The organism is Paraburkholderia jirisanensis (genome assembly GCF_054782355.1).
In genome coordinates this window covers 608104-659761 of the sequence record NZ_BAAGSQ010000027.1, presented here as the reverse complement: position 1 = coordinate 659761, position 51658 = coordinate 608104, and the positions used below count along the sequence as shown (strand labels likewise).

Below are 51658 nucleotides of genomic sequence, written 5' to 3'. Positions count from 1 at the left end.
ACCCCCAGCCCAACCCCCCCGCCCACATCGCGGAGCGGCACCCCCCAGCACACAAACCGCCGCAGCAACAACGCTGTTGCCGAACAAGCACACGTCGGCACCGCACACACGGTCCGACTGGCCGGCCAAGCTACAATGTGCCGTTTACATCGGCCGCACCATCGCCGCCTGCACTGTTCCCTTTTTCATGATCCGAAAGTCCTCCCAACGCCCAGCCCAACCCGCGACTCACGCGCGCGAGTCCCTTCTGTCGAAGCTGCATCTGGCACCGGAGTCGCTCGGCTTCGCACTGGATTGCGCTGCGCAAGCAGTAGGGGCCGTGCGACTCGGCGCGGCCTTGCCGGCCGCGTTGAGCGCAGTATTTTCATCATTGCCGTCCAACGCCACGAGCGTCGCGCACGGCGCCGTGCAAGACATCGCGTACCGGACGATGCGGCGTCTCGGCACCGCCGAATGGCTGGTCGCCAAGCTGACGCACAAGGCACCGCCGCCCAACGTCGCGCACGTGCTTGCATGTGCATTTGCGCTCCTGGTCGACGACGGACCCACAGCCGCCTACACGCCGTTCACGGTCGTCGACCAGGCGGTCGAGGCAATCGGTGCGCGTCGCGAGTTTGCGTTCGCGAAGGGCATGACGAACGCGGTACTGCGCAGCTTCCTGCGCGAGCGCGACGCGCTGCTCGCCGAGGCTGCCAGTGACCCCACCGCACAATGGAACTACCCGCGCTGGTGGATCGACGCGGTACGCCGCGCGTGGCCCGACGCATGGCAAGCCGTGCTGGCCGCGGGCAACACGCAAGGCCCGCTCACGTTGCGCGTGAACGCACGCCGCGCAAGCGTCGACGCGTACCTGCAAACCTTGAGTGAGCACCAGATCGGCGCCGCGCAGGCCGGCATTCACGCGGTTCGCCTTGACACACCGGCGCCTGTGGACAAGATTCCCGGCTTCCACGAGGGCATTGTCTCCGTGCAGGACGCCGGCGCGCAGCTCGCCGCGCAATTGCTCGACGTACGCGACGGCATGCGCGTACTCGACGCATGCGCTGCACCCGGCGGCAAGACCGGCCACCTGCTGGAACTCGCCGAGCTCGACCTCGTCGCGCTCGAAAGCGACGCTTCACGCGCCGCGCGCATCGGCGAAAACCTCGCGCGCCTGAACCTCACCGCAAAAGTGGTGATCGGCGACGCAGGCAACCCATCCGCGTGGCACGCCGCTTCAGATCCGCCGTTCGACCGCATCCTTGCCGACGTCCCGTGTTCCGCATCAGGCATCGTCCGGCGTCATCCCGACATCCGCTGGCTGCGCCGCGCGTCGGACATTCCGGCACTCGTCGAACAGCAACGCCGCATCCTCTCTGCGCTCTGGCCGCTCGTGAAACCTGGTGGCGAGTTGCTGTACGTCACATGCTCGATCCTGCCGGATGAGGGCGAGTTGCAAGCGGTGTGGTTTGGAGACAACCATCAGGATGCGGTACGATTGGACGCGCCGGGGCAATTGCTGCCTGCAACTGCTCGCGCGCCCGCCGACACATCGGCCGGTTCCCGCGCCGGACAAGGCACCGGCTCGAACCCAGACCACGACGGATTTTTCTACGCGCGCTTTCAGAAACGGTGATCATCAAACGCCTCTTTCCGTTACGGCTCGCGGTCGCGCTCTGGTTGGCGCTGGTGCTTTGTCTGAGCGCAGCCGCGCCGGCGTATGCGGATTCGATCGCGGTTCAGCGCGCGTCGCTGCAGTCGGACAGCAGCGGCTGGACGCTCGACGCGCGTTTCGAATTCGACCTGAACAGCAACCTTGAAGACGCGGTCAACAAGGGCATCCCGCTGTATTTCACGACCGATTTCGAATTGAGCCGGCCGCGCTGGTACTGGTTCGACGAGCAGCCCGTGAGCATCTCGCAGAGCATTCGCCTGTCGTTCCAGCCGCTCACGCGCGAATACCGGGTCTCGACGGGCGGCCTGCAACTCGGTTTCAGCTCGTTGAACGAGGCGCTTTCGGTGATCAAGCACGTGACGTCCTGGCATGTGATCGACCGCAACGAAGTGCATGCGGGCGAAACCTACACGGCATCGGTGCGCATGCAGCTGGATATCGCGCTGATGCCCAAGCCGTTCCAGATCGATGCGGTGAACAACCGCGACTGGAACCTTGCTTCCGACTGGAAGCGATTTACCTTTACGGTGAGCGATCGTGCTAAATAAAGTGCGCCGCGACACCAGTGTCAGCAGCATCGTCGTGCGTTTGCTGGTGTCGACGGTGGCGGTAACGGCTGTCCTGCTGCTCGTGCTGCTTGCAGCAGCGAGCGCGAATACGGAATTCTTCGATCGCTATTACCAGTGGTTGTACACGGCCAACATTGCGGTCGCGCTGATCTTCATGGGGATCGTCGCGGTGCTGGTGGTGGTGATCATCTCGCGCCTGCGCAAAGGCAAGTTCGGCACGCGGCTGCTCGCCAAACTGGCGTTTTTCTTTGCGCTGGTTGGCGTGGTGCCGGGCGGCATCATCTATATCGTGTCGTACCAGTTCGTGTCGCGCAGCATCGAGTCGTGGTTCGACGTGAACGTCGAGACTGCGTTGACCTCGGGCTTGAGCCTCGGGCGCGGCATGCTCGACGCGTCGCTGTCCGATCTGCAAACCAAGGGCCGGCTGATGGCCGAGCAGCTCGCGAATGCGGATTCGGCCGGCACGACGCTGACGCTGCTGCGTTTGCGCGACCAGTTCGGCGTGCAGGATGCGACCATCGTCGAGCCGGTGCGCAGCATGTCGGGCGCGTCGCCGGACATGCACGTGGTCGCGCAGGCCACGGGCAACTATGCGTCGCTGGTGCCGACCGACCTACCCACGCCGCTGATGATCGAGCAGGCGCGCGGCCGCGGCTTTGCGGCGATCGAAGGCGAAGTGGACGGCGACCCGCGTGAGCACGGCAGCAAGGGCGCGTTGCGCCTACGCATCGTGCAGCGCATTCCCGACACGAACTCCACGCAGCTGCAGGCGACCGACCGCTTCCTGCAACTCACGCAACCGGTGTCGGCTTCGCTCGCGCGCAATGCGGACGCGGTGCAGCGCGCGTATCGCGAGTACCAGGAAAAGGCGCTTGGCCGTACTGGTCTGCGCAAGATGTATATCGGCACGCTGACGCTCGCGTTGTTCCTCGCCACCTTTATCGCGATGATGCTTGCGCTCGCGCTCGGCAATCAGCTGGCGCGGCCGCTGTTCCTGCTCGCGCAGGGCACCAAGGAAGTGACCGAAGGCGACTACACGCCCAAACGCGAGATCAAGTCGCGCGACGAACTCGGCTTCCTGACGCAATCGTTCAACGCGATGACACGGCAGCTTTCAGAAGCGCGTGCGGCGGTCGAGAACAACCGGATCGCACTCGAGCATTCGAAGGCCTACCTCGAAAGCATTCTCGCGAACCTCACCGCCGGCGTGTTCGTGTTCGACCGGCAGTTCCGCCTGACTACCGCGAACCGCGGCGCCGAGCGCATTTTCCGTCAACCGTTCCAGGCTTCGCTGGGTTCGGCGCTCGATCGCATCACGGTACTGAGCGAGTTCGGCGGGATGGTCCGCAAGGCCTTCGCGGATCGCGAGGCCGCGAGCAGCGACGACCAGATCGACGCGGGCCACTGGCAACAGCAGTTCTCGATGCAGATGGCCGGCGAAGCCGACCCGCTGACCCTGCTGGTGCGCGGCGCGCGACTGGTTGCAGCAACCTCGGCGACGGATTCGGACGACGCGCCAACCGCGGGCTACGTGGTCGTATTCGACGACATCTCCGACGTGATTTCCGCGCAGCGTTCGGTTGCATGGGGCGAAGTCGCGCGGCGCCTCGCGCACGAGATCAAGAACCCGCTCACGCCAATTCAGCTATCGGCCGAGCGCTTGCAGATGAAGCTGTCGGACAAGCTCGGTCCATCCGATGCCGACGTGCTCAAGCGCGGCGCGACGACCATCGTGAACCAGGTCGCGGCGATGAAGCAGATGGTCGACGACTTCCGCGACTACGCGCGCACGCCGCCCGCGGTACTCGCGAACCTGCAGCTTAATGAACTCGTAAGCGAAGTGCTGACGCTGTATGGCATCGAGGAAGGCAAGAGCCCGATCGCTGTCGAGATGGCCAACCTGCCGGTGATCCGCGGCGACGCCACGCAATTGCGCCAGGTGGTCCACAACCTGCTGCAGAATGCGCAGGACGCGGTGGCCGACGTCCCGCATCCGCGTGTGGTGCTGGAAACGCGGACAGTAGAATATGGCGATCCCGATGCGGACGGCAAAGCGCGTGTCGCGGTGCGGCTGACGGTATCGGACAACGGGCCGGGCTTTTCCGCGCGCATCCTGACGCGTGCATTCGAACCTTATGTGACGACCAAAGCCAAAGGTACAGGGCTTGGGCTGGCGATGGTCAAGAAGATCGTCGACGAACACGGCGCGCGCATCGATATCCGCAATCGCCTGAAGGCGGGCGATGTGATTGAAGGTGCGCAGATCTCGATACTCTTCCTGCAACTCGCCGACCACGCGGCGCCCGGTAGCGGGCCAACCCCGGGGCCGCATGCAGGACCGCAGACGACGCGCGGCAGCGCGTCGCAGGGAACGACAAAAGCAACCGTGCAGACAAGGGCAGCGTAAATGGCAACCATCCTGGTGGTAGACGATGAAATGGGCATCCGGGAATTGCTCTCGGAGATCCTGAGCGACGAAGGGCATGTCGTCGAAGTTGCGGAGAACGCGCAGGAAGCGCGTGATGCACGGTTACGCGCCGCGCCCGACCTGGTGCTGCTCGACATCTGGATGCCCGACACCGATGGCGTGACGTTGCTGAAAGAGTGGGCCGCGCAAGGGCATCTGACGATGCCGGTCATCATGATGTCGGGCCACGCGACGATCGACACCGCAGTCGAGGCGACGAAAATCGGTGCGTTGAATTTCCTCGAGAAACCGATTGCGTTGCAAAAGCTGCTGAAGGCAGTCGAGCAGGGGCTCGCGCGCGGCAGCGCGGCGCCTGCGCCAGGCGGCGCCGCGGCGGCCAAGCCGGCAGCGCAGGCCACGACCTCGGCGGTGGCTTCGGCCGCCTCGCTGCCTACACTCGTGCAAGACAACACCAGCGCGAGCACGGGCACCGGAACAAGTGTCGGCACGCCGGCGCCGGTGCAGACCACGTCGATCTCATTCGACATTCCACTGCGCGATGCGCGCGATGCATTCGAGCGTGCTTACTTCGAATACCATCTCGCGCGCGAGAACGGCAGCATGACGCGAGTGGCGGAGAAGACCGGTCTCGAGCGGACGCACCTGTATCGCAAGCTGAAGCAACTCGGTGTCGATCTGGGCAAGAACAAGAGCGAATGACAGCGCCTGCGCACGTCGTCCACGCTCATCGCGAGAATTTTTACCAAGGGGCTTGAGCGACGCAACTCGCTTTGTTATACTCTCGCTTCTTCGTTGGCCCGGTAGCTCAGTTGGTAGAGCAGCGGATTGAAAATCCGCGTGTCGGTGGTTCGATTCCGCCCCAGGCCACCAGGATTCGGCCCCAGGAAATCGCAAGATTCCTGGGGCTTTTCTTTTACGTGTTTCTTTATCGGGGCACGGCGCTACAGAGCGTATGCCGCGACCGCTGTGCGCAGCGCGCGGCAGCATTCCGTGCCACATGATAAAATCTCAAAAATTCAAGGACTTGCACTGTCCGGTCGCAAGTCCTTTGTCGTTTCCGGCAAGTCGGCTGCGCGCCGCGTAGGTCATCTGCCGGACGATCATGGGCATACGGCTGGCCCGCGCTACGCGGTGAAGCCCCGGCCTATACTGCTTGGGCTGGCGGCAACGCCGGCTGCGGACACGATCATTTGAGTATTCACGGAGTTTCACGGTGACTCGCAAAGACGCGAAGAACAGCGCGCTGGTGCTGTTTTCCGGTGGCCAGGATTCAGCTACCTGCCTTGCGTGGGCGCTCGACCGTTACGACACGGTTGAAACGCTCGGCTTCGACTATGGCCAGCGGCATCGTGTCGAGCTCGAGTGTCGCGAAGGCTTTCGCGCGGCACTGATGCAAGCGTTTCCGGCATGGCGCGAGCGACTCGGCGACGATCACACGATCGATCTGTCGGTGCTGGGCGCAATCAGCGATACCGCGATGACGCGTGAGATCCAGATCGAAACCGCGGCAAGCGGCTTGCCGAACACGTTCGTGCCGGGGCGCAACCTGATGTTCATGACGATCGCTGCGGCGATTGCTTATCGACGCGGTTTGCAGGTGCTGGTCGGTGGCATGTGCGAGACGGATTTTTCCGGCTACCCCGATTGCCGCGACGATACGATGAAGGCGCTGCAGGTCACGTTGAATCTCGGCATGGACAGCCGCTTCGTGCTGGAAACGCCGCTGATGTGGCTTGATAAAGCCGATACGTGGCGTCTTGCGCAGCAGCTTGGCGGCGACGAACTGGTTGAACTGGTACGCGTCGAAACGCACACGTGTTATGTCGGCGAGCGCGCGGAACTGCATGCGTGGGGCTTCGGTTGCGGCGAGTGTCCGGCGTGTCGCTTGCGCAAGCGGGGCTATGAGGCCTATCTTGCGGGCGATCAGGTGAGCGAGCCGGTATAGATGGCGCGTCACGGTTGCAGCGGGCCGCAGCGCGTGACACCGCAGCAGTCATGCAGCGGCCACGCGGCAACAACGCAGCAACAACGCAGCACCGCGACAATGTAGCCACCGAATGACGCAACGGCCGGAAGCAGAATCCTGGCAACCGGCATACACCGCATAATCCACATCGCCCGCATAACCAGCATCACGCAGAATCAGGCAAACCAGCATGACGTACTCGGTCAAGGAAATCTTCTACACGCTGCAGGGCGAAGGCGCGAATGCCGGCCGCCCGGCGGTGTTCTGCCGCTTCTCCGGATGCAACCTGTGGTCGGGCCGCGAAGAAGACCGCGCAGCAGCGGTGTGCCGTTTCTGCGATACGGATTTCGTCGGCACCGATGGCGAGAACGGCGGCAAGTACCGCAGCGCCGCTGAACTGGTCGCGATGATCGCATCGCAGTGGCCGGCGGGCGAGGGCAATCGTTTCGTGGTGTGCACCGGCGGTGAGCCGATGCTGCAGATCGACGCGCCGCTGGTCGACGCGCTGCATGCAGCCGGCTTCGAAATCGCGATCGAAACCAACGGCTCGCTGCCGGTACTCGAGACGATCGACTGGATCTGCGTGAGCCCGAAGGCCGATGCACCGCTGGTCGTCACGAAGGGCAACGAACTGAAGGTGGTGATTCCGCAGGAAAACCAGCGCCTCGCCGACTACGCGAAACTCGACTTCCAGTATTTCCTCGTCCAGCCGATGGACGGCCCGTCGCGCGAGCTCAACACGAAGCTCGCGATCGACTGGTGCAAGCGCCACCCGCAGTGGCGCCTGTCGATGCAAACCCATAAATATCTGAATATCCCCTGATTGCCGTGCTGACGATTACCCGAAAACTCGAATTCGATGCGGGCCACCGCATCCCCGACCACCGCAGCCAGTGTCGCAATCTGCATGGTCACCGCTATGTGCTGGAAATCACGCTGCAGGGCGACGTCGTCGAGACCGAGGGCGCATCGGATCGCGGCATGGTGATGGATTTCGCCGACGTGAAGTTGCTGGCGATGGAGCATCTGGTGAACCTGTGGGATCACGCGTTCATCGTCTATAGCGGCGACACGCAGGTGCGCGGCTTTCTCGAATCGATGCCCGGCCACAAGACGGTGGTGCTGGACCGCGTGCCGACTGTCGAAAACCTCGCGCGTGCCGCGTTCGAGATTCTGTCCAACGTCTACGACGCGCACTATGGCGTGAACCTGCGCCTGCAACGCGTGCGGCTGTACGAAACGCCGAACTGCTGGGCTGACGTCGGGCGCGACTAACGCGTTATTGTCACGGTATGATCGTTTCGATAACCACCCGGAGCGAGACATGCCTGCTACCGCCACGCTGCAACGAGACCACGGGCAAACCTGCCCGACCGATATCGGCGAAACCTGCAGTCACACCCCTGGCCGCGCCTTCGGCCGCCATGGCCACACTCAATGCGGCCTCAATTCGGGCGGCGCGATGTGCCGCACCTCATGCGGTGCAGCATGCCGCGCTGGAGCGCGTCGATGAGCACGTTCACGAACCCGCTGAAGCTGCGCCTGAAAGACCCCGACCCGCTGTACGGACTGTGGCTGTCGCTCGGTAGCGACAGCGCAGCCGAGGCACTTGCGCACGCCGGTTTCGACTGGCTGCTGATCGACATGGAGCACGCCCCGAACGATAGCGTCGAGGTCTCCGGCCAACTGCGCGCGATCGCCGCCGCGCATCTGCCGAGCGAGCCGGTGGTGCGCGTGCCGGCTGCCGAGCCATGGATCGTCAAGCGCGTGCTGGATGCTGGCGCGCGCACGCTGATGTTCCCGAATGTCGAATCCGCGGATGAAGCCGCCTATGCGGTGCGGCTGACCCAATACCCGACCGCCGACGCCGCCGATGGCCTGCGCGGCGTGGCCGGCGCAGTGCGCGCCGCTGCGTACGGCATGCGTCGCGACTATCTGCAGAACGCGAATGCGCAGATCGCGACGATCGTGCAGATCGAATCGGTACGTGCGCTCGAGCAGGTCGAGCAGATTGCGGCGGTGCCGGGCGTCGATTGCCTGTTTGTCGGGCCGGCCGATCTGGCTGCGAGCCTCGGGCATCTCGGCGATTCGAAGCATCCGGACGTGGAGCAGGCAATGGCACGCATCGTGCAAGCTGCGAAGAGTGCACATGTCGCGTCGGGCATTTTCGCGATGGACGTAGCCAGTGCGCGCCAATACCGCAACGCCGGTTTCCGTTTCATTGCGCTTGCCGCCGATGTGATGTGGCTGTTGCGCACGACCCGGCAGGCGCTGCAGGAGGTCCGTTCATGAAGGGGTTGTTGCGAACTGGCAGGGCTACGCGCAGCGGTGGCGCCGTGCAGAAATTACGAACGCTGATAACAGCAGGCGTGCTGGCAGCGGCATGTGCGAGCGCCGGCGTGGCGTTCGCGCAGACCACGCATCCGAAAGCGCCCAAGGCTGCTGAAGACGCCGAAACGCAGAACGCGGTGGCCGACTACAACGCCGGCAATCTGCCCACTGCGCTAGAGGAATTCCGCAAGGCGGCGCAGCGCGGCAACCGGCTTGCCGAATTCAACTACGCGATGATGCTGCTCAACGGCGAAGGCGGCCCGGCCAATATCGACGAAGGCAAGAAGTGGTTGCGCAAGGCTGCCGAAGCGAACATGTCGCACGCGCAGTACGTGTACGCAAAAATGTACGACGACGGTGAATTCGTCGGCCGCGACCCGGTGCAGGCGCACCAGTGGTTCCTGAAGGCGGCGCAGCAAGGGCACGTTCAGGCGGAGCTCGCGCTGGCGAACCAGTTTCTCGATGGACGCGGCACCGCGCGCGACAACCAGCAGGCGTTCTACTGGTACAAGAAGGCTGCGGAAGGCGGCGACATGACTGCGCAATACGTGGCGGGTTCGTTCTATGAGCGCGGCGGCGATGGAGTCAAGCAGAACCTGAACGTGGCGCGCGCGTACTATGCGGCGGCCGCGGCGCAAGGCGATCCGGCGGCCAAGCTCAAATTCCAGCAGTTGAGCGCGCAACTGCGCGAATCGCACGAGGCGAAGCCGGAATAAGGTGGAATAAGCCAGCACCAGCCGGTACCGCTCGGCGCAGCAGAAGCGAAGGGAGGCGCATGCTCACATGCGCCTCCCTTTTATTTTGTCCCGCGCGAGCGCGTCAACGTCAAGGAAAGGCCCACTAGCTCTGCATCAAGCGCTTCTGCCGCGCGACGCTCATGATCAGGCCGATCGCAATACCGAGCGTGGTCAGCGCGGTGCCGCCGTAGCTCATGAACGGCAGCGGCACGCCGACCACCGGCAAGATGCCGCTCACCATACCGATATTGACGAACGCGTAGGTGAAGAACGCCATCGTCAGCGAGCCTGCCAGCAAGCGTCCGAACAAGGTCGCGCCGTTCGCGGCGATATACAGGCCGCGCGCGATCAACGCCATGTACAAGGTTAGCAGCACAATGCCGCCGGCAAGCCCGAATTCCTCGGAGAACACCGCGAAGATGAAGTCGGTGTGCTTCTCGGGGATGAACTCGAGGTGCGCTTGCGTGCCCTTCAGCCAGCCCTTGCCGAGCGGCCCGCCGGAGCCGATCGCAATCACCGCCTGGATTGTGTGAAAGCCCTTGCCGAGCGGGTCGGAGGTCGGATCGAGCAGCGTGCAGATGCGATGCTTCTGGTAGTCGTGCATCAGCGGCCATTGCACTTCGGGCTGGCAGATCTTGTCCTGGAACACGGCGATCGATGCCACCGCCATCACGGCGGCAATCAGCACCGGCACGATCAGCTTGAAGCTCAAGCCGGCGAAGTAAATCACGAAGAGGCCCGCGGCGAACACCAGTACCGCAGTACCGAGGTCCGGCTGCTTGGCGATCAACCCGACCGGGATCGCGAGAATCACGAGGCCGACCAGATAGTCGTACCAGCGCATCACGCCTTCGCGACGCTGGTAGTACCACGCGAGCATCAGCGGCGTGGCGATCTTCAATATCTCGGACGGCTGGATCACCACGCCGACGTTGATCCAGCGTTTCGCGCCCTTGCGCGTGAGCCCGAACAACGCCACCGCAATCAGCAGCGCGACGCCGAATGTGTACATCGGCACCGCGAAGCGCATCAGCGTGGTTGGCGGCACGTTGGCCAGCACCCACATCAGCACGAAGGTCAGCAGGATGTTGCGCAGCTGGTCTTCGACGCGTCCCGGCATGTCGAGACTCGCGCTATACAGCGTGACGATGCCGACGCACAGCAGCAGGAACACAATCAGCGCGAGCGGCTTGTCGAAGCCCGCGAACATCTGCTTGATGCGGTCGAGCCAGGCGCGCTTGTCGAATTGCATGCCTTTCTCCTTTATTCGTCGATGCCGCCGGTGGCCGGCACGCGCGGCGGCGCGGGCGCCACCTGTTCTTCGCGTGACGGTGCGGCGGCGGCTGGGCCGGCATCGCTGGCCGGGCGCGGTTGGTGCGGGCCGGATTTGCGCGGGATGGCTTTCAGCGGTGCGGATGCAGCGGCGGCACCGGATGCGGTTGCCGCGCCGGTTTCAGGTGTTTCGTGTGTTTGGGGCGAATGTGGGCGGCTCCGCGTCGAGCCTGCCGCGGTGCCTGCTGCAGCGCTTGCTGACGTCGCCGCGGCTGTCTTTGCGGTCGAAGCGCCGGCGGCCGCCGGCGGTGCCTTGCCGGTGACGCCGGGTACGCCCGTCGCACCCGCACCCGCACCCGCACCCGTCGCAGCTGCACCGCTTGCCGCATCGGCTTGCGAAGCCGCTTGCGGCGAGTTCGGCTTCGGCGCATCGGGCGGCGGCGGCAACGGCGTATAGCCGGCCGCGAGCGTCACCGGCTGCACTGCCGCTGTCAGCGCCGCCTGCGCCGTCGGTCCCGCCTGCGCTGGCTGCGCCGGTTGCGGCGCATCGCCGATCACCGGCCCCGACGCACTCTCGGTTGCCGAAGCCGCGGCGACCACTGCAGCCTGTTCGACGCCCGGCTTCAGCCGGTCGATCAGATAGTAGTCGAGCACCCGGCGCGCGATCGGTCCCGCGGCCTGCGCGCCCCAGCCACCGTTTTCGACCACCAGCGCGACCGCGATCTTCGGGGCCTCCGCTGGAGCGAACGCAATAAACAGAGCGTGGTCGCGCAGATGCTCGGCGAGCGCGTGCCCGTGATACTTCTGCCCCTGCAGCGAGAACACCTGCGCGGTACCGGTCTTGCCCGCGGCCAGATACGGCGCGTTGCGAAACACCTGATACGCGGTGCCCGACGGATTCGACGTGACGTTTTCCATGCCGCGTTTGACCACATCGATATCCGCTTGCGATACGTTGACGCGGCCGTCGTCGGTCGGCACGGTCAGGCGCTGCTGGTGCGAGATCGGATTCTCGATCTCTTTCACGAGGTGTGGCTTCATCAGCACGCCGTTGTTGGCGAGCGTCGCAGTAGCGTGCGCGAGCTGCAGGATCGTGTACGAGTTGTACCCCTGGCCGATCCCGAGGCTGATGGTTTCGCCTTCGTACCACTTCTGCTGTTCGGGCTTGCGGTACGCCTTGCGCTTCCATTCGGTCGAAGGCAGGATGCCGCGCGCTTCGCCGGCGACGTCGATGCCGGTAATCTGCCCGAAGCCCCAAGGCTTCATGAAGTTGGCGATCGCGTTGACGCCGAGATCGTGCGCGAGCATGTAGAAATACGTGTCGTTCGACACCATGATCGCGCGGTTCATGTCGACCCAGCCCTGACCCTGCGGCACGTCGTTGCGGAACGTGTGACCGCCGAACGTGTACGAGCCCGGATCCTGAAACCCCCACTGCGGCGTGCGTTTGTGCAGCGTCAGCGCGGCCAGCGCCATGAACGGCTTGTACGTCGAGCCCGGCGGATAGGTGCCGTGCAGCGGACGGTTCAGCAGCGGATGGTCGGGCGAGTTGTTCAGTTCGTCCCATGTCGGCTGGTCGATCCCGTCGACGAACGAGTTCGGGTCGAAGCTCGGCGCGGACACGAACGCGAGTACGTCGCCGGTCGACGGCTCGATCGCGACCAGCGCGCCGCGCTTGCCGGCGAACGCCTGCTCCGCCACTTGCTGCAGGCCGATGTCGATCGACAGCACGAGGTTGTTGCCGGGCGTCGCCTGGGTGCGCGACAGCGTGCGCACCGGCCGGCCGCCGGCCGTCACTTCCACTTCCTCGAAGCCGGTCAGGCCGTGCAGCTCGGTTTCGTAACTCTGCTCGACGCCGATCTTGCCGATATAGTCGGTGCCCTTGTAGTTGTTCGCGTCGAGGCGCGGATCGTAGTGGTCCGGGTCGCTGTCGTTCTGGTCGCTGGTGTCGTCGATGCGTTCCTGGTCGCGCTGCGAAATCCGGCCGATGTAGCCGATCACATGCGCGGCAGTCGGCCCGAGCGGGTACTGACGGAACAGCCGCGCGCGCACCTCGACGCCCGGAAAGCGGAAGCGCTGCGCGGTGAAGCGCGCCACTTCGTCGTCGGTCAGGCGGGTTCGGATCGGCAGACTCTCGAAGTTCTTCGAGTCTTCCTGCAGCTTCTTGAAGCGGCGCCGGTCGCGCGCGTCGATCGGGATCACCGTCGCCAGCTTGTCGATCACGTTATCGAGCGTATCGTTCAGCTTCGACGGTGTGATTTCGAGCGTGTAGGCCGAGTAGTTCTTTGCCAGCACCACGCCGTTGCGGTCGGTGATGATGCCGCGGTTCGGTACGATCGGCGCAACCGAGATGCGGTTTTCGTCCGCCTGCAGCGAATACTTGCTGTAGTGCCACACCTGCAGAAACAGAAAGCGGAAGCCGATCAGCCCAAAGCAGACGAGCACGAACAGCCCCGCCGCCGCGACGCGCAGCCGGAATTTCGAAAGCTGTTGCTGGGTGTCGTTGAATTCGGTCATGCGATTGAGCCTGGGCCCGCAGTGATGGGCGCTTGCAGCAGCTGCATCAGATAGGCCGCGTGTCGTCCGGGTCGGCCGGGCGGCGCTGCGGCATCAGCAGCAGCACACTGGCGACCGGCCACAACGCGGCTTCGACAAAACCGTCGACCAGATAGCCCCAGCCGGGGAACGCCGCGCCGGTCAACAGGCGGATGATGAACGGCACCAGCTGCGCGACCACCAGCAGCGGCATCACGGCGAAGATCTGCACCGGCATCGTCATCCACAGCACGCGGCGGTGGATCGTGATCGCGCCGTACGACAGCAGCGTATAGGCAAGCGCGTGCTCGCCGAACAGGCTGGCGTTGTGCACGTCCATCAGCAGGCCGAGCATGAACGCGATGCCCATACCGACCTTGCGCGGCTGATGCACGTTCCAGAACAGCAGCACCAGCGCGACGCAATCGGGTACGCCGACGAGGCGCCCCCACGGCATGATGTTCAGCAGGAACGCGGCAGCGAGGCTGAACGCGATGAAGTACGGGTTGACCGGCTGCAGGATGTATTGCGGGCGGTTCACGGTTGGGTCCCTTGAGCCGTGGGCGACTTGGCTTGCGCGGCGGGTGCTTTCGCTTCGGCTGCGCGCGCCTTGGGTTCGGCTGCCGGCGATTTTCCTTGAGCCGTTTGCGCCTTCGCGTTTTTGTCGGCGGCGGGTTTCTTCTCGGCCGACGCGGCTTTCGCGCCGGCTGCGGGTGTTTTAGCGTTTTCAGCGGGCGCTTTCGCGTTTGCCGTAGCCGCCGCAGCCGAGCCCGCTTGCGCAGGCGCAGCGGCTGCACCGCTCGCGGCATTGGCAGCCTTCGCGCTCTTCTTCTTCGCGTCTTTCGCGGCGCTGGCGGCATCCGGCTCGTCCGCCGGACGCGGCGGCACATCGTGCTGGTAGTGCAGCACCAGCAATTGCCGCGCGCCGCGGGCCTGCGCGATCGGCGCGCAGATCACGTGCGCAAACGCGGTATCGGCGAGCTTGTCGACCCGCACCACCTTCGCTACCGGCAGCCCCGGCGGATAGACGCCGTCGAGCCCGCTGGTGACGAGTTCGTCGCCGGCCAGCACGTCGGCGCTGGTCGGCACGAAGCGCAGATCGAGCGAATCGCCCTTCGGCGTGCCGTAAATCACGCTGCGCAAGCCGGTGCGCACGATTTGCACCGGCACCGCCTGATCCTTGTCGGTGAGCAGCGTCACTTCCGCCTGCATCGGGAATACACGCGTGACCTGGCCCACCACGCCGTCTTCGTTGACGACTGGCGAACCATCCTGGATGCCCTGTTGCGAACCACGCCCGATCACCACTTTCTGCGTGAACGGATCGCGGGTGTCGTACTGGATTTCGGCGGGGGTGGATTGAATCGGCGAGCGCTGCGACAACTGCAGCAGGTTGCGCAGATGCGAATTTTCCGCGCCCAGCTGCGCCGCTTCGTTCGCCTGCTGCGAAAGCCGCAGGTTACGCGCGCGCAGTTGTTCGTTCTCACCGCGCAGCGTCGCGCTGGTCACTGCGAGATCGGCGGCGCCCATAAAAATGTCGCGCGGCACGAGGGCCGCGCGCTGCAACGGGTAAATGCCGGCGCCGAGCACGCCGCGCACGATCTCGAGCGTCCGGAATCGCGCATCGGTAATCAACAGCACGAGCGCCAGCACGACAAACATGATCAGCCGTGCAAGAGCCGATGGGCCTTGTTTGAATAGAGGCGGCGGACTGTATTCCATGGTCGGCGCCGGGGGCGTGAGCGGTTAGGTGAGGCTGGGGCGCACAAACTGGCGCGGATGGCGACGGCACGACAGACGGCCGCCAGCCTGGCGGCACACCCGACGCGCGGCGGCTGGACAAGCCAGCCGATCGATCCGCGCCGCTGACATGGAAGGGGCTCGCTTACTCGTACGAGAAGATGCTGCCGAGCTTGTCCATCCGCTCGAGCGCCATGCCTGAACCGCGTACCACGCAAGTCAGCGGATCTTCGGCGACCAGCACCGGCAGGCCGGTTTCTTCCGCGAGGAGGCGGTCGAGGTCGCGCAGCAGTGCGCCACCGCCCGTCAGCATCATGCCGCGCTCGGCGATGTCGGCGCCCAGTTCCGGCGGCGTTTGCTCGAGCGCGATCTTCACCGACGACACGATCTGGTTCAGCGGATCGGTGAGGGCTTCGAGAATTTCGTTGCTGGAGATCGTGAAGCTGCGCGGAATGCCTTCCGACAGGTTGCGGCCCTTCACTTCCATTTCCTTGACTTCGGAGCCGGGGAACGCGGAACCGATTTCTTTCTTGATCGCCTCGGCGGTTTGCTCGCCGATCAACATGCCGTAGTTGCGGCGGATGTAATTGACGATTGCTTCATCGAACTTGTCGCCGCCAACCCGCACCGAACCTTTGTACACAATGCCGCCGAGCGAAATCACGCCGACTTCGGTCGTGCCGCCGCCGATATCGACCACCATCGAGCCGGTGGCTTCCGATACCGGCAGGCCTGCGCCGATTGCGGCGGCCATCGGTTCTTCGATCAGGTAGACCTGCGAGGCGCCCGCGCCGTGCGCGGCTTCCTTGATCGCGCGGCGCTCGACCTGGGTCGAACCGCACGGCACGCAGATAATGATGCGCGGCGACGGCGAGAACATCCGCGATTCGTGTGCAGTCTTGATGAACTGCTTGATCATCTGCTCGGTGACGGTGAAGTCGGCGATCACGCCATCCTTCATCGGGCGGATCGCTTCGATGTTGCCCGGCACCTTGCCGAGCATCTGCTTTGCTTCGCGGCCGACGGCCTGGATGGTTTTCTTGCCGTTCGGGCCGCCTTCCTGGCGGATCGACACGACCGACGGTTCGTCGAGAACGATGCCCTTGCCACGCATGTAGATCAGCGTGTTGGCGGTGCCGAGGTCAATGGCGAGATCGTTGGAGAAATAGCTGCGCAAAAAACCAAACATTCAAAATCCTGTCTCGCTGGGAGCCGGGCCTCGCATCGTACGCGGAGGGCGGCAGCGGAAAATATTAACGGCTTCAGTCGGGGTGACTCGAGCAGGCTTCGACGCGACGTGGACGTTCGGAAACCATTCGGAAATCACGCGGAAAAACTGAAGCGGCTGGGGTAGCTACCGGTGACTTATGGCAAGGCCGTTCGCCTTTGGTTCAGTCCGCATGGGATTCATTCCCTTCCGGGAAACTGCGGGAAAACTGCTGGGAAACACCAGAAAGGCCTTGGTAAGTCGGTCCGGGTTTGGGTCGAACGCGTAATGATACCTTATAATTTTGCTTGATTTGAAGGAAACGAGTGGCAGTTTTTGCCGCCGCGCGGCCCTTTTTCGAGGGCTCGCTCCAATGACCTAAGCGGCTGTCGCAACACTGTTTTTGACTGTTGCAACGGCCCCGCCTCTCTTGCCGGTGACCGCATGGCTTTGACCCTGACCGATGTGAAACGCATCGCCCATCTTGCGCGGCTCGAACTGCCCGACGCCGACGCCGAACATACGCTCGCGCAGCTCAACGATTTCTTCGGCCTCGTCGAGCAGATGCAGGCCGTCGACACCACGGGCATCGCGCCGCTGGCCCATCCGATCGAGCAGATCGAAGACGTGGCGCTGCGTTTGCGCAACGACGCCGTCACGGAAACGGTGCGGCGCGACGACTTCCAGCGCGCCGCGCCGGCGGTGCAGGACGGCCTGTATCTGGTACCGAAGGTTATCGAGTAATCGTCCGAGACGGGAACAACGCAATGCATGAGAAAAGCCTGACCGAACTGCGCGCCGCGCTCGCTGCGAAACAAGTGTCCGCGGTGGAACTCGCAGAGCTGTACCTGAAGCGGATCGCCGCGAACCAGAGCCTGAACGCGTTCGTGCACGTCGATCCGCAACTGACGCTGGAACAGGCGAAGGCCGCCGATGCGCGTCTTGCCAGCGGTGACGCCGGTGCGCTGACCGGCCTGCCGATCGCCCATAAAGACGTGTTCGTCACGCGCGGCTGGCGTTCCACCGCGGGTTCGAAGATGCTCGAAAACTATACGAGCCCGTTCGATGCAACGGTGGTCGAGCGTTTGAACCGCGCGGGCATGGTGTGCGTCGGCAAGACCAATATGGACGAATTCGCGATGGGTTCGTCGAATGAGAACTCCCATTTCGGCCCGGTGCACAACCCGTGGGATATCAAGGCGGTGCCTGGCGGCTCGTCGGGTGGCTCGGCCGCGGCGGTTGCCGCGCGTCTGGCGCCCGCTGCGACCGGCACCGATACCGGCGGCTCGATTCGCCAGCCGGCGTCGTTCTCCGGCGTGACCGGCATCAAGCCGACCTACGGCCGCGTGTCGCGCTACGGGATGATCGCGTTCGCGTCGTCGCTCGACCAGGGCGGCCCGTTTGCGCAAAGCGCCGCCGATTGCGCGCTGCTGCTCAACGCAATCGCCGGTTTCGACGAACGCGATTCGACCAGCCTCACGCGCGAAGACGAAGATTTCACGCGTCATCTGGGGCAGACATGGTCGGGTAAAGCGGTCGCGGCAGCGGACAAGCCGCTCGCCGGCCTGCGCATCGGCTTGCCGAAGGAATACTTCGGCGCCGGCCTCGCCGACGACGTGCGTGCCGCGATCGACGTCGCGCTCAAGCAATACGAAGCGCTCGGCGCCACGCTGGTCGACGTATCGTTGCCGAAAACCGAATTGTCGATCCCGGTTTATTACGTGATCGCGCCGGCCGAAGCATCGTCGAACCTGTCGCGTTTCGACGGCGTGCGCTATGGCCATCGCGCCGCGCAGTACGGCGATCTGCTCGACATGTACAAGAAGTCGCGCGCCGAAGGCTTCGGGGCCGAAGTGAAGCGCCGCATTCTGGTCGGCGCCTATGTGCTTTCGCACGGGTACTACGACGCGTACTACCTGCAGGCGCAAAAAATCCGCCGCATCATCGCGCAGGATTTCCAGCAGGCGTTCGAGCAGTGCGATGTGATCATGGGGCCGGTCGCGCCTTCCGTGGCGTGGGATCTCGGTGCGAAGGGCGACGATCCGGTGCAGATGTATCTGGCCGATATCTATACGCTGTCGGTGAGTCTCGCAGGTCTGCCGGGCATGAGCGTGCCGTGCGGTTTCGGCGCGGGCGCGAATGCGCAACGGCCGGTCGGCTTGCAGATCATCGGCAACTATTTCAACGAAGCACGCATGCTGCAGGTTGCGGACGCGTTCCAGCGCGTCACCGGCTGGCATCGCCAGGCGCCAGCGGGAGTTTGATCATGGCCAAAGAATGGGAAGTCGTTATCGGTCTCGAGACGCACGCGCAGTTATCGACGGTCTCGAAAATCTTTTCGGGCGCCGCGACGCAATTCGGCGCTGAGCCGAACACGCAGGCCTGCCCGGTCGATCTCGCGCTGCCGGGCGTGCTGCCGGTGATGAACCGCGGCGCGGTCGAACGCGCGATCCGCCTCGGTCTGGCGATCGGCGCAACAGTCGCGCCGCGCAGCATCTTCGCGCGCAAGAATTACTTCTATCCGGATCTGCCGAAGGGCTACCAGATCAGCCAGTACGAGATCCCGGTGGTGCAGGGCGGGCAGATCACGATCCAGGTGCCGGCCAACGAAAAGGCCGGCAAGGACGCGTACGAAAAGACCGTCAACCTGACTCGCGCGCACCTCGAGGAAGACGCAGGCAAGTCGCTGCACGAAGACTTCGCGGGGATGACCGGCATCGATCTGAACCGCGCGGGCACGCCGCTCTTGGAAATCGTCACTGAGCCGGAAATGCGCAGCGCAGCCGAAGCGGTGGCATACGCGAAGGCGCTGCATGGTCTGGTGATGTGGCTCGGCATCTGCGACGGCAACATGCAGGAAGGTTCGTTTCGCTGCGACGCGAACGTATCGGTGCGACCGGTCGGGCAGAAGGAATTCGGCACGCGTGCCGAGATCAAGAACCTGAACTCATTCCGCTTTCTCGAAGAAGCGATCCAGTACGAAGTGCGGCGCCAGATCGAACTGATCGAAGACGGCGGCACCGTCGTGCAGGAAACGCGTCTGTACGATCCGGACAAGCGCGAAACGCGCTCGATGCGCAGCAAGGAAGACGCGCACGACTACCGCTATTTCCCCGACCCTGACCTGATGCCGCTGATGATCGATTCCGCGTGGATCGAGCGCGTGCGCAGTGAAATGCCGGAGCTGCCGGCGGCGATGCAGCAGCGCTTTGTCGAGCAGTACGGGTTGACGCGCTACGACGCCGGTGTGGTGACGTCGAGCAAGGCGATGGCGCTCTACTATGAAGCGCTCGTCGCCAGGGCCGGCGCGGCGCAGGCAAAAGCCGCGGCAAACTGGCTGATGGGCGAGGTTTCGTCGCAGTTGAACCGCGAAGACCTGCAGATCGACGCAAGCCCGGTGTCCGCCGCGCAGCTCGCGCTGGTTCTGCAACGCATCGCAGACGGCACGATCTCGAACAAGATCGCGAAGGAAATTTTCGTCGCGATCTGGGAAGAGAAAGCCACCGACGAAGCCGCCGCCGATCGCATCATCGAAGCGAAGGGCCTGAAGCAGATCTCGGACACCGGCGCGCTCGAAGCGATCATCGACGAAGTGCTGGCGGCTAACCAGAAGTCGGTCGAAGAATATCGGGCTGGCAAGGAAAAGGCGTTTAACGCGCTGATCGGCCAGGCGATGAAGGCGACCAAGGGCAAGGCGAATCCGCAGCAGGTCAACGAGTTGCTGAAGAAGAAGCTGGCCTGAGCGGGCGTTAGCGCGCGCAAGCAAGGCGCTGCGTCAGCAGCGCTTTTCGGTCATGATGGGCTGTTGCCGGATGGGAATTGGGCAACAGCCCATTCGTTTTTTGGCGAGATGTCCGGCGAACCTTGTCTGTCGAAGAGGAGACGTTTGATGGCGAAGAAACCTGAGCTCGACGATTTCCGCGTGCCGTTTTTCCAGGAAGGCAAAAAGGCCGCGTTCAAGCTGACCGACTTCGATCCCGGCCTGAAGCCGTTTTCGAACGGTTCGAAGGATGAGGCCCGCGGGCGTCTTGCCGAAATCGGCGCGCAGCTCGATGCGCTGCAGGAGCGCCTGCATGCGCAGCGGCGCCAGCGCGTGCTGCTGGTGCTGCAGGGCATGGATACCAGCGGCAAGGACGGCACGATTCGCGCGGTGTTTCACGAGGTCGATCCGCTCGGGTTGCGCATCGTGCCGTTCAAGGCGCCGACACCGGTCGAGGCCGCGCACGATTTCTTGTGGCGCGTGCATTCGCAGGCGCCCGCGGCCGGCGAACTGACCATCTTCAATCGCAGCCACTACGAAGACGTGCTGGTGCCGACCGTGCTCGGTCAACTGACCAAAGACCAGCGCGACACGCGCTATCGGCATATCCGCAACTTCGAGGCGTTGCTCGCCGACAGCGGCACGACTATCGTCAAATGCATGCTGCACATCTCGAAGGACGAGCAGCGGGCGCGGCTGCAGGCGCGCATCGCAGACCCGACCAAGCACTGGAAATTCGACGTCTCCGATCTCGAAGCGCGCAAGCAGTGGGACAAGTATCAGGACGTGTATAACGAGGCGCTCGCCGCGACCTCGACCGAATACGCGCCGTGGTACGTGATTCCGGCCGATTCGAAGACGCATCGCAACGTGATGATCGCCGAGCTGCTGCTGCGCACGATGGACGCGCTGAAGCTCGAATATCCGCCGGCTAAGGAATCGTTAAAGGGTGTGGTCGTCGAATGATGGCAGCCGCTGCAGCTGACAGAACACTGAATTGAAGAACAAAAGGAACGACATGTTGCGTGTAATCACCGCCAATCTGAACGGCATCCGCTCGGCATCGAGCAAAGGTTTTTTCAAGTGGTTCGGCGAGCAGAACGCCGACGTGCTGTGCGTGCAGGAAATCAAATGCTCGCAAGACGACATGACGCCGGAGTTTCTCGCACCGCACGATTTCACCGGCTACTTCCAGCATGCGGTGAAGAAGGGCTATAGCGGCGCAGGCGTTTATACGCGGCGCGAGCCTGATGAAGTCGTGATCGGTTTCGGCAGCGAGGAGTTCGATGCGGAAGGGCGCTATGTCGAGCTGCGCTTCGGCAAGCTTTCGGTGATCTCGGTGTATGTGCCTTCCGGTTCGAGCGGCGAGGACCGTCAGCAGGCGAAGTTTCGCTTCATGGACGTGTTCATGCCGCATCTCGCCGAACTGAGCAAGGAACGCGAAGTGATCGTGTGCGGCGATGTGAACATCGTGCACAAGGAAATCGACATCAAGAACTGGAAGAGCAACCAGAAGAACTCCGGCTGCCTGCCCGAAGAGCGCGCGTGGCTGACGAAGCTGTTCGACGAAGTCGGCTACGTCGACGTGTTCCGCACGCTCGATCAGCGGCCCGAGCAGTACACGTGGTGGAGCAACCGCGGGCAGGCTTATGCGAAGAACGTCGGGTGGCGTATCGACTATCAGATCGCGACGCCCGGCATCGCCGCCAAAGCGAAGCGCGTCGACGTGTTTCGCGATATCAAGTTCAGCGATCACGCACCGCTGACCGTCGACTACGATCACACGGTCGACGGTTGATCGCATCGCCGCGGCTAGCCGTTTAGCTAGTCGCGCGCCGCGGTGCGCCGCTGCTTGCCGGTGCCCGGATAGTCGGGCAACGTATCGACGGTCTTGCCGATCGCCTTCGCGTAGAGCGGCAGCATGTCCGACAGCCGTTTCACGATGTCCTGGCGGCGCGCCGGCGGGTACGGGTGCACGTAGATGAAGCCCTGATCGCGATTGCCGCGCGTCGCGGCCGCGAGCTTGTCCCACAGCGTCACCGCAGCGCGCGGATCGTAACCCGCGCGCGATGCGATCTCACTGCCGATCACGTCGGCTTCGGTTTCGTCGGCGGGCTCGTACTTCATCTCCAGCAATTGCGAGCCGATGCCGAGCGGTGCCGCACCGAGATCCGCGAGGCCGAACAGCTGCGGAATCGTGCCGGCACCGAGCTGCGCGGCTTGCTGTTCGCCGAGCCGTTCGCGCGCATGCTCGCGCAGCGCGTGCGCGATCTCATGTCCGATCAGCATGCCGAGCTCGTTGTCGTTCGGCTTCACGCGGTCGAGCAGGCCGCTGTACACGACGATCTTGCCGCCCGGCAGACAGTACATGCGTATATCTGGCGAGCGGACTACCGCGACATCCCACTTCCATTGCTTCGTGCGGTCGCTCCATTTCAGCGAGTACGGGATCAGCTTGTCGGTGATCGTGCGCACACGTCGCGTGCGCGGATCGGTCTCTGGATACAGGCGATTGGCGTGATCGGCGCCGCGCGCGATCTGGTCGAATTCCTCGGCGGCTTGTCCTTCGAGCATCGACGATGGAATCAGATTGCGGAACACCGCGTAGCCGCCGTACCGTAGTTGCGGGTTCGGCTGGAATGGCGTTGAGGTTGCGGTGGGGCTGGGCGTCGAGGTTGGCGCGTGCGATGCGACTGGTGGCGCGGCGGTGCTTGAGCCGGCTTCCGGAGGCGCCGATGCGCTGGATGCGCCGGCGGTGGGCTCGGGTTTGGGTTCGGGTTTGAGTTCCGCCTTCGGTTCTGCCTTCGGTTCTGCTTTTGGTTCTGCTTTTGGTTCTGCCTTCTGCTCCGGCTTCGATTCGGGCTTCTGCTCGGACTTTGTTTCGGTCTTTGTCTCAGACTTCGGTGCAGTTTTCACCGCTGTCGCCGGCGGGTTCGCGCCACCCGATGCGCTCCCTTGCGTCGCCGCGGCGGGCTGGTTTGCCGGCGGATTCGCAGGCGGATTGGCCGTCGGATGCGCAGCAGAACCAGCAGCCGGCGCCGAACCTGCATTAACAGCCGACCCCGCGCCCGCCGCCACATCAGCCGCATACGCACCAGCCGGCACAACACCAGCCCACAGCAACGCGACTAGCGCGGCATGCACACACCTCAGACGATAACGATGACGGCGCACTGCAACAGCCGACACGACAGACGAATACTGCCGACGCGCGGCGCACCGCGAGACGAACAACGTCACGACGGCTTCCTCCACGGAGCGATCCGGAACAAAAGTAGCATACCGGGCACCGCGAGGAGCGTGCATGCGATGAAGTAATGAAACCAGCCGAATTGCGCGACCACATAGCCGCTCGCTGCCGAGGCGAGGGTACGTGGCACGGACGCGAGGCTGGTGAACAGCGCGAACTGCGTGGCCGTATAGCGCGGATCGGTGGTGCTCGCGATATACGCGGTGAACGCGGCGAGCGTCAGGCCCGTAGTGAACGTCTCGAAACCGTACACAATTGCGAGTGCAAACAGCTTCGGATCGAGCTGCACGGTCCAGCTGCTGCCGACCAACGACAGCACATGCGTCGTGAACTGGCTCAGCGTCTCGGCGAGATGATAGGTCGGCGCAAGCTCCGCCGCGCCAGGCCCAAACTGCGTGAGCCACGCGAAGCCGAGCGTCGACACCATCTGCAGGATTCCGAAGATCCACAGCCCGCGGCCGATGCCGATCTTCATCAGCCAGATGCCGCCGATAATGCCGCCCGCGAGGCTTGCGCCAAATGCGGTGGTTTTCGCGATCACGCCGATTTCCGTGCGCGAAAAGCCAATATCGAGGAAGAACGACGTCGACAGTGTGGTGGCCATCACGTCGCCGAGCTTGTACAGGAAGATGAAGGCGAGCACGAACAGCGCGCCTTTCCAGCCGTCGCGCCGGATGAATTCGCGGAACGGCTCGACGATCGCCGCGCGCAGGTTTCTCGGCGGCTCGCCGTGCACTTCGGGCTCGCGCACGACGAGCGTCATCACCATGCCCGGCAGCATGAACGCGGCGGTGAAGACGAACACCGTGGCCCACGGCAGATGGTCCGACAGGATCAGCGCCAATGAACCGGGTATCAGCGCGGCAATCTTGTACGCGTTCACATGCACCGCATTGCCGAGGCCTTGCTCGGTATCGCGCAGCAGTTCACGCCGGTACGCGTCGATCACGATGTCCTGGCTTGCGCCGAAAAACGCCACCAGCGCGGTGAGCGCGGCGACTGTCCAGATCGCATCGCGCGGCGACACGATGCCGAGCGATGCAATCGAGGCCGCCACCAGAATTTGCGTGAACAGCATCCAGCCGCGCCGCCGGCCCGGCCGCCAAAACGGCAGGCGCGGCACGTAGCGGTCCATCAGCGGAGCCCAGACGAACTTCCACGTATACGGAAACTGGATCAGCGCGAACAGGCCGATTTCCTTCAGGTTGACCCCTTCGGAACGCAGCCAGGCCTGTACGAGGTAGACGAGCGTGAAGAGCGGCAACCCCGACGTAAAGCCGAGAAACACGCAGATCAGCATGCGCGTGTTCAGAAACGCGCGCCAGCCGGTGTGTTCTACGTGAGCGTTAAGTGCGCGCGCCTCGTGTGGCGGGTTCGACATGTGAATGGTGGCGTTAGCTTTTCTTGACGCGATAGACCGCAAGACTACCACGCCAGTTCACGCCCCAACGCACGGTCTGGCCGCCGTGCAGCACCACCCGATCGAGGATTTCGATGCCAACTTCCGGCGCCAGCGCCTCGAAGTCCTTGATGGTCAGCACGCGCACGTTCGGCGTGTTGTGCCATTGATAAGGCAGCGACTTCGACACCGGCATGCGGCCCTGCAAGACCGCCAGACGATGCGGCCAGTAGCCGAAATTCGGGAACGATACGATGCACTCCTTGCCGACCCGCATCGTTTCGCGCAGGATCGCCGCGGTCTGGTGAATCGTCTGCAGCGTCTGCGACAGGATCGCGAAATCGAAGCTGGCATCTTCGAACAGGCGCAGGCCGTCTTCGAGATTTTGCTGGATCACGTTGACGCCGTTCTTGGTCGCGGCGAGCACGCCGGCATCGTTGATCTCGATGCCGTAGCCCTGCACTTCCAGTTCTTCGGCGAGCAGCGACAGCAGCGAGCCGTCGCCGCAGCCGAGGTCGAGGACTGTGGCGCGCGGCTCGACCCAGCGGGCGATCGCGCGGAAGTCGGCACGGGTGGATAGAAGGTCGAAGGCTTGCTGGTTCATGCGTTCACCTCGTGCGCGATCCGTTCGTAATAGGCGCGCATCAGGTTGTGATAGCGGGGGTCGTCGAGCAGAAACGCGTCGTGGCCATGGGGCGCGTCGATTTCGCCGTAGGTCACGTGACGCTTGTGGTCGAGCAAGGCCTTGACCAGTTCGCGCGAACGGGCCGGCGCAAAGCGCCAGTCGGTCGTGAAGCTGGCGATCAGGTATTTGGCCTTGGTGTGCGCGAGCGCGGCGGTCAAGTCGCCGTCGAACGCCTTGGCCGGATCGAAGTAGTCGAGCGCACGGGTGATCAGCAGATACGTGTTCGCGTCGAAGTAGTCGGCGAACTTGTCGCCCTGGTAGCGCAGGTACGACTCCACTTCGAACTCGACGTCGAAATTGAAGTTGTACGCGTCGAGCGCGCCTTCCGCGCGGCGCAGCGCGCGGCCGAATTTGGCGGCCATGTCGTCGTCGGACAGATAGGTGATGTGGCCGATCATCCGCGCCACGCGCAGGCCGCGCTTCGGCTTCACGCCGTGCGCGTAGTAGTTGCCGCCGTGAAAGTCCGGGTCCGACAGGATCGCCGAACGCGCGACTTCGTTGAACGCGATGTTCTGCGCGGACAGCTTCGGAGTGGACGCAACCACGATGCAGTGCGCGACCCGCTCCGGGTACATCGTGCTCCACGCGAGCGCCTGCATGCCGCCGAGGCTGCCGCCCATCACCGCGGCGAAGCGCTCGATACCGAACGCGTCGGCCACGCGCGCCTGCGCGTCGACCCAGTCTTCGACGGTCACCACCGGAAAACGCGCGCCGTATGGCGTGCCGGTGGCCGGATCGACGCTCATTGGGCCGGTCGAACCGAAGCAGGAGCCGAGATTGTTCACGCCGATCACGAAGAAGCGGTTCGTGTCGAGCGGCTTGCCGGGGCCGACCATGTTGTCCCACCAGCCGACTTCTTTCGGGTCGTCCGCATAGACGCCCGCGACATGATGCGACGCGTTCAGCGCATGGCACACGAGCACCGCGTTGCTGCGTGCCGCGTTCAGCGTGCCGTAGGTTTCGACCATCAGGTCGTAGTTCGCGAGCGAGCTGCCGTTCTGCAAACGCAGCGGCTCGGAGAAATGCATTTTTTGTGGAGCGACGATGCCGATCGATTCCATTAATTCCGCCTTTGACGACTGCCTGGCGGCTAAATGGTGTCGGCGCTGCGCAGCAAAGAGGATGCGCGGGGCTGACGACCTCTTTAGCCGCATTTATGTGAACCGTGCAGGAACCGACGAGGTCCGGCAGGTTCGCGCGCCCGCAATCAAGTCAGCAAATCGGCGCGGTACTACGTGTTTAAGCCTGGAGGCAGCCTGGTGTTAGCTTGGCGCCACGGGAAAGCGTGACTGCAATACCCTTGCAATAGCCGCAGAGTATAGCGGAAATTCCCGCGCGGCAGCATCGGGCCGCGGCGCGTGGCACGCTTCCGATACCCGCTCGCGCCCGGATGTTATTGCAGGATCAGCAGCAACTGCGCATCGGCGTGTTCGCCCGGCGCGCGTGCGAAGCCGCTTCGCACGTAGCGGTGCCAGCGGCCGATGATGTAGCTGAGCAGCAGATTCGCGCGCACGGCGGGATCGTAGTCAGCCGGCAGCGGCACCGCGCTTTCGCGTTTCGCATGAAGCGGCACGGCATCGCTTGCATGCGGCGCCTGCTGCGCGTTCGCCTCCATCAGGCCGACCCGCAGACATTGCTTCAGCGACGCTTCGATACGCTCGAGCATCTGGTTGACGCGTTCGGTCAGCCGCTCATGCTCGCCGACTAGCGCCTCGCAGGTCAGCACGCGCGTCATGCCGGGGTTCTTCGCCGAGAAACTCAGCAGCGTCATCGCGATCGCGCGCGCCTGCAGTACGCCGTTCGGCTCTTTCGCGACGATCTGGTTGATCAGCCCGAACAACGTATGCTCGATAAATTCGATCAGCCCTTCGAACATCTGCGCCTTGCTCGCGAAGTGCCGGTACAGCGCGGCTTCCGACACGCCGAGGCGCGCGGCGAGCGCCGCAGTGGTGATCTTTTCGTTTTTCGGCGCCTCGAGCATCGCCGCGAGCGTCTGCAGGATATGGACGCGGCGCTCGCCTGGCTTCAGGCGCACCGCGCGTGCAGGGTGGCGGTTTGCCTCGGGCGCGTCGGCGCCCTCGCCCGGCTTGCCTTCGGTTACGGCCTCGTCATGCTTGCGAATCGGCTGCATGTCTGTCGTCCCTTCAGTCGCGCCGAGCGGTTGCCCAGTCGTAGCGATTTTAACGAACGAATGCGCCGGTCGACATAATGCGGGCGTCCGGTGCCCGGCAACGGCGCCGGTGTGCCGTCTGCGCGCGCTCGCGCCGGCAGGTGGCCGACGATCCAGATGGTGCGGATGCCGAGGCGCTTGTAACTCTTCAGATGCCCGCGCGTATCTTCGACCAGAATCGCGTCCGCGGGCCGCACGTGCGCATCGCGCATTGCCTTGCGCAGCATCGCCGGGTCGGGCTTGGCCCGCCAGCCGCGCCGGTCGCGCATGTGTTCGACGGCGATCACCCGCTCGAACAGCCGCTCGATCCGCAGTTCTTCGAGCACCGCTTGCGCGTAGGCTTGCGGGCCGTTGGTCAGTACGATCTTGCGGCCCGGCAGCGCGGCAACCAGCCGCGCGAGGCCGCGCTCGCTGCGCAGCATCGTGCGCAGGTCGGGGAACGTGTGCACGACTTTCAGAAAATCGTTGGGGTCGATCGGGTGATGGCGCGCGAGACCCAGCAGGGTTGCGCCGTAGCGCTGCGTGTAGCTGGTGCGTAGCCGGTCCGCCTCCGCGTGATCGACCTGCAGCGCATCGATGATGTACTGCGTCATCGCGGTGTTGATCGCCGGGAAGATCGCGTGCGAAGCATGGTGCAGCGTGTTGTCGAGATCGAACAGCCACACCGGACTGCCGGCTTCGATTGGCGGACGGCGGCGCTTGGGGCGGGAAGTGCGCATGATCAGATGGGTTGCGCCGGGCTTCATGTCAGGCCTGCTCGGCCGATGATGGGGCGGGCGGATCGGATTGGAAGGGCGAGTGGTCGCGTAATGGAACGACGCCGACAGTATGACTTGTCTTGCGTGAGACGCGGCATGTGGCGCGCGACGGCGGCGCCGTATGCCGGAGCGATGCTTGATGGCTGCCAGGTGCTGGCAGCTGATTGGTTAAAGCAGGAGAAAACGCGGTGAGCGCGGTGGTGAAGCCCGCCCGCGGCGAAACCGCGGGCCGCGCCCTTTGTGTTCAATGCGAGCGGATCATCGTGCCGAACGGTTGCTCGGTCAGAATCTCGAGCAGCACCGAGTGTTCGATGCGGCCATCGATGATGTGCACTGAGCGCACGCCGCTTTTCGCCGCGTCGAGCGCCGACGAAATCTTCGGCAGCATGCCGCCGGAGATCGTGCCATCGGCGAACAGCCCGTCGATTTCGCGCGCCGACAGGTCGGTCAGCAACGTGCCTTCCTTGTCCATCACGCCGGGGATATTGGTCATCATCACCAGCTTTTCGGCGTTCAGCACCACCGCCAGCTTGCCCGCGACCAGATCGGCGTTGATGTTGTACGACAGGCCGTCTTCGCCGAAGCCGATCGGCGAGATCACCGGGATGAACGCGTCGTCCTGCAGCGCCTTGACGACAGCCGGGTTGATCGATTCGACCTCGCCGACCTGGCCGATATCGACGTACTGCCCCGGATTGTCGCGGTCCGGCATCATCAGCTTGCGTGCGTGGATCAGGCCGCCGTCCTTGCCCGTCAGGCCCACCGCGTGGCCGCCGAAGTGGTTGATCAGCGTGACGATATCTTGCTGCACTTCGCCGCCGAGCACCCATTCGACGACTTCCATCGTCTCTTCGTCGGTGACGCGCATGCCCTGGATGAACGTGCCCTGCTTGCCGATTTTCTTCAGCGCCTGGTCGATCTGCGGGCCGCCGCCGTGGACGATCACCGGGTTGATGCCGACCAGCTTCAGCAGGATCACGTCGCGCGCGAAGCCCTGCTTCAGACGTTCTTCCGTCATCGCGTTGCCGCCGTATTTGATCACCACGGTTTTACCGTGGTATTGGCGGATGTAGGGCAGCGCTTCGGCGAGGATTTCGGCCTTTAGCGTGGGGGCGATCTGGGACAGGTCGGAAAGCTCGGACATATCGGAGGCTCGGCTGGGAACGGTCAAAACACGGCGAATTGTACAGGACTGGCGCGCTGCAACAGCGATTTTGGCGCACGCTGTTGCGACACGCGCGACGCCGGTTGCGCAGTGCGCAATGGCGCGCGGCGCGCGGGTGGCGCTGTCTTGCCGCGCGCCTCGTCTGCGGCGGCCAGACGTGGCATCATGGCCCATCGTCCGACCGGTTTCATTCCGCTGTCATGAACCCGACTGTTGCCCGCCCCGCATCGTCAGAAGCTACCGACGCACACGCCGCGCCTGATGCGCACGATTCGCGCGATCCGCAAAGCGCGCGTTGCCCGCGCTGCGGCCGCTCGTTCGACTGCGGCCGCGAGGCGCAGGCAGCCGACTGCTGGTGTCACGCGATGCCGCCGCTGCCCGCCGAACTGCTCAAGCCGGGTAGTCGCTGCATGTGCCCGGAATGTCTGGTCGAGGAGATCGCGCGGGCGCACGGCAATCCCGCTGCCGCCGCTGCTGCGGACGACTGACGACCGGCCTTGCTGCGACTAGCTGAAACTCACCGCAACTCCGCGCGCCGCCGGCCCGCTTTCCGTCCGAGCGTTGCGCCAGTGACACAGTGACGCGCTGCGCATACGATCGGTAATTCGGGTCGCTTCAGCAGGTACACTGACGTGATGCACCGCATTACGAACACGGGCCGGGTCAACCTCGGGCATCTCTTCTGGCTGCGCAGCCTCGCCATCATCGGGCAACTGCTGACGATCGCGTTCGTCCAGATTTTTGTCGGCGTGACGCTGCCGCTGCCCGCGATGCTGCTGGTCATCGGGCTTGAGGTGATCTTCAACGGCTTCACGTGGCTGCGCGTGTCGCAGCAGCGGCCCGAGTCGAATCTCGAGCTGTTCGGTCAACTGTGGGTCGACCTCGGCGCGCTGTCCGCGCTGCTGTTTCTGTCCGGCGGCACCACTAACCCGTTTGTTTCGCTGTACCTGCCTTCGCTGGCGATCGCCGCGGCCGTGCTGCCGTGGCATCTGGTGATCTGGCTCGCGGCGTTTGCGGTGGCGTGCTATGCCGTGCTCGGCTTCGAATCGGTGCCGCTCAATCTGGACAACCCGGCCAACCTGTTCGACTACTACCGCGCCGGCATGTGGGTGAACTTCACGGTCAGCGTCGGGCTGATCACGTGGTTCGTCGCGCGCATGTCGCGCGCGCTGCGCCAGCGCGATGCGGCGCTCGGCGACGCGCAGCAGCGCCTGTTGCGCGATGAGCGGGCGGTCGCGCTGGGCGTGCAGGCGGCCACCGTCGCGCACGAAATCGGCACGCCGTTGTCAACCATCGCGATGCTCACCGAAGAATTGCGCGACGCGGCGCGCACCGACGCGGGCATGAAACCGTACGCCGCCGATCTCGACCTGCTCGAGCAACAGATGTCGATGTGCACGTCGGCGCTCGCGCGGTTGCGCAGCCGCGCCTCGGAGCCGGGCAGCCGGCAGACGATCGGCGATTGGCTGGATACGTATGTGCAGCAGTGGCGGCTGCGCCATCCGCACGTCGAACTGAAGCAACTGTCGGCGCCGTCGTCCGATGTCGAACTGGACGATACCGTCGCGGTCAGCCAGATTCTGACCATCCTGCTCGACAACGCCGCGCGCGCCAGCCGCGATCACGTGACGCTGGCGGCTACGCTGGTCGAGCGCGGCAGTACGGTTGAATTCGAAGTGTGCGACGCGGGGCCGGGCATTCCGGCGTCGTTGCGCAACTCGCTCGGCACGGCGCCGGTCGATAGTACGCAGGGCGGCCACGGCGTGGGCCTGTACCTGGCGTTTTCGGCGGCGGCGCGTCTGGGCGGTTCGGTCGAACTCGCGGATGCGAAAGAAACGCGGCCGCGCGGTACGCGCGCGATTTTGCGGGTGCCGGTGGCGGCAACTACAACGACAGCAGCAGATCAAGGTCAACCGGGCGTGAAGCGGGCAGGGTCCGTGTCGTCCAGAAAGGAGAAACAGGCATGAGCGACATGAACTTCCTCGTGATCGACGACGACGAAGTGTTCTCCGGCATTCTTGCGCGCGGCCTGACTCGCCGCGGCTTCACGGTAGCCGAAGCGCACAATGCCGACGACGCGATCAAGCTGGCGAACCAGCAGAAGTTCGGGCAGATCACGGTGGATTTGCATCTGGGCAAGGATTCGGGGCTGAACCTGGTCGCACCGCTGCGCGAGCTGCAGCCGAATGCGCGAATGCTGGTGCTGACCGGCTACGCGAGCATCGCGACCGCGGTGCAGGCGGTGAAGGACGGTGCGGACAACTATCTGGCGAAGCCCGCCAATGTCGAGACGATTCTCGCCGCGCTGCAGAGCGAAGCGAGCGCGATCCAGGCCGAAGAGGCGATCGAGCATCCGACGCCGCTGTCGGTGGCGCGGCTCGAATGGGAGCATATCCAGCGAGTGCTGGCGGAAAACGGCGGCAATATCTCGGCGACCGCGCGGGCGCTCAACATGCATCGGCGCACGCTGCAGCGCAAGTTGTCGAAGCGGCCGGTGAAGCAGTAAGGCGCGGATGGTTGCGCGCGCAAGCAAAAAAACGGGCGGCTCTCTTGTTGCGAAGAGGCCGCCCGTTTTGTGTGCGAGGTTTTCTGCGGGCTAACGCGCGCGTTAGTGCGTTAGCGCATTGGCGCGTTAGCGTGGCCCCGAAGCGTTACGCTTTTACAGCACGTAGCGCGACAGATCCTCATCATCCGCGACTTCGTTCAGCGCACGGTCGACATACGCCGCATCGATCCTCACCGCCTGCCCGGTGTGATTGCCTGCCGCGAACGACACTTCCTCGAGCAGCTTTTCGATCACCGTATACAACCGCCGCGCACCGATGTTCTCGGTCTTCTCATTGACCGAGTACGCGATCTCGGCGAGCCGGCGAATGCCGTCTTCAGCGAAATCGAGGTTGACGTCTTCGGTGGCGAGCAGCGCCTGATACTGCTTGACGAGGCTCGCATCGGTCGACACCAGAATCGCCTCGAAGTCCTTCACCGACAGCGAATCGAGCTCGACGCGAATCGGAAAACGACCTTGCAGTTCAGGGATCAGATCGCTCGGCTTGGCCAGATGGAACGCGCCGCTCGCAATAAACAGGATGTGATCGGTTTTCACCATCCCGTACTTCGTGTTGATCGTCGTGCCTTCGACCAGCGGCAGCAAGTCGCGCTGCACGCCCTGGCGAGACACTTCGCCGCCGCCCGCTTCGTTGCGCGAAGCGATCTTGTCGATTTCGTCGAGGAACACGATGCCGTTCTGCTCGACGTTCTGCACCGAGCGGGTTTTCACCTCTTCGTCGTTGAGCATCTTCGATGCTTCTTCGTCGGTGAGCAGCTTCAGCGCTTCCTTGACCTTCAGCTTGCGGCGCGTCTTCTTGCCGCCGCCCAGATTGGCGAACATCGAGCGGATCTGCTCGGTCATGTCTTCCATGCCCGGCGGCCCCATGATGTCCATGCCCGCTTGCGGCTGCTCGACATCGAGTTCGATTTCCTTGTCGTCGAGCAGGCCTTCGCGCAGACGCTTGCGGAAGGTCTGACGCGTCGAGCTCGACTCGTCGTGACCTTCACTCGCACCCGAACCGAAGCCGACCGGACGCGCGCCCGGCAGCAGCACGTCGAGAATCCGGTCTTCCGCCTGGTCTTGCGCCTTCGAGCGCACCTTGCGCATTTCCGTTTCGCGCGTCTGCTTGACCGAGATCTCCATCAGGTCGCGCACGATGCTGTCGACGTCGCGGCCCACGTAACCCACTTCGGTGAACTTGGTCGCTTCGATCTTGATGAACGGCGCGTCGGCGAGCTTGGCCAGACGCCGCGCGATTTCGGTTTTACCGACGCCGGTCGGTCCGATCATCAAGATGTTCTTGGGCGTGATTTCCTGCCGCAGCGGATCGGCCACCTGCTGACGGCGCCAGCGATTGCGCAGCGCAACCGCGACCGCTTTCTTCGCGCGATGCTGGCCGATGATGTGCTTGTCGAGTTCCGAGACGATCTCGGCGGGAGTCATGGTGCTCATCGTGGGTCCTTACTCGATCGTCTCGATGACGCGATTGTGGTTCGTATAGATGCACATGTCGCCGGCAATCTCGAGCGACTTTTCGACGATCTCGCGCGGCGACATCTCGGTGTTGTCGGCCAGCGCCTTCGCCGCGGCTTGCGCATACGCGCCGCCGGAGCCGATCGCGCAGATCCCGCCTTCCGGGTCGAGCACGTCGCCGTTGCCGGTGATGACCAGCGTGGTGGTCGCATCGGCGGTGATCAGCATCGCTTCGAGACGGCGCAGCATGCGGTCGGTGCGCCAGTCTTTTGCGAGTTCGACCGCGGCGCGCGTCAGGTTGCCCTGATGCTTTTCAAGCTTCGCTTCGAAGCGGTCGAGCAGTGAGAACGCGTCGGCGGTGCCGCCGGCGAAGCCGACCAGCACCTTGCCGTTATAGATGCGCCGGACTTTCTTTGCACCGCCTTTCATGACGATGTTGCCGAGCGTGACCTGGCCGTCGCCGCCTAGCGCCACCTTGTCGCCGCGGCGCACGGAGACGATCGTCGTGCCGTGAAATTGCTCCATATGCGTTCCTTTGTGCAAAACAGGTAGGACGCGGTGTCGTCGATGCGCCACCGCCTGAATCCAAGAACAGCGGACGCCGCGCGTATTGAGCGCCACGCGCGCGTGCAACGCATCGGGTTTATTTTAGGGCTTGCGAAGCCATATCAAGGGCCGCGCGGACGGACGATCGACAAATCATTTCTAAGAATGATCTGTGTATTTCGGCAGAAGAATGAGAATAAGCCGGTAAATCATGCGTTAAACCGACGATTCACTAAGGTGAAGCTTACCTATTGAATGCGAGCGCTTTAGCGTTGCGGAGAATTTGCGCATCAACGCAGTGCAAATAGGCCAAGCCTAAGCGGAACGCGCAAAACAAAAGAGGCGCACGAACCCGTGCGCCTCCAAGGAAGCAGCGTAAGCGACGCGGGCCCCGGGCCGCGTCGAGCGGCGGTCAGTCGCCGAACAGCTTCTGGCGCAACTCGCGGCGCTCTTGCGCTTCGAGCGACAGCGTGGCCGTCGGCCGCGCGATCAGACGCGGAATGCCGATCGGCTCACCGGTTTCTTCGCACCAGCCGTAATCGCCCGAATCGATGCGCGCGAGCGATTGCTGCACCTTCTTCAGCAGCTTGCGCTCGCGGTCGCGCGTGCGCAGTTCGAGCGCATGCTCTTCCTCGATCGTCGCGCGATCGGCCGGGTCCGGCACGATCACGGTTTCGCGCAGATTTTCGGTGGTTTGGCCGGCATTGCGGAGAATCTCCGCCTGCAGCTGCTCGAGCCGGTTCCTGAAGAAAGCGAGCTGATCCTCGTTCATGTAATCCTTGTCGCTCATCTTCAGGATTTCGGCTTCAGTCAACAGTCGTTTCGTCGTCATCTGGCTTGCTTCTTCAATGTGAGGCAAATCGGTGAGGATTGCCCGCACTTTCGTGTTGCCCGCACAAGGGCGCTTCGATGACGCTCCAATGAGCGCCGGCGAACACGGACGATGGGCTGTCGTGACGCCGAAGCGCCGGTGCGGGGCCGAACTCCTCTGGAAAGCGATCTACAGATACTTCCGAGGCCATACTTCCCGGCAACGCGCATGTGAGCCGGCGTGCCGGCCGACGTATCGGCGTGTTTCCCGGATCAGGTTTTCCGGCGCCGTGGTACGCCCAGCATGCTTGCGCACTGACCGGGCGAATCGTTCTCTTTCTCCGGCGGGCCGTATTGTAACTGAATCACAATGCAGTCCCGCAATACGGGGCCATCCCTGCTACGGCCCCCGTTATCGTGAAAATATAACGCGCTGTCAGGTAAAAAGCGATGGGCGAGCGCACGTTCGAACAGCAGGGTTTTCACGCGCCTCGTTTTTCGCCCGCAGCGCCCGGCAATTACGCCAGGCAGCCGTTCAGCCCGTCGGTGATCAGATCCTGCGGCAGCTCGATGCCGATGAAGACCATCTTGTTGGTCTTCGTTTCGGCCGGCTGCCACTTGGCCGCGAGGTCGCTGCCCATCATCTGATGCACGCCCTGGAACACCACCTTGCGGTCGACACCCTTCATGTACAGCACGCCTTTGTAGCGCAGCAGACGCTCGCCGTAGATCTGCAGGATGCCGCCGAGGAAGTCTTCCAGCTTGTTCGGGTCGAACGGGCGATCGCTACGGTACACGAACGACTTGATCTTGTCGTCGTGATGCGCGTGATGATGGTTGTGGTGGGCGTGGTCGTGGCCCTCGTGGTCGCAGTGGCCGTGGTCGTGATCGCAGTTCTCGTGATCGTGGTCGTGACCGTGCGCGTGATCATGGGCGTGGTCATGATCGTCTTCCGCGAGGAATTCCGGGTCGATCTCGAGCTTCGCGTTCAGGTTGAAGCCGCGCAGATCGAAGATTTCCTTGATGTCCGCTTCGCCGAAATTGACCTGCTTGATCGCGGCCTTCGGGTTCATGTGCATCAGGCGGTGGCGCAGGTCGTCCAGAGTCGCTTCGTCGACCAGATCCGCCTTCGTGACGAACAGCCGGTCTGCAAAGCCGACCTGGCGCTGCACCACTTCGTGCTCGTTGAGCTGATGGTTCGCGTGCTTTGCGTCGACCAGCGTGATGATCGCGTCGAGCAGGAACTGGTCGGCGATCGAATCGTCCATGAAGAAGGTCTGCGCGACCGGGCCCGGGTTCGCGAGGCCGGTGGTTTCGATCACGACGCGCTCGAAGTCCAGCTTGCCCGCCTGCTTCTGCGCGGCGAGATCGGCCAGCACCCGTGCGAGGTCGCCGCGGATCGTGCAGCAGATGCAGCCGTTGCTCATCTGGATGATCTGCTCGTCGGACTCTTGCACGAGAATTTCGTTGTCGATGTTCTCTTCGCCGAACTCGTTTTCGATCACGGCGATCTTCATGCCGTGCTTTTCGTTCAGGATGCGCTTAAGCAGCGTGGTCTTGCCGCTGCCCAGAAAGCCGGTGAGGATAGTGACGGGAATCATGTGGGTCGCCTTTAAAGTCGCCTGTTGATGCGTAAGCCTCTGGCCCCTTCTGGCCGTGGCCGCTTGCGGGTCCGACGCGTGAATCGGGGTGAAAACGGCCGGTCGGGTCATCCCGGACCGGGCGGATCGAGGCGGTTATTGAAACATATCTGCCGGGGCGATGCCGAGAGCGGATTTGTCTGGCGGCCGCGATTGCTGCTTTGCGGCTTCACTCGGCCGCCCCGCGCCACCTGGCTCTCTTGCCGCTTCGCCCCCAAGCCGCCCGGCTGCCGAACCGCCGAACCGCCGAACCGCCGAACCGCCGAACCGCCGTCGCGCCGGAAATATTCCGAACTATGGGCGATCAGGCAATTTGCAACAATAGGCCTTTCAGGTATTCGCCTTCCGGGAATGCGCTCAGCAGCGGATGGTCGACGCCGGCGCCAAGCCGCTTCAGGATCCGCGCGTCGACGCGCGCATCGGCCGCCGCGCCGGCGACGATCTTCTGGAACAGCTCAGCATCGATCGCGCCCGAGCACGAATAGGTGAACAGCAAGCCGCCCGGGCGCAGCAGCCGCAGGCCGGTCAGGTTGATGTCCTTGTAGGCGCGCGCCGCGCGGTCCACGTGTTCGCGCGACGGCGCGAACTTCGGCGGGTCGAGCACGACCAGGTCGAAGCGCTCGCCTTCTTCATGCAGGCGGCGCAGCGTCTTGAACGCATCGGCGTCGAGCCAGCTGGCACGGGCTGCGTCGAAGCCGTTGGCCACGACGTTCTGCTGCGCGAGCGCCAGTGCTTCGCCCGACGAATCGATCGACACGACGCGCGTCGCGCCGCCTTTCAACGCCGCCAGCGAAAAACCGCCGGTGTAGCAGAAGCAGTTCAGCGCGTCGCGCCCGTGCGCGAACTGCTGAACCAGTGCGCGATTATCGCGTTGGTCGATGTAGAAGCCGGTTTTATGGCCGTGGCGCACGTCGACGTGATAGCGCACACCGTTTTCGCGAGTCATCAGCGTGTCGGGCGGCGCGTCGCCGGCGAGTACACCGGTGATCTGCTCGAGCCCTTCCTTTTCGCGGATCGACACGTCCGAGCGCTCGTAGACGTTCGGGCAGCCGGTGGCGCCCGTCAGTGCCGCGACGATCGCTTCTTTCCACGCTTCGACGCCGGCCGCCATGAACTGGCAGACCAGCTGGCCGCGTCCAGCGGCATCATCGGCCGTGTAGTAGTCGACGATCAGGCCAGGCAGGCCGTCCGCTTCGCCGAAAATCAGGCGCACCGCGCCGGTGTCGCTGACCATCGTCTGGCGGTGTGTGAGTGCCCGCTGCACGCGACGCTTGAAGAACGCATGGTCGATCGGCTCGGCCTCGTCGAAGCTCCAGACCCGCACGCGAATCTGCGAATGCGGGCTCCATGCGGCGCGAGCGAGAAAGCGGCCGTCGTGCGCGCGCACGAGGACGGTAGCGCCGGCGGCCGGGTTGCCGTCGACCCGGTCGATCGCGTTCGCGTACACCCACGGGTGGCGGCGTTGCAGCGATTTCTCTTTCGACGGCTTGAGCGTGACGGTATTCATGAATGTGTGGGATTCAACAGGGGCAAGGTACCGCGTGAGGACGGCGGAACAGCGTTGGTTGGGTCGAAGGTTCGACGGATTCTGCGCGGGGTTGAAGCGGCGGCGCCCTCCAACCCTGCCCGCCGCTAATCGCGTTTTTTCGCCCGCGGATGCGCCTGGTCGTAAACCTTCGCCAGATGCTGGAAATCGAGCGACGTATAAACCTGCGTCGCGGTAATGCTCGCGTGGCCGAGCAGTTCCTGCACGGCGCGCAGGTCGCCGCTCGACTGCAGCACGTGCGTTGCGAACGAGTGGCGCAGCACGTGCGGATGCACGTTGGCCGGAATGCCCGCCACCAGCGCCGCGCGCTTCACGCGCTCGCGCACGCTATTGGGCGAGATGCGCTTGCCGCGCGCGGACAGAAACAGCGGATACGGATCCAGCCTGACGCATTCGCCGCGCACCGCGAGCCACGCGCGCAGCGCTTCGAGCGCCTTGCTGCCCACCGGCACGACACGCCGGCGGTCGCCTTTGCCGAGCACTTCCACTTCGCCCGCATCGAGCTTCAGCCAGCTGACCGAGCGATAGCCGTCCGCTTCGGCGAAATGCACGTCGAGCCCGACCAGTTCCGCGAGGCGCAAGCCCGACGAGTAAAACAGCTCGAGCATCGCGTGATCGCAGATGGCCTCCGCGGTGCCGGCCACCGGCGCTTCCATCAGCCGGTGCGTATCGTCGACCGACAGCGCCTTGGGCAGCGTCTTCGGCTGTTTCGGCGCGCGCACCGTGGCCACCGGGTTGGCCGGCAGCTCGACGCGCCCGCCCAGCCACCGGTAGAACGCGCGCCACGCCGACAGCCGGTGCGCAATCGAGCGCGCCGACAGGCCGCCCGCATGCGCGCGCACTACTGCGCCGCGCACGTCGGTGGCCGTCAGGCTTTCCAGCGGACGGCCTTTGGCGAGCGTCATCAGCGCTTCGAGTTCGTGCGTGTAGCCGCGCAGCGTATGGGTGGACAGCCGCCGTTCATGCTCGAGGGTCGACAGATACGCGGCAATCGGGTCGGCGGGCGTGGTCACGGGTGGCGGTGGTCGGCAGGCCGCGCGTTCAGCGCGGCAGCAGGCGGCTCAAAGCCGCGCTGGCCAGCGAGCCGATCTGCGTCAGGAAATCGGTGGCCATGCCGTCGTGGAAGCGCCGCGGGTCCGGCGAGCCCATCACCAGCAGACCGAACACGGCCGCCGGATCGGTGCCTTCCGGATCGCGCAGCGCGATCAACGAAATCGACTCGGTCGGCCCGTTGGCCGGCGCCGCCTCCACCGCATCGGTCGGCGCTGCCGCCGCCGGCGACGCAATCGTCAACCACTGCGCGGCCTCGAAGCCGGTATTCGTGCCGCAATACGGCGTGGCGAGACTATTGGCGAAAATGCGCACTTCCTCGCCGACTTGCCGCGTGAAGTCCGCCTGCCCATACGAATCGGCGACATCCCACACGCGCAGTGACGCCTGCGGTACGTCGAACACCTCGCGCAAGCCGTGCGAGATCGTGCGCGGCAGTGCGTACGGGTCGCGTTCCGCCATCACGCGCGCGGTCCAGCGGTTGAATTTCGCCGAGATGCTGTCGTTCTCGTGACCGTAGCGCAGCAGTTCCGCCAGACGCCGCTCGAGCAGCTTGTTCTTCTCCCGCAGCATTTCCATCTGCCGCTCCTGCAGCGACACCGCGGCCTTGCCGTGCGGGTTCGCAAGCTTGACTGTCGCGAGCAATTCCGCGTGGTCGGCGAAGAATTCTGGGTTGGCGAGCAGATAGTCGGCGACTTCGCGATCGTTCATATTTTCAGCCATAAGGCCGCGCCGGATTGTGCGCAGCGGTCAAGGTAATCAGTCGGCAAGTTCGATCTCGCCCTCGAACACCGTCGTGGCGGGGCCGGCCATCAGCAGCGGTTCGGCGCGGCCGCTCCACGAGATGGTCAGCGTGCCGCCGTGCGCATGCACCGTGACCGGCGCATCGAGCAGGCCGCGGCGCACGCCCGCGGCAACCGCCGCGCAGGCGCCGGTGCCGCACGTGAGGGTTTCGCCGGCGCCGCGTTCATACACGCGCAGCTTGATCTCGTGGCGCGACACGATCTGCATGAAGCCCGCGTTCACGCGCTGTACGAAGCGCGGATGCAACTCGACGAGCGGGCCTTCGAGCGCAACTGGGAACGCCTCGACGTCGTCAACCACCTGCACCGCGTGCGGATTGCCCATCGACACCACCGAGATCCAGCGTGTCGTGCCGTTCACGTCGAGCGGCCACAGCGTGTCGGCGCCTTCGCGGCGGCCTTCGAGGCCGTGCGTATCGAACGGCACCTGGGCCGGCTCGAACACCGGCTCGCCCATATCGACCAGCACTTCGCCGTTGTCCTGCATGGTCAGCTTGAGCACGCCGTTTTGCACCTGCACGCGGATGCTGCGCTGGTCCGTGAGGCCAATATCGCGCACGAACTTGACGAAGCAGCGCGCGCCGTTGCCGCAATGCTCGACTTCGCCGCCGTCGCAATTGAAGATGCGGTACCGGAAATCGACGCCGTCGATAGTCGGCTTTTCGACCAGCAGCAACTGGTCCGCGCCGACGCCGAAATGGCGGTTCGCCAATGCGCGCACCTGCGCGGTGCTCAGCTGGATCGGTTGCGAATAGCCGTCCAGCACGACGAAGTCGTTGCCGGCGCCCTGCATTTTGGTGAATTTGAGTTTCATGCCGCTATTGTAAGTGACGCCGGAGCGCTGCCCCGGCTCAATAAAAGCTCGGCTCGCCGGGCGGGCGCGTCTTGAAGCGCTTGTGCACCCAGTAATACTGTTCGGGCATGCGCAGAATCAGCTCTTCGAGGAACGCGTTCATGCGCCGTGCGTCGGCTTCGGCGTTGCCGGTCGGGTAGTTTTCCCACGGCTTGAACACCTTTAGCCGGTAGCCCTTGTAGTCCGGCAGCACTTCGCCGATGAACGGCAACACCTGCGCATGCCCGACCTCCGCGAGACGGCCGACGGCGGTCAGCGTACAGGCCGGCACGCCGAAGAACGGCACGAAGGCCGAATTGCGCATGCCGTAGTCCATATCCGCGCCGAGCATCACCGGCTTGCGGTCGCGCAGCCAGCGCAGCACGATGCGCGCGCTGTCGGCGCGGCTCGCCATCTCCGCGTCGAAGCGGCCGCGCGCCTGTTTCGCGACGGCTTCGAACTCCGGGTTCGACATCGGCTGATACAGCGAGCCGCAGGTCCGCTGCAGCGCATAGTTCAGAAAGATCGAACCCGCCTCGATGCCGACGAAGTGGAAGCCCAGCAAAAGCGTGGGCGGCATGTCCGGGTCGGTGAGATCGACCTCGCTGTCCACCTGGGTCAGCCTGGCGAGCTTTTTCGCCGAACCGAACCATTGCACGCTGCGCTCCACGTAGCTGCGTATGGCATGGCGAAAGTGCTTCTGCGCGACGTCTTCGCGCACTTCGTCGCTCCAGTGCGGGAAGCACAGCTTCAGATTGATATGGACGATGCGCCGGCGCCGGCTTGGAATCTGATACAGCAGCCAGCCGAGCCTGTCGCCGAACCGCGCGATGAGCCCGTATGGCAGCAGCGCGAGGAACTTCAGAAGCCCGATGGCCAACTTCGTCCCGAGGCGGCTCAGCATGCGGCCCCGCGGCGCGAACGCGCAAACGGCTGCACGCCGCGCATCTGAACGGTAGTTGTAAAGGGATACGGCACGCGTGGTTACTCTGTGACAGTTGGAAGAAGTCGCTATAATACGGGCTTCGCCGAGTTAATAGACAACTTGCGGGGCGAGGCCAGCAGCGCATTTATTCTTTATTTATGCGTCGCCGGTAAGGAAGTCCGCTAAAGCGTCGCCGCTCCAGGCTCTGGAAGCTGGCTACGTGAAACTCAACCGTATCCAGTCATCTGGACACCCATTCTGGAGCCTCAAACGTGGCAAACGACTACCTCTTCACCTCCGAATCCGTCTCCGAAGGCCATCCCGACAAGGTCGCGGATCAGATCTCCGACGCGATTCTCGATGCAATCCTGACGCAGGACAAATACTCGCGCGTAGCGGCAGAGACGCTGTGCAACACGGGTCTCGTCGTGCTGGCAGGTGAAATCACCACCACCGCGAACGTCGACTACATCCAGGTCGCGCGCCAAACCATCAAGCGCATCGGCTACGACAATACCGATTACGGTATCGACTATCGCGGCTGCGCGGTGCTGGTCGCGTACGACAAGCAGTCGCCGGACATCGCGCAAGGCGTCGACCGCGCGCACGACAACAACCTCGACCAGGGCGCCGGCGACCAGGGCCTGATGTTCGGCTACGCGTGCGAAGAAACGCCCGAACTGATGCCGCTGCCGATCCACCTGTCGCACCGCCTCGTCGAGCGCCAGGCGAATCTGCGTCGCGACGGCCGTCTGCCGTGGCTGCGTCCGGACGCGAAGTCGCAGGTCACCGTGCGCTACGTCGACGGCAAGCCGCATTCGATCGACACGGTCGTGCTGTCCACCCAGCACGCACCGGAAATCGAACTGTCGACGCTGCGCGAAGCCGTGATCGAAGAGATCATCAAGCCGACGCTGCCGGCCGACCTCGTGAAGGGCGACATCAAGTTCCTCGTGAACCCGACCGGCCGGTTCGTGATCGGCGGCCCGCAAGGCGACTGCGGTCTGACGGGCCGCAAGATCATCGTCGATACGTACGGCGGCGCGGCGCCGCACGGCGGCGGTGCGTTCTCGGGCAAGGATCCGTCGAAGGTCGACCGTTCGGCTGCTTATGCGGGCCGTTACGTGGCGAAGAACATCGTTGCCGCCGGTCTCGCTTCGCGCGCGCTGATTCAGGTTTCCTACGCGATCGGCGTGGCAGAACCGACTTCGGTGATGGTCAACACGTTCGGCACCGGCCGCGTGTCGGATGCGACGATCCAGCGTCTCGTGCTCGAGCACTTCGATCTGCGTCCGAAGGGCATCATCCAGATGCTCGACCTGCTGCGTCCGATCTACGAAAAGTCGGCAGCGTACGGCCACTTCGGCCGTGAAGAGCCGGAATTCACGTGGGAAGCCACGGACAAGGCGCTGGTGCTGGCTGAGGCCGCCGGCACGGAGCCGGTCGTGGCGCTCGCGGACTAAGCGCCAGGTTTGAATTCTTGCGTGGCGAAATGCCGCGCAAGAGTCCAGCGGAATTTCATAAACACCCTGTCGGCGGATATGCCTACAGGGTGTTTGCGTTTACGCAGCTTCGCTGCGGCGGCCTTAGCGGCTCAGGAACGCGAACCATCCGGTACTGGTGATCGAAGTGCGGCGCGGTTTGCGGCTCATGCTGCGCGCGACCACCGGTTCGTGCCGCGCGCCGGCAAGACGCAGCGGCAGCGGCTTGCGCAGCAGCGTGCGCAGCGAAAAGCGCCGCGTGGCGCCCTGTACGCGCAATGCCGAAAAGAACGTGCGAAACCACGTGCGGATATTGTCGACCGGGCGCGTGTCGCGCCATTGTTCGGCAAGCGCCCGCGTACGGGCGGAATGATGCCGCAATGCGCGCACGACGCGGCGGCGCGCGGGACGCGCAGCGTAAATCGCAGCGCGCGTGAGTCTGGTGCTCAGAAAAGTGTGCATGGCGTGTGATTCAGGCGGCGCAGCGCGTGGGCGGGAGAGGTGCGGCGATTGGTGCAGCAACCGTGCCAGAAACGCGCGTGGAAATGCCTGACAAATGACAGGAGAGGGCTGCAGCAGTCTCGAAAGGCTGTGCGCACAACGAAAAGCGGGGGCGTGCAATCAACATGCATGCAGGCTACACGCGATCCATGACCACCGGAAGTCGGGTTTTTACCCTTGCCATCATGTTTTAAACGCTGCGGAAAGAGCGCAGATGCCGCCCGATCGCGCCCTTTACGAGCGAAATACGTGCATCGTTGCGCGCACAACGTGCAGGCTGCCCATCTGCGGTACCTGTCCGCGGCGATCGCGCCCGTTTTACAATCGTGTTTTGGCTGCCCCATACCGCAAGCGAAATCATGTCAGTCCAACCGAAGAAAGAGCAGGTACAGGTGCTGCGCGAGCAGGGCTTTGTGGTCGTGCCGGGCCTGCTGTCGCCGCAGCGCTGCGCGGAGTTGAAAAGCGTCGCGCTCGAACAATTGGCGCTGGCCGCGGCGCCGGTCGAATTCGAAGCGGATCTGCGCTATCCAGGCGCGCCGGAATCGAAGCACGCGCCCGGCGGCCACACGGTGCGGCGCCTGCTCGACGCATACGGGCGCCACCCGCGCTATCGCGAATCGGCCACCGCAGCGGAAATTCGCGGCTGGATGGAACTGTATTTCGGCGAAGAGCCGCGTCTCTCGCGCACGCACCACAACTGCATGATGACCAAGCACCCGGCGTACGGCAGCCTGACGGGCTGGCATCGCGACGCGCGCTACTGGTCGTTCGAGCGCGACGATCTGGTTTCGGTGTGGTTTGCGCTCGGCAACGAGACGGTCGACAACGGCGCACTATGGTTCGTGCCTGGCTCGCATACGGCCACGCTGATGTCGGAACGCTTCGACGATGCGAAATTCTTCCGCTCCGATCTGCCGGAGAATCAGGCACTGATTCAGACTGCGGTGTCGCCGGAATTGCACACGGGCGACGTCGTGTTTTTCCACTGCAACACGCTGCATTCGGCCGGCAAGAACGTGACGAACGACGTCAAATTCTCGCTGGTGTTCACGTATCACGGCGCGAGCAATGTGCCGTTGCCGGGCACGCGTTCGGCGTCGCAGCCGGACGTGGCGTTCTGAGCGTCTTGAACGTGCGGCGCGACGAGCGGAAGCACGGTGCGTGAGCGCCGCAACGCGCCACCTCACGAATCGCCCGCCGCTCCGCTCAACGCCTGCCGGACATCGTGAGCCCGATCAACCCGGCGATGGTCGCGACCACGCCACCCGCGATCAGCCAGATCGTCTTGTTGGTCGGCGCGCCGGTGAACACGCGCGACACGTCGTTACTAAACGAATGAAACGACTGTCCGCCGAAATACAGCAGCACGACGCCGCCAACGATCAATGCGATGGAAATCGCCCTGGTCATGCAATGACCTCCGTCAAGGTTGATGAGTCGCCGCAGTGTAGGGGAGCGTTGCCGGCGCGTCTATCGTGCGGGGCGCGACGATCCCGCAGTCTGGGCGGTTATGATGCGCGTAGGCAGTACGCGCGCGGTTTGGCTAACATAGCGCACTCGTCGCAGCACATCTCATACGAATCCTCAGCAGGGCAGGCGCGTGGCGCTTTCTCGCATTGCGGCGCCACGTTGTCACCTGCGTCGTCATGCGCGCCGTTACGTGATTTCCTGCCTGTTCATCACATCAAGCATCAAGGACTCGAGCCATGGCTTACGAAGCAGCTTCAGCACGCTATTCCGACATGCAGTACCGCGTTTGCGGCAAGTCCGGTCTCAAACTGCCGGCGCTGTCGCTCGGCTTGTGGCACAACTTCGGCGACACCACGCCGCTAGCCGTGCAACGTGAACTCCTGCGCACCGCATTCGATCTGGGCATCACGCACTTCGATCTGGCGAACAACTACGGGCCGCCGTACGGCAGCGCGGAAACTAACTTCGGCCGTCTGTTCAAGGAAGATTTCAAACCGTACCGCGACGAACTGCTGATCTCGTCGAAGGCGGGCTGGGATATGTGGCCGGGCCCGTACGGCCAGGGCGGCGGCTCGCGCAAGTACGTGCTGGCGAGCCTCGACCAGAGCCTGCAGCGCATGGGCCTCGACTACGTCGACATCTTCTATTCGCATCGCTTCGATGCCGATACGCCGCTCGAAGAAACCGCCGGCGCATTGGCCACGGCCGTGCAGCAGGGCAAGGCACTGTATATCGGCATCTCGTCGTACTCGCCGGCGAAAACCAGCGAAATGGTCAAGCTGCTGCGCGAATACAAGGTGCCGCTGCTGATCCATCAGCCGGCGTACAACATGCTGAACCGCTGGATCGAGCACGAACTGCTCGACACGCTGGAACAGGCGGGCGCCGGCACGATCGCATTCACGCCGCTCGCGCAGGGTTTGCTGACCGGCAAGTATCTGAATGGCGTGCCGGCCGACGCACGGGTCAACAAGGCCGGCGGCGATTCGCTGAAGCAGGAGCATCTGAACCAGCAAAACCTCGAGCACGTGCGCAAGCTGAACGATATCGCGCAACGCCGCGGCCAGAGCCTTGCGCAGATGGCGCTCGCATGGACGCTGCGCGATCCGCGCGTCACGTCAGCGCTGATCGGTGCGAGCAAACCGGAGCAGGTGCGCGAGAACGTCGGCGCGCTGAAGAACCTCGCGTTCTCGAAAGACGAACTGGCGGAAATCGATCGCCACGCGCTGGAAGGCGGCGTGAATCTGTGGGAAAAGCCGTCGACGGATCAGCGGGTTTAAGCGGCTTAAGCGGTATCCCGCAACCGGCATCGCACAGGCTTGAAGTCAGGGCTTGGGCAAGCTTCAAACGGAGCCCAAAATAAACACACCAAAAGCCGCCGCGAGGCGGCTTTTGCGTTGCGGGCCGGCTCGGCTGAAGAACCCGCCGGACCCGTCGCGTTGCGCTATACGAGCGCCGGCAATCCTTCGACCAGCACCACCGCGAACATCACGCCTAGTATCGCGCCGAGCACGCGTAGCCCGTTATGCTTGAGTTCCGACTTGCACGGCAGCGCGCCAAGGAACAACATGCCGGCGAGTGCCATCGGAATGACCAGAATGAAGTCACTGACTGTGAAGTAGGTCATGTTCGTCTCCTTCTCTACTACTTGTGGGCGCAGCCGTCTGCGTCGTTCTGGTGTTCTTATGATGCGGCTGCAACACTCACATTGAGTATAGGTGACGATGCCTACGCAAAAGCCCGCCGGCGCCCTGCCGCAAGTCCTTGTCACACGCGGCGGAACCGCGCTGGGCGGGCCTGAGCGGGCAGCGCGGCAGGCCGTGGCTGGCGCGTTACGTGCATGTTGCTCTCTTACGTCAAGCTTTCCGAATATGCAATTTGTTGGCGCTGGAAGCGCTTGCTGCGCGCGCGTCGCCGACGCTGTTCATGCGGCGCCGATACGCTCCTGGCCGCGCAACCAGAACGCTCCAACGATGCCGGTCAGCAGCAGCGCGGCAACCAGCCCTGCCACACCCGGCCATGCGAGCGACGTCCAGATTCGTCCGCCATACGAGCCGACGATGCTCGACCCCAGGTAGTACGCCAGCAGATATAGTGCCGCCGCCTGCCCCTTGGCTTCCTTCGCAAGCCGCCCAACCCAGCCGCTCGCCACCGAGTGCCCGGCAAAGAAACCAAACGTGAAGCATGCGATGCCGCCGGCGATGGCCGCGAGCGAATGCAGCATGGTTAGCGCGACGCCGATCAGCATGATGACGAGGCCGCCGGTCAACACGCGCGAGCGGCCGAACGTATCGGCCATGCGCCCGGACCATGGCGACGCGACCACGCCGGTCAGATACACGACGAAGATGCTGCCGATCGCCGCCTGGCTCAACTGGAACGGCGGTGCGAGCAACCGGTAGCCGATGTAGTTGTACAGCGTGACGAAGCTGCCCATCAGCACGAAGCCCATCAGAAACAGCAGACGCAAACTGGGCCGCGCGAGGTGGTGCAACAGCGCGCCGCGATGATGCGAGAAGCTCAGCCCGCGGCGCGGCACGAAATGGCGCGACGGCGGCAGCAGCGCGCGGAACGCGAGCATTGCGAGGATGCCGAGCACGGCGATCGTGCCGACCGATACGCGCCACGAGAACAGGTCCGCGACGATACCGGTGATCACGCGCCCAGCCATGCCGCCGATAGCGGTGCCGCCGACGTAAAGCCCCATCGCGAGGCCGAGCCCGTCGGGATGCACTTCTTCCGCCAGATAGGCCATCGCCACGGCGGGCACGCCGCCGAGCGCGAGGCCTTCGAGCGCGCGCAACAGCAGCAGCGTGTGCCAATGCGGCGTGAAGGCGACCGCGAGCGTGAGCAGCGACGAAGCGGTGAGCGACGCGGTCATCAGCTTGTGGCGGCTCCATCCTTCGGAGACGAAGCCCGCTGCGAAAACCGCGAAGGCCAGCATCGCGGTGGTCAGCGACAACGACAGACTGCTTTGCGCGGGGCTCACGCCGAACGTCGCGGTGAACGCGGGCAGCAGCGGCTGCACGCAATAGAGCAGTGAAAACGTCGCGTAGCCGGCGAACAGCAGCGCGAGGCTGGCGCGCCAGTACGCGCGCGTGCCGCGTTCGAGATAAGGGATGCCGGGCGTGGAAGGGGACGAGGCTGACGAAGATGGAGCGGCGCTAGCAGTGCCTGCGCCGGATTCCGGTGATGCGGTCACGAACGGGGTCCTTCTGAAAAGCTGACGAAGGCTAAACGATACGCCGATCGTAATGCATGTGTCGGCGAAACAGGCGGGGAGAAATGGCGCGGGGCAGCGTGCGCCGCCCCGTGTGCACAGAAAAATGCGTCTGGCAGCGTCCGCTAGCTGCTTGCGGCCGCCGGTGCGCTGGCAGCCTTGGGCGTATCCGGCTTGCTGTCGGCGTCCGGATGGACGAGTTGCTCGTCGGTGGGCAACGCGGCGACATCCCACCCGCCGCCGAGCGCCTTGATCAACGCAACGCTTGCAGCCATCCTGCGCCGCGCGATCGTCACCGCCTGTACCTCGTTGGTGAGCGCGGTGGTCTGCGCGACGACCACGTCCAGATAGGTGATCGCGCCGTTCTTGTAGCGATCGGAGAGGATCGCCAGCGAGCGCTGCGCGGCCGATACCGCCTGGTCTTGCGCCTGCGCTTCCTGCTCGAGCACGCGCAGCGCGGCGAGATTGTCTTCGACCTGGCCGAACGCATCGAGCACGGATTGCCGGTACTGCGCGACGCTCGCGTCGTAGTTCGCGATCGCTTCTTCTTTCTTCGCGGCGCGCCCGCCAAAATCGAGCAGCGTGCCGGCGAGCGTCGGGCCAAGCGACCAGATGCGGCTGGGCGCCATCAGCCATTGGCTGTAGTTGGTGGCTTCGAAACCGCCAGTCAGCGACAACACCAGATTCGGGAAAAACGCCGCCGTTGCGACGCCGATCTGCGCGTTCTCGTCGACGATATGCCGCTCCGCCGACGCAATATCGGGCCGCCGTTCGAGCAGTTCCGACGGCACGCCGGACGGCGTGACCACTGGCACTGCGGTGAGCGGCGCGACCGGCAGCGAGAACGTCGAAGGCGGCTGGCCGGCCAGGATCGCGATCGCATGCTCGAGCTGCGCGCGCTGCACACCAAGGTCGATCTGCTGCGCCTGCGTCGTGCGCAACTGCGTTTGCGCCTGCGCGACGTCGGCATCGGTCGCAATGCCGCCGTTCAGACGGTTCTGCGTCAGCTCGACGGCTTCCTTGTACGCGCGGATCGTGTCGTCGAGCAGCTGCTGTTCGCTGTCGATACCGCGCAGCTCGAAGTAGTCGGTCGCGAGTTCGGACTGCATCGACAGCAGCGCGCTTTGCACGTCGGCCGCGCTGGCCTGTGCATTCGCCTTCGCCCCTTCGACGCTGCGCGAGATGCGGCCCCACAGGTCCGGCTCCCACGACGCGTCGCCCTGCGCCAGGTAATCGTTCAGCGTGCGGCCCGAATTCGACTTGAACTCGATGTTCTTCGACGAGCGCACTCGCGAATAATCGGCGGAATAGCTGATCACCGGGAAGAAGCTCGAACGGAACTGGGCGACGGTCGCACGGGCCGAGCGGAACCGCGCCTCGGCTGCCTTCACGTCCTGGTTGGCTTGCGCGACCTGCAGTTCCAGCGCATTCAGTGCGGGATCCTGATAGATCTCCCACCACGCGCCGCGCAGCTGCGTATCGGCGGGTTGGGCGGGCTTCCAGCCGGTGCCGTCGAGTTCCTTCCAGGTCGGCGCGGCCGGTGCCGATGGGCGTACGTAGTCGGGCCCGAGCGTGCACGCGGCAAGCAGACCCGCGGCGGCGAGCGCGGCCGCCGCCGCGCTCAAGGTCGAACCGGCGCGGGTGCGCAGCGAGGCGAAGCCAGCCGCGGCTGGCCTGACCGGCGAGGCCATCGGCGCGAACACGCGGCGCAGCGAACGGGCGGAACGCATGCGCATTACTCCGCCTGCGCCGGACGTGCCGCCGCCTGTTCCGGCTGCGCGGCGGCAGCAGGGGCGCTGGTCGCGCCGCTAGCCGGGTGCGGCGCGTTGGCCTTGCTTTGCACGATGCGCACCGGCGCGCCATCGACGATCGAATCCTGCGGATTCAGAATCACCTGCTCGTTGCCCGCCAGCCCCGAAGCGATCGCGACGCGCGTGCCGTAGTCGGTGCCGAGCGACACCTTGACGAGCTTCACGCGCTGCTGGTCGTCGACGGTGGCGACCTTCACGCCGTCCGGACGGAACAGGAAAGCGTTGCCGGGCAGCGTGTACGGCGACGACTGCGAGCTCAACGCGAAGTGCACCTGCGCATACGCGCCCGGCAGCAGATCGCCGTTGCGGTTGTCGACCGCGACTTCCACCAGCATCGTGCGCTGCGTCTGATCGACTGCCCCCGACGTGCGCGCGACCGTGCCCGGGTAATGTTTGGTCGGCGATTCTGTGAGTGTCAGATAAGCGGTCTGCTGCGCGCGAATCTGCTGCGAGTACGCTTGCGGCACGTTCACGTACACCCGCAGCCGGTCCGCCTGCGCGACGTGGAACAGTTCCTTCGCCGGTCCGCCGGAACTGCCCGCGTCGATCAGCGCGCCGACGTCGACGTTGCGCGCGGTGACGATGCCGTCGAACGGTGCGTAGACCTTCTGGAACGACTGCGTCTTTTCGAGGCGCGCGACGTTAAAGCGCGCCGCATCGAGCGTGCCCTTCTTCGCCAACATGTCGCCGACTTTCTCGTCGGTTTCCTGCTTCGAGACCGATTTGCTTTTCAGCATCTCGCTCCAGCGCTCGGCGGTGCTTTGCGCGAGCGCGTAGTTCGCCTGCGCGTTGGCGACGTCGGCGCGCGCGGAGCGCAATTGATCATCGACTTCCGGCGTATCGATTTCGGCCAGCAGTTGCCCCGACTTCACGTGCGCGCCGATATCCGCATACCACTTCTTCAGGTAGCCGTTGGTGCGCGCGTAAATCGGCGTATCGAGGAAGGCCTGCACATTGCCCGGCAGCACCAGATCGAGCGCCGCATCCGACTTCTGCGGATGCACGACCTCGACGCTCATCCTCGCCGAGTGCTCGGCTTCGCGCTCGAGCGACGCGTGCGCTTCGCGGCGCGACCAGATGCCTTGCACGGCCAGACCCAGCACGACGATGACCGCGAGCGCGGCAAGCCAGCGCGTGCGCTTCGTCGAAGCTTCCGGCGCGGTGCCGCGGCCGACCGCGGATTCATCAAGAGGTTTGCCTTCCATCAACGCTCCATAACTAACGGTTGCCGCTTCTGTGCGTCACGGCTTTTGCACGACGTGCGCCGCGGCCTGCTGGCGCCGCTCGGCAAGCCGCCTGTAGATCATCGAAAACACCACCGGCACGAACACCAGCGTGGCCAGCGTGCCGATCGTCAGACCGCCGATCACCGCGCG

Annotated in this window: 48 protein-coding genes and 1 tRNA gene (1 of these 49 cut by a window edge); 21 read left to right on the top strand and 28 right to left on the bottom strand. The window is 64.2% G+C overall.

Translation table 11 applies throughout. The features are described from left to right. Positions 1-187 precede the first annotated feature (187 nt). The 10 genes from rsmB to ACYVNQ_RS25685 all read left to right on the top strand — a co-directional run bounded on the left by rsmB (position 188) and on the right by ACYVNQ_RS25685 (position 9664). The gene (gene rsmB / locus ACYVNQ_RS25730; protein ID WP_460906046.1) at positions 188-1615 is read left to right on the top strand and encodes a 16S rRNA (cytosine(967)-C(5))-methyltransferase RsmB; all 1428 of its coding nucleotides are present in this window, start codon (positions 188-190) and stop codon (positions 1613-1615) included. Beyond that, a complete protein-coding gene (locus ACYVNQ_RS25725; protein WP_460906044.1) occupies positions 1612-2202 on the top strand; it encodes a DUF4390 domain-containing protein in 591 nt (196 codons plus the stop codon). The genes rsmB and ACYVNQ_RS25725 overlap by 4 nt, the downstream gene beginning before the upstream one ends. Then, positions 2192-4630, top strand: coding sequence for a sensor histidine kinase (locus ACYVNQ_RS25720; protein ID WP_460906042.1), 2439 nt, complete (start codon positions 2192-2194; stop codon positions 4628-4630). Before ACYVNQ_RS25725 ends, ACYVNQ_RS25720 begins: the two co-directional genes overlap by 11 nt. Further along, complete coding sequence (gene esaR / locus ACYVNQ_RS25715) at positions 4631-5350, top strand: response regulator transcription factor EsaR (protein ID WP_460906040.1); 720 nt, start codon at positions 4631-4633, stop codon at positions 5348-5350. 95 nt (positions 5351-5445) lie between these two features. Beyond that, a tRNA-Phe gene (locus ACYVNQ_RS25710) sits at positions 5446-5521 on the top strand. A gap of 343 nt (positions 5522-5864) precedes the next feature. Further along, positions 5865-6596, top strand: a complete 732-nt coding sequence (gene queC, locus ACYVNQ_RS25705; RefSeq protein WP_460906038.1) for a 7-cyano-7-deazaguanine synthase QueC — start codon at positions 5865-5867, stop codon at positions 6594-6596. 211 nt (positions 6597-6807) lie between these two features. Further along, positions 6808-7440, top strand: coding sequence for a 7-carboxy-7-deazaguanine synthase (gene queE / locus ACYVNQ_RS25700; RefSeq protein ID WP_460906036.1), 633 nt, complete (start codon positions 6808-6810; stop codon positions 7438-7440). An 8-nt stretch (positions 7441-7448) separates the two neighbouring features. After that, positions 7449-7892, top strand: a complete 444-nt coding sequence (gene queD / locus ACYVNQ_RS25695; RefSeq protein ID WP_460906108.1) for a 6-carboxytetrahydropterin synthase QueD — start codon at positions 7449-7451, stop codon at positions 7890-7892. A gap of 234 nt (positions 7893-8126) precedes the next feature. Beyond that, positions 8127-8909 carry an HpcH/HpaI aldolase family protein gene (locus ACYVNQ_RS25690; protein ID WP_460906033.1) on the top strand — a complete coding sequence of 261 codons (783 nt, stop codon included), beginning with the start codon at positions 8127-8129 and terminating at the stop codon, positions 8907-8909. Between the two features lie 44 nt (positions 8910-8953). Further along, positions 8954-9664: a tetratricopeptide repeat protein gene (locus tag ACYVNQ_RS25685; RefSeq protein WP_460906031.1), complete on the top strand. Its 711-nt coding sequence runs from the start codon at positions 8954-8956 to the stop codon at positions 9662-9664. Between the two features lie 124 nt (positions 9665-9788). Here ACYVNQ_RS25685 and rodA read toward each other — a convergent pair whose 3' ends face one another. The 5 genes from rodA to ACYVNQ_RS25660 form a co-directional block, all read right to left on the bottom strand. Next, entirely contained in the window at positions 9789-10937 is a 1149-nt protein-coding gene (gene rodA, locus ACYVNQ_RS25680) for a rod shape-determining protein RodA (RefSeq protein WP_460906029.1), read from the bottom strand. Between the two features lie 11 nt (positions 10938-10948). Then, positions 10949-13474 (bottom strand): penicillin-binding protein 2, encoded by a 2526-nt coding sequence (mrdA, locus tag ACYVNQ_RS25675; protein WP_460906027.1) that lies wholly within the window; start codon positions 13472-13474, stop codon positions 10949-10951. Positions 13475-13520: 46 nt separating this feature from the next. Further along, complete coding sequence (gene mreD, locus ACYVNQ_RS25670; protein WP_460906025.1) at positions 13521-14033, bottom strand: rod shape-determining protein MreD; 513 nt, start codon at positions 14031-14033, stop codon at positions 13521-13523. Then, positions 14030-15214, bottom strand: coding sequence for a rod shape-determining protein MreC (gene mreC, locus ACYVNQ_RS25665; protein ID WP_460906023.1), 1185 nt, complete (start codon positions 15212-15214; stop codon positions 14030-14032). Before mreC ends, mreD begins: the two co-directional genes overlap by 4 nt. Before the next feature lie 163 nt (positions 15215-15377). Further along, positions 15378-16421: a rod shape-determining protein gene (locus ACYVNQ_RS25660; RefSeq protein WP_017772379.1), complete on the bottom strand. Its 1044-nt coding sequence runs from the start codon at positions 16419-16421 to the stop codon at positions 15378-15380. Between the two features lie 462 nt (positions 16422-16883). Between ACYVNQ_RS25660 and gatC the strand changes: the two genes are divergently transcribed. From gatC to ACYVNQ_RS25635, 5 genes are all read left to right on the top strand, one after another. Further along, positions 16884-17183 (top strand): Asp-tRNA(Asn)/Glu-tRNA(Gln) amidotransferase subunit GatC, encoded by a 300-nt coding sequence (gatC, locus tag ACYVNQ_RS25655; RefSeq protein WP_460906021.1) that lies wholly within the window; start codon positions 16884-16886, stop codon positions 17181-17183. Positions 17184-17206: 23 nt separating this feature from the next. Continuing rightward, complete coding sequence (gene gatA, locus ACYVNQ_RS25650; RefSeq protein WP_460906019.1) at positions 17207-18703, top strand: Asp-tRNA(Asn)/Glu-tRNA(Gln) amidotransferase subunit GatA; 1497 nt, start codon at positions 17207-17209, stop codon at positions 18701-18703. A 2-nt stretch (positions 18704-18705) separates the two neighbouring features. Further along, positions 18706-20181 carry an Asp-tRNA(Asn)/Glu-tRNA(Gln) amidotransferase subunit GatB gene (gene gatB / locus ACYVNQ_RS25645; protein WP_460906017.1) on the top strand — a complete coding sequence of 492 codons (1476 nt, stop codon included), beginning with the start codon at positions 18706-18708 and terminating at the stop codon, positions 20179-20181. Positions 20182-20328: 147 nt separating this feature from the next. After that, positions 20329-21165: a PPK2 family polyphosphate kinase gene (locus tag ACYVNQ_RS25640; RefSeq protein ID WP_460906015.1), complete on the top strand. Its 837-nt coding sequence runs from the start codon at positions 20329-20331 to the stop codon at positions 21163-21165. Positions 21166-21217: 52 nt separating this feature from the next. Continuing rightward, complete coding sequence (locus ACYVNQ_RS25635) at positions 21218-21997, top strand: exodeoxyribonuclease III (protein WP_460906013.1); 780 nt, start codon at positions 21218-21220, stop codon at positions 21995-21997. 26 nt (positions 21998-22023) lie between these two features. Here ACYVNQ_RS25635 and ACYVNQ_RS25630 read toward each other — a convergent pair whose 3' ends face one another. From ACYVNQ_RS25630 to argB, 7 genes are all read right to left on the bottom strand, one after another. Then, positions 22024-23277 carry a M48 family metallopeptidase gene (locus ACYVNQ_RS25630; protein ID WP_460906106.1) on the bottom strand — a complete coding sequence of 418 codons (1254 nt, stop codon included), beginning with the start codon at positions 23275-23277 and terminating at the stop codon, positions 22024-22026. Positions 23278-23435: 158 nt separating this feature from the next. After that, entirely contained in the window at positions 23436-24830 is a 1395-nt protein-coding gene (locus ACYVNQ_RS25625; protein ID WP_460906011.1) for an AmpG family muropeptide MFS transporter, read from the bottom strand. Between the two features lie 13 nt (positions 24831-24843). After that, complete coding sequence (metW, locus tag ACYVNQ_RS25620) at positions 24844-25452, bottom strand: methionine biosynthesis protein MetW (protein ID WP_460906009.1); 609 nt, start codon at positions 25450-25452, stop codon at positions 24844-24846. Further along, positions 25449-26594 carry a homoserine O-succinyltransferase MetX gene (gene metX, locus ACYVNQ_RS25615; protein WP_460906007.1) on the bottom strand — a complete coding sequence of 382 codons (1146 nt, stop codon included), beginning with the start codon at positions 26592-26594 and terminating at the stop codon, positions 25449-25451. The genes metW and metX overlap by 4 nt, the downstream gene beginning before the upstream one ends. Positions 26595-26926: 332 nt before the next feature. After that, entirely contained in the window at positions 26927-27664 is a 738-nt protein-coding gene (gene slmA, locus ACYVNQ_RS25610) for a nucleoid occlusion factor SlmA (protein ID WP_460906005.1), read from the bottom strand. Beyond that, positions 27631-28422, bottom strand: a complete 792-nt coding sequence (locus tag ACYVNQ_RS25605; protein ID WP_460906103.1) for a pyrimidine 5'-nucleotidase — start codon at positions 28420-28422, stop codon at positions 27631-27633. The genes slmA and ACYVNQ_RS25605 overlap by 34 nt, the downstream gene beginning before the upstream one ends. 283 nt (positions 28423-28705) lie before the next feature. Continuing rightward, entirely contained in the window at positions 28706-29605 is a 900-nt protein-coding gene (gene argB / locus ACYVNQ_RS25600) for an acetylglutamate kinase (protein WP_460906003.1), read from the bottom strand. Between the two features lie 221 nt (positions 29606-29826). Here argB and ACYVNQ_RS25595 point away from each other — a divergent pair, with 221 nt between their 5' ends. From ACYVNQ_RS25595 to ACYVNQ_RS25585, 3 genes are all read left to right on the top strand, one after another. Further along, positions 29827-30114 (top strand): cysteine-rich CWC family protein, encoded by a 288-nt coding sequence (locus ACYVNQ_RS25595; RefSeq protein ID WP_460906001.1) that lies wholly within the window; start codon positions 29827-29829, stop codon positions 30112-30114. A 147-nt stretch (positions 30115-30261) separates the two neighbouring features. After that, positions 30262-31593, top strand: coding sequence for an ATP-binding protein (locus ACYVNQ_RS25590; protein WP_460906101.1), 1332 nt, complete (start codon positions 30262-30264; stop codon positions 31591-31593). Next, a complete protein-coding gene (locus ACYVNQ_RS25585; RefSeq protein ID WP_460905999.1) occupies positions 31590-32132 on the top strand; it encodes a response regulator transcription factor in 543 nt (180 codons plus the stop codon). Before ACYVNQ_RS25590 ends, ACYVNQ_RS25585 begins: the two co-directional genes overlap by 4 nt. A gap of 153 nt (positions 32133-32285) precedes the next feature. Here the strand turns inward: ACYVNQ_RS25585 and hslU are convergent, their stop codons facing one another. The 9 genes from hslU to ACYVNQ_RS25540 form a co-directional block, all read right to left on the bottom strand. Then, positions 32286-33626, bottom strand: a complete 1341-nt coding sequence (hslU, locus tag ACYVNQ_RS25580; protein ID WP_460905997.1) for an ATP-dependent protease ATPase subunit HslU — start codon at positions 33624-33626, stop codon at positions 32286-32288. A gap of 9 nt (positions 33627-33635) precedes the next feature. Next, positions 33636-34172: an ATP-dependent protease subunit HslV gene (gene hslV, locus ACYVNQ_RS25575; RefSeq protein ID WP_042327310.1), complete on the bottom strand. Its 537-nt coding sequence runs from the start codon at positions 34170-34172 to the stop codon at positions 33636-33638. A gap of 433 nt (positions 34173-34605) precedes the next feature. Further along, on the bottom strand, positions 34606-35025 hold the full coding sequence (gene dksA, locus ACYVNQ_RS25570; protein WP_460905995.1) for an RNA polymerase-binding protein DksA: 420 nt from the start codon (positions 35023-35025) through the stop codon (positions 34606-34608). A 496-nt stretch (positions 35026-35521) separates the two neighbouring features. Continuing rightward, positions 35522-36604, bottom strand: a complete 1083-nt coding sequence (locus ACYVNQ_RS25565) for a CobW family GTP-binding protein (RefSeq protein WP_460905993.1) — start codon at positions 36602-36604, stop codon at positions 35522-35524. 343 nt (positions 36605-36947) lie between these two features. Continuing rightward, a complete protein-coding gene (locus tag ACYVNQ_RS25560) occupies positions 36948-38150 on the bottom strand; it encodes a class I SAM-dependent rRNA methyltransferase (protein WP_460905991.1) in 1203 nt (400 codons plus the stop codon). 125 nt (positions 38151-38275) lie between these two features. Continuing rightward, on the bottom strand, positions 38276-39202 hold the full coding sequence (xerC, locus tag ACYVNQ_RS25555) for a tyrosine recombinase XerC (protein ID WP_460905989.1): 927 nt from the start codon (positions 39200-39202) through the stop codon (positions 38276-38278). 28 nt (positions 39203-39230) lie between these two features. Beyond that, positions 39231-39950 (bottom strand): DUF484 family protein, encoded by a 720-nt coding sequence (locus ACYVNQ_RS25550; RefSeq protein ID WP_460905987.1) that lies wholly within the window; start codon positions 39948-39950, stop codon positions 39231-39233. 48 nt (positions 39951-39998) lie between these two features. Further along, the gene (dapF, locus tag ACYVNQ_RS25545; RefSeq protein WP_460905985.1) at positions 39999-40856 is read right to left on the bottom strand and encodes a diaminopimelate epimerase; all 858 of its coding nucleotides are present in this window, start codon (positions 40854-40856) and stop codon (positions 39999-40001) included. 37 nt (positions 40857-40893) lie between these two features. Beyond that, positions 40894-41778: a lipid A biosynthesis lauroyl acyltransferase gene (locus ACYVNQ_RS25540; protein WP_460905983.1), complete on the bottom strand. Its 885-nt coding sequence runs from the start codon at positions 41776-41778 to the stop codon at positions 40894-40896. Between the two features lie 293 nt (positions 41779-42071). On the opposite strand from ACYVNQ_RS25540, the gene metK reads away from it, so the two are divergent. Then, positions 42072-43262 carry a methionine adenosyltransferase gene (gene metK / locus ACYVNQ_RS25535; protein ID WP_460905981.1) on the top strand — a complete coding sequence of 397 codons (1191 nt, stop codon included), beginning with the start codon at positions 42072-42074 and terminating at the stop codon, positions 43260-43262. A 123-nt stretch (positions 43263-43385) separates the two neighbouring features. Here metK and ACYVNQ_RS25530 read toward each other — a convergent pair whose 3' ends face one another. Then, positions 43386-43742 (bottom strand): hypothetical protein, encoded by a 357-nt coding sequence (locus tag ACYVNQ_RS25530; RefSeq protein WP_460905979.1) that lies wholly within the window; start codon positions 43740-43742, stop codon positions 43386-43388. Positions 43743-44140: 398 nt separating this feature from the next. On the opposite strand from ACYVNQ_RS25530, the gene ACYVNQ_RS25525 reads away from it, so the two are divergent. After that, complete coding sequence (locus tag ACYVNQ_RS25525; RefSeq protein WP_460905977.1) at positions 44141-44902, top strand: phytanoyl-CoA dioxygenase family protein; 762 nt, start codon at positions 44141-44143, stop codon at positions 44900-44902. Positions 44903-44987: 85 nt separating this feature from the next. Here the strand turns inward: ACYVNQ_RS25525 and ACYVNQ_RS25520 are convergent, their stop codons facing one another. Further along, positions 44988-45191 (bottom strand): DUF3185 family protein, encoded by a 204-nt coding sequence (locus tag ACYVNQ_RS25520; RefSeq protein ID WP_460905975.1) that lies wholly within the window; start codon positions 45189-45191, stop codon positions 44988-44990. A 296-nt stretch (positions 45192-45487) separates the two neighbouring features. Here ACYVNQ_RS25520 and mgrA point away from each other — a divergent pair, with 296 nt between their 5' ends. Further along, complete coding sequence (gene mgrA / locus ACYVNQ_RS25515; RefSeq protein WP_460905973.1) at positions 45488-46531, top strand: L-glyceraldehyde 3-phosphate reductase; 1044 nt, start codon at positions 45488-45490, stop codon at positions 46529-46531. A gap of 164 nt (positions 46532-46695) precedes the next feature. Here the strand turns inward: mgrA and ACYVNQ_RS25510 are convergent, their stop codons facing one another. The 5 genes from ACYVNQ_RS25510 to ACYVNQ_RS25490 form a co-directional block, all read right to left on the bottom strand. Continuing rightward, positions 46696-46878 carry a hypothetical protein gene (locus ACYVNQ_RS25510; RefSeq protein ID WP_460905971.1) on the bottom strand — a complete coding sequence of 61 codons (183 nt, stop codon included), beginning with the start codon at positions 46876-46878 and terminating at the stop codon, positions 46696-46698. 297 nt (positions 46879-47175) lie between these two features. Then, a complete protein-coding gene (locus ACYVNQ_RS25505) occupies positions 47176-48453 on the bottom strand; it encodes an MFS transporter (protein ID WP_460905969.1) in 1278 nt (425 codons plus the stop codon). 143 nt (positions 48454-48596) lie between these two features. Then, positions 48597-50201: an efflux transporter outer membrane subunit gene (locus ACYVNQ_RS25500; RefSeq protein WP_460905967.1), complete on the bottom strand. Its 1605-nt coding sequence runs from the start codon at positions 50199-50201 to the stop codon at positions 48597-48599. Positions 50202-50206: 5 nt separating this feature from the next. Then, positions 50207-51487, bottom strand: a complete 1281-nt coding sequence (locus ACYVNQ_RS25495; protein ID WP_460905965.1) for an efflux RND transporter periplasmic adaptor subunit — start codon at positions 51485-51487, stop codon at positions 50207-50209. A 36-nt stretch (positions 51488-51523) separates the two neighbouring features. Continuing rightward, positions 51524-51658, bottom strand: partial view of an efflux RND transporter permease subunit gene (locus ACYVNQ_RS25490; protein WP_460905963.1) — the 3' end only. Its footprint extends 3045 nt past the window's final position; the window shows 135 of its 3180 coding nt (coding positions 3046-3180); its start codon lies beyond the right edge, outside the window — the gene reads right to left on this strand; it ends in the stop codon at positions 51524-51526.

Coding starts and splice junctions, on each gene's coding strand:
- ACYVNQ_RS25640 (WP_460906015.1), top strand. CDS start 20,329: ATGGCGAAGAAACCTGAGCTCGACGATTTCCGCGTGCCGTTTTTCCAG.
- esaR (WP_460906040.1), top strand. CDS start 4,631: ATGGCAACCATCCTGGTGGTAGACGATGAAATGGGCATCCGGGAATTG.
- mrdA (WP_460906027.1), bottom strand. CDS start 13,474: ATGACCGAATTCAACGACACCCAGCAACAGCTTTCGAAATTCCGGCTG.
- gatB (WP_460906017.1), top strand. CDS start 18,706: ATGGCCAAAGAATGGGAAGTCGTTATCGGTCTCGAGACGCACGCGCAG.
- ACYVNQ_RS25560 (WP_460905991.1), bottom strand. CDS start 38,150: ATGAATACCGTCACGCTCAAGCCGTCGAAAGAGAAATCGCTGCAACGC.
- ACYVNQ_RS25690 (WP_460906033.1), top strand. CDS start 8,127: ATGAGCACGTTCACGAACCCGCTGAAGCTGCGCCTGAAAGACCCCGAC.
- dksA (WP_460905995.1), bottom strand. CDS start 35,025: ATGACGACGAAACGACTGTTGACTGAAGCCGAAATCCTGAAGATGAGC.
- slmA (WP_460906005.1), bottom strand. CDS start 27,664: ATGCAGCCGATTCGCAAGCATGACGAGGCCGTAACCGAAGGCAAGCCG.
- gatC (WP_460906021.1), top strand. CDS start 16,884: ATGGCTTTGACCCTGACCGATGTGAAACGCATCGCCCATCTTGCGCGG.
- ACYVNQ_RS25550 (WP_460905987.1), bottom strand. CDS start 39,950: ATGAACGATCGCGAAGTCGCCGACTATCTGCTCGCCAACCCAGAATTC.
- ACYVNQ_RS25590 (WP_460906101.1), top strand. CDS start 30,262: ATGCACCGCATTACGAACACGGGCCGGGTCAACCTCGGGCATCTCTTC.
- ACYVNQ_RS25585 (WP_460905999.1), top strand. CDS start 31,590: ATGAGCGACATGAACTTCCTCGTGATCGACGACGACGAAGTGTTCTCC.
- argB (WP_460906003.1), bottom strand. CDS start 29,605: ATGTCCGAGCTTTCCGACCTGTCCCAGATCGCCCCCACGCTAAAGGCC.
- ACYVNQ_RS25495 (WP_460905965.1), bottom strand. CDS start 51,487: ATGGAAGGCAAACCTCTTGATGAATCCGCGGTCGGCCGCGGCACCGCG.
- ACYVNQ_RS25530 (WP_460905979.1), bottom strand. CDS start 43,742: ATGCACACTTTTCTGAGCACCAGACTCACGCGCGCTGCGATTTACGCT.
- ACYVNQ_RS25605 (WP_460906103.1), bottom strand. CDS start 28,422: ATGCGCACTTCCCGCCCCAAGCGCCGCCGTCCGCCAATCGAAGCCGGC.
- rsmB (WP_460906046.1), top strand. CDS start 188: ATGATCCGAAAGTCCTCCCAACGCCCAGCCCAACCCGCGACTCACGCG.
- ACYVNQ_RS25595 (WP_460906001.1), top strand. CDS start 29,827: ATGAACCCGACTGTTGCCCGCCCCGCATCGTCAGAAGCTACCGACGCA.
- rodA (WP_460906029.1), bottom strand. CDS start 10,937: ATGCAATTCGACAAGCGCGCCTGGCTCGACCGCATCAAGCAGATGTTC.
- metX (WP_460906007.1), bottom strand. CDS start 26,594: ATGGAATCGATCGGCATCGTCGCTCCACAAAAAATGCATTTCTCCGAG.
- ACYVNQ_RS25565 (WP_460905993.1), bottom strand. CDS start 36,604: ATGATTCCCGTCACTATCCTCACCGGCTTTCTGGGCAGCGGCAAGACC.
- metW (WP_460906009.1), bottom strand. CDS start 25,452: ATGAACCAGCAAGCCTTCGACCTTCTATCCACCCGTGCCGACTTCCGC.
- ACYVNQ_RS25635 (WP_460906013.1), top strand. CDS start 21,218: ATGTTGCGTGTAATCACCGCCAATCTGAACGGCATCCGCTCGGCATCG.
- mgrA (WP_460905973.1), top strand. CDS start 45,488: ATGGCTTACGAAGCAGCTTCAGCACGCTATTCCGACATGCAGTACCGC.
- ACYVNQ_RS25525 (WP_460905977.1), top strand. CDS start 44,141: ATGTCAGTCCAACCGAAGAAAGAGCAGGTACAGGTGCTGCGCGAGCAG.
- ACYVNQ_RS25625 (WP_460906011.1), bottom strand. CDS start 24,830: ATGTCGAACCCGCCACACGAGGCGCGCGCACTTAACGCTCACGTAGAA.
- ACYVNQ_RS25540 (WP_460905983.1), bottom strand. CDS start 41,778: ATGCTGAGCCGCCTCGGGACGAAGTTGGCCATCGGGCTTCTGAAGTTC.
- ACYVNQ_RS25510 (WP_460905971.1), bottom strand. CDS start 46,878: ATGACCTACTTCACAGTCAGTGACTTCATTCTGGTCATTCCGATGGCA.
- queE (WP_460906036.1), top strand. CDS start 6,808: ATGACGTACTCGGTCAAGGAAATCTTCTACACGCTGCAGGGCGAAGGC.
- mreC (WP_460906023.1), bottom strand. CDS start 15,214: ATGGAATACAGTCCGCCGCCTCTATTCAAACAAGGCCCATCGGCTCTT.
- hslU (WP_460905997.1), bottom strand. CDS start 33,626: ATGAGCACCATGACTCCCGCCGAGATCGTCTCGGAACTCGACAAGCAC.
- gatA (WP_460906019.1), top strand. CDS start 17,207: ATGCATGAGAAAAGCCTGACCGAACTGCGCGCCGCGCTCGCTGCGAAA.
- ACYVNQ_RS25500 (WP_460905967.1), bottom strand. CDS start 50,201: ATGCGTTCCGCCCGTTCGCTGCGCCGCGTGTTCGCGCCGATGGCCTCG.
- ACYVNQ_RS25660 (WP_017772379.1), bottom strand. CDS start 16,421: ATGTTTGGTTTTTTGCGCAGCTATTTCTCCAACGATCTCGCCATTGAC.
- hslV (WP_042327310.1), bottom strand. CDS start 34,172: ATGGAGCAATTTCACGGCACGACGATCGTCTCCGTGCGCCGCGGCGAC.
- ACYVNQ_RS25520 (WP_460905975.1), bottom strand. CDS start 45,191: ATGACCAGGGCGATTTCCATCGCATTGATCGTTGGCGGCGTCGTGCTG.
- dapF (WP_460905985.1), bottom strand. CDS start 40,856: ATGAAACTCAAATTCACCAAAATGCAGGGCGCCGGCAACGACTTCGTC.